Here is a 57,531-nt window from a genome sequence, read left to right as displayed (position 1 = left end):
TTCGGGAGCTCACCGCACAGGGATTCTCCTTGGAGGAGGAAAGGGGCCGCTCATTTCCCTCTCCCCCCGGAAGTTCCGTATATGCGTAGCGCGGAGATCATTCATCGGACAGATCCCGCAAAAACCGGGCAAATTGTTTCCGGATCACCCATGATTTTCCGTATTTTGTGTCCACCAGTGCCATCCGCGTCTCTTCCCCGGAGAAATCATGGCACAAATACCGGTTTCCGTAGCACTTGGCAAAGGGAATGTAAGGCGTCTCCCGGAACAGCTTGTCACGGAGCGTACGGATGTCCTTTTCCGGGTCATCGGAATCAATCTCCAGAAAGTGCTCCGCGCACTCTTGGCCGTTTTCATACACAAACCACACGTAGTTTAAGCTTCTCAGCAAATCGTCCAGCACCGCCTTTTTCCAGGCGAGCGGAAACCGGACGTTCCACATCCGCTCCAGGTTGGTGAGCACTTCAAAACGTGTTCTCTTGGCGTCTTCATCATCCGCCGGGGTTTTGAGCCACTGCCATGTCCACGGCTGAAGACCGGCCAGAAATTCCTCGAGCGAGCCGGCCAGAATTTCCGCGTCCTCCCGATCCAGAATCAGATATCCCCATGGATACCAAGAAACGGCGGGAATTTCCCGATTCATTCGGTAATCCAGACAAAGAAGCCCTCCGTCGCATGTGGCAAACGGGAACACATTGTCGGGAAGCCGGTGCTTCCATCGCCGAAACGTTTCCATGGCATTCAAAGAACCCGAATCATCGGGCCGAAACAAGGATCCGAATCGTTTCATCCGCTGACCGGAAACTTCAAAGGCCTCGGGGACGGGACCGCCCCCACCCATCCGCAGCATGAGGTCTCTCAGCAAATCCGGAAGCCGGACGCCCCACTTTTCCTCCAAGTCCTCCACCTGTTCCAAAGAAACGGGCGGATGGATGCTTTCCCAACAGATCTCCTTTTCACCGAGCAACCTGTCCGTCACGGACTTGACGGAACCGGCCGGAAAGGTGATCATCCGCTCTTTCACCTGCAGGTCTTTCCATTCCCGAATCCGATCCAGGGCTTCCCGGATCGATTCCCCGATTTCCTCCAGACTACCGCTGCAGCGGGAAAACAAAGGCTCGCGGTACTCCCCCCTCACGGAAACACGCAAGTTGGTTGTCTGAGGATAAACAAGCGGGCTGACTTCCAGCACCAGCCGGCCTCCCTCATATTCCACTTTGAGCCGGGTTTCTTTCACCTGCTCCGGCTGATCCTCCAGGGGAAGTGCCGGATCGATGCGGAAACTTCGATCCAGTACCCGTTCGTTTCCGAAATGGAAGGCATCAAACCAATCCCTTCGGGACGGGCCGAAATCGAGATACCGGAAGAACCGTCCCGGATGCTCGATCACCTCTTGTATCGTTCTTTCCTTGACATCCACCAGGACCATTCGCTGTTGCACGCCCGAGAGGTCCAGACACAAGTATCTGTGATCCGGGCATTCGGCCACCGGACACATGGAGGTTCCGGCAAACCAGGTTCGATATACGCTCAGCATGCTGTCCGGCAGATCTTCCGGCACGACCGGCAGAAGCCGGTTGAATGCTTCCATTCCGCCCTCATGGATGAAATAACGGAACAAGGCTCCCGCGCCGTGGTGGTGCAACACGGTTTTTTTGAGCATCAAGGGAAGAGAACATTCCGCCTCCGATTCCAGCCGCCGAAGCGCTGCCAGGATCTCTTCCATCCCGTACCGCTTCTCTTCCGGGGAATCCTCCCAAACCGGAATTCCTTCCCGCTCCGAGTCGAGCGACGCCAGGAATTCCTCAACCCCGTCGGCGATGGAAATCGTCTCCGATTCCTCGGGATCAAACATCACGATGCGAGGCTCCGTTCCTTTCCTGTAATCCAGACACAAAAAATCATCCCAATACAATCTGGCCACAGGAAAAACCCGCTCCCGCAACCGGCCTTTCAGTTTCTTGTAAATCCGCAGCACATAATCCGGGGCCTCCGGATGAAAGGACAACAGCTTCTCAACTTTCCCTCTCTCTCTCATCCATCGGAAAAGCCGAAGGAATCGGTCCCCCTCCGTCACAATGTTGAATGACCTCCTTCAGCCGGTCCGGAAGCCGCACACCCCATTCCGTTTCCACCTTCTCCACCATTTCGGAAGTGGCGTTTCGCGGCTGAAAAGCTTCCCACGCAATCTCGATGTTCCCCAGCAGCCGGTCCGCCTTGGAAGCGGATGAATCAGGGGCGGGAAATACTTGAGAATAGACACGGATCTCTTCCGGACGTTCCATCCATCCGTGAATCAGCCGCACCGCTTCATCGATTTTCCGTCTCAGCTCCTCAAACGTGGCCACAAACCACATGCGGAGCGGTTCCCGGTACCGGCCGAGAATCATGACGCGCAGCCGGTAATCTCCCTCGTATTGGGGAACATGTCCCACGTCCAGCACATATTTTCCATGCTGATATTGGACGATCAGCATGTCTTCGCTCAGCCTGAGCTCCTGATCCGCAAAGGAAAGATCCGGATCGAGAAACAAACTGCCCAGGACCACCTTCCCTTGCCCGAAGTCGAAATGATGAAGCAAGCGGTTCACTCCTTCAATCTGATTGACGACAGACCGGTCCACGCGGGTGCCCAATCCTGTCTGCCTTTTTGAAATCACTCGCCGTCCGCGGAATCAAAAGAAGGGCAATTTACACCCGATATTGGCTGATGCGGCTCTTTTCGGGGTGGGATGGGTCGGAAGACAGGACCCACAGATGGCGGTCTCCGGTCATTTTGACTTTCAGAAAATATTCCGACGGCTCCGGCTCCAGAACAAACCGGGTCGCGTGATTTCGCACGCCGACAATCCGGGTTTCACTCGCGAAGATCAAACCGCCGTCATGGTAAACCGCGCTGTGCCAATTTCCTTCCGGCTTCCCGACCTCCGTGATCAGACGGCCCGTCAGGTCAAAAACCCTGATGTTCTCACCGGAGGGCGTTTCCAGCACCAGCATTCCGTCTTCGAAGTGGATCAACCGGTGCTGACGGATCAGGGACGCGGTATTTCCGAACATCCCGGCTTTTTCGGTGCAAAACCGGACGTGGCCTTCGGAAAGATCCACTCGATATGGGTTTCCGGAATAATCCAGCAACAACAGTTCCTTTTCCTGCCATCTGTGAACCGGTGAGAAGACCGTTTGCCGCATTGCTCCTTCCAGCGGAATGACGGCGGACTTCATTTCCGCGAGATCCACCGGGACCAGACAGCCGTTCTCGGCGCAATAAAGCACCATCCGCTTTTTATCCCCGTCGGAATAGGCATGGTAGATCATCACGCCATCAAAAAGGTTCAGCTCATCGACGGGTTCCAGCTGTAGGTTCAGAATCTTGATCCCGGAGTAGTGATGGTTCACGACAATCCGGTCCCCGCACACTTCCATGAAATACATGTCGTTGTTCCATTCTTCAAAACGGCTGACCAAGCGGTGCACAGCATCCTCCGTCCTTTCCTTCGATTTTTTCTTGATTCCCTGCGTTTCCTGCAATCTCCTCTTTGCATGCGGGTTTTTCTTTTGATTTTGCTGACAACATCCGCACCCTGTCGTCGCGACGCGTACGGGTCTTTTTCTTGTCCTGACGGGTTTCATGAGCGCCGGTTCATCCATCGTTCACCGCGCGTTGGACCACTTCGTTCCTGTATTCGCCCGCCTCCGCGGGTTGTTTCTGGAAACCGTCCAGGGTTTAGGGGATGGTTTTTGCGATTTTTCTGTTGACATGTTCAGGGACTCAAGATATCCTGTGAATAAAACATAGTTAATAAACCTACTTTATTGGGTTTAATAGATGATTAAGTAGGTCAGTTTTAATATATTCCAATCGATACCTCATCCAGAGAGGCGGAGGGACCGGCCCGATGAAGCCTCGGCAACCCGTCCCGCCTTCCGTTTCGAGGGCGGGACACGGTGCCAATTCCGGTGGGGCACCATGGTCCCTGAAGATGAGGAGGGAAAACCATTCCTTTTCCTCTTCTCAGGGAGAGGGATTTTTTATTTAAAAAAGGGGGAGTGAGCCATGGCCGAGCGACGGAAGTGGAAATGGGAGGAGAATGCGGCGGAACTGAATGAGGTGGAACGGCTGAAGCTGAAAAAGGACGGTCTGGATGTCATTCAGGACATTTACCGATGGGCGAAGTCGGGATACGAATCGATTCCCGAGGAGGATTTCACCCGTCTGAAATGGGCGGGCATCTATCAGCAGCGCCCCAAGGACGGCCATTTCATGATGCGGGTCCGCATCCCGTCCGGCGTGTTGGATACCCGGCAGGTGCGTGTGCTGGCGGAGCTGGCCCGGGAGTACGGCCGGGGGCTGATCGACGTCACGACCCGCCAGTCGGTTCAGTACCACTGGTTGCGCATCGAGCAGATTCCGGACATTTTCCGCCGTCTGGAGGAAGTGGGACTCCATCCTTACGAGGCCTGCGGGGACTGCCCCCGAAACATCGTGGGCAATCCCCTGGCCGGGATCGATCCCCATGAGCTGATCGACACCCGTCCCATCGTCGAGGAATTGGAGCGCACCTTTCTTCTCAACCGGGAGTTTTCCAATTTGCCCCGGAAATACAAAATTTCCGTCTCGTCCAATGTCTACAACGCGGCGAACGCCCAGATCCACGATCTCGCCTTCACGCCGGCGGTCAAGGAGATCGGCGGGAAGGAGGCGGTCGGTTTCCACGTATGGGTGGGCGGCGGCCTCTCCTCCCGTCCGCACATGGCGAAGCAACTGGACCTGTTTGTCCTTCCGGAACAGGTGGTGGAGGTGGCCGTGGGCGTGACCCGGGTGTTCCGGGATTACGGTTATCGAAAAAAGCGGCACCGGGCCCGGCTCAAATTCCTCGTGGCGGACTGGGGTGCGGAAAAATTCCTGGAGGTGCTCGAGACGTACATCGGTCCGTATCCGTCCCGGGGGAAGGACCGGCTGGTCGGCTGGAATGCGGGATATTTCACCGGAGTCCATCCCCAGAAACAGAAAGGTTACTTCTACGTGGGACTCAATGTGCCGATGGGCCGGACGTCCGCGGAGGAGTTTTTCCAACTGGCCGATCTGGTGGATGAATACGGTTCCGGTTCGGTGCGGACCGTCAACACCCAGAACCTGATCATCCCCGACGTGCCGGAGGAGAGGCTGGATGATCTGCTGGCGGAATCCCTTCTCCAGCGGCTTACGCCCTATCCCAAGCCCTTTGTCGGCCATGCGGTTTCCTGCACGGGAATCCAGTTCTGCAATCTGGCCCTGACGGAAACAAAGGGGCTGATGCGCCGGGTGGTTGAATATCTGGACGAACAGGTGGAGCTGGATACGCCGATCCGCTTGCACATCAACGGGTGCCCCAATTCCTGCGGACAGCAGCAGATTGCCGACATCGGCCTCATGGGAGGAAAGATGAAGACGGTCGACGGGATGATTGAGGCGTACACCGTTTCCGTCGGCGGCCATCTGGGGGAAGGGGCGACCTTCAACACCCCTCTTAAGGGAAGGGTGCCGGCGGACCGGGTGGCACCGGTGTTGAAGGAGCTGATTCTCTTTTACAAGGAGCACCGCGAGCCGGAAGAGCCCTTTTGGCGCTTTGTGAGGCGGGTGGGAATCGACGCCCTCCAGAGGCGCTTTGATGAAATCCTGTCCCGGGCATCGGCGTCTTGAAGGGGTGGCGCCGATGAACCGGGAAGCGCTTTTTCTCTATAAAGTGTCCGCGGAAATTCAGGGAAAAGGAACCGTTCATGTCATCCTCCTCGCCGCCAGCGATGAAGGGGCCTTTGCGGCGGCGGAGAAGGAGCTGGACCGTCACTTAATCGCCGCGCCGCCGGTGGTTGAAATGGTCATCGTGGAGAAGCGGTCCGCCGGAAAAGGAAGGGGGTTTGTGGTGGAAGCCTCCGATTGGTGATCGAGAGAACCAAAGGGGAGGGATACGAATATGGAATGAATGGGAGGGATCAAAGAATGAGCGAATCAGACGGACAAATCAAGGCGGGCCGGGAAGAGATTCAAAGGGCGGCGAAGGATTTGAGGGATGCCCATCCCTCGGAGATCATCGCCTGGGGAGTCAAAAAATTCGGTTCCCGGAAGATCGCCCTGGCGTGCAGTTTCGGGGCGGAGGATGTGGCGCTCGTGGATATGCTGCAGAGAATCGATCCGGAGGTGGATATTTTCTACCTGGATACGGACCTCCATTTTCCGGAGACGTATCAGACCCGGGACCGGCTGACCCGGCGGTACGGAAAGAAGTTTATCCGCGTTTCGCCGGATTTGACGCTGGAGCAGCAGGCGAAAAAGTGGGGGGATCGGCTGTGGGAGCGGGATCCCAACCTCTGCTGCCGGCTGCGCAAAGTGGAACCCCTCAAAAAGGTGTTGTCCGGCTACTCCGCCTGGATCACCGGCATCCGCCGGGAACAATCCCCTACCCGTGCCGGTGCGGAAGTGGTGGAGTGGGATGAATCCTTCGGCCTGGTCAAATTGAATCCCCTGGCCCATTGGACCCATGATCAGGTATGGTCCTATATTCGGGAGCGGAATGTTCCCTACAATCCTCTTCATGATCGCCAGTATCCCAGCATCGGGTGCGAGCCTTGCACCATTCCGGTCAAACCCGGCCAGGATTTTCGGGCAGGCCGCTGGGCCGGTTTCGATAAAACCGAGTGCGGATTGCACCCGAACCGGAAAGGAGATTCGCAATGATGGAAACCATCTCCCCTCACGGCGGCACATTGATCAACCGGATGGCCGCCGAAGAGGAGAGGGAGGATTGGCTGAAACGGGCGAAGGAACTCCCCGGCTGGAAGGTTTCACCGGTCACCCTTTCCGATTTGGAATGTATCGCCACCGGGGTTTTTTCTCCCCTCAACGGATTTTTGAAGGAGGAGGATTATCTCTCGGTCCGGGACCGGATGCGCCTGGCGGACGGAACGGTCTGGCCGCTTCCGATCACCCTTCCGGTTCCGGAAGACCGCGCTTCGGAGATCCGGGAGGGAAAACCGGTGGCGCTCCGGGGGGAGGACGGAAGGATCTATGCGGTCCTGGAGGTGGAGAGCCTTTACCGGATCGACCCGAGGAAAGAGGCGCGGGAGGTGTTCCGCACCGAAGATGAGAATCATCCCGGCGTGAATCGCCTGTACCGCTCTTCCCCCCTCCGGGCCGGGGGGCCGATTCGCGTGCTGAACCGGCCGGATCACGGCGTCTTCAGCCGATTCATCCTGGATCCGGCGGACACCCGGCGGCGGTTTCGGGAACGGGGCTGGCGCCGGATCGTCGGTTTTCAGACCCGGAACCCGATCCATCGGGCTCACGAATACATCCAAAAGGCGGCCTTGGAGACGGTGGACGGACTTTTCCTCAATCCCTTGATCGGTGAGACCAAGTCGGACGACATCCCTGCGGACCTTCGGATGAAAAGCTACCAGGTGATTCTGGATCACTACTACCAGCGCGATCGCGTGTTGTTTGCCGCCTTTCCGGCGGCGATGCGCTATGCGGGGCCCCGGGAGGCCGTGTTCCACGCTCTGGCCCGCAAAAATTACGGTTGCACCCATTTTATCGTCGGGCGCGATCATGCCGGCGTGGGGGACTATTACGGCACCTACGACGCCCAACGGATCTTCGACGAATTCCGATCGGAGGAGCTGGGGATCATCCCCCTCTTCTTCGAGCACAGCTTCTATTGCCAGCGCTGCGACGGGATGGCCTCTTACAAGACCTGCCCCCACGGCGAGGAGCACCACGTCATTCTGTCCGGCACCAAGGTGCGGGCCATGTTGAAGGAGGGAATCATGCCGCCGCCGGAGTTTTCCCGGCCGGAGGTGGTTCGGGTCTTGATCGAGGGACTCAAGGGGTCTCGATGATCAATAGGGTTGTAGAGGCGAGAGAATCCATAAAATCGCCGATCTTTTGTCGGCAATGCCGGAGGATTCCCCTCCGGCCTTTTTGTGTCGATTTTCTGCAACCGGACAGGGGCGAAAGGGGGGTGTTATAATTGAATTGTGCAAACCTTTTCTCTTCATAACGAAAAGGAATCACCATGCGGGAAATCGGGGGAAATGTATGCGCGTGGGCATCTTCGCAACCTGTCTTGTCGATGTGTTTTTTCCGGAAGTGGGCATCAGCATGGTGCGGGTGCTGCGCAGGCTCGGCTTCGACGTGGATGTTCCCGAGGGGGCAACCTGCTGCGGACAGCCCGCCTTCAATACCGGGTATTGGGAGGAAGCGAGGCGGGCGGCCAAGGGATTGATTCGCGCCCTGGAACCTTATGACGCCGTCGTGGCTCCCTCGGGTTCCTGCACGGCGATGGTCCGCCATATGTACCCGCGGCTGCTGGAGGAGGAACCGGAATGGTCGGAGCGGGCCAAGGGGCTTGCGTCCAAGTGCTATGAGTTTTCCGAGTTTCTGGTGCATCAGCATGGGTTGGTCGACTTGGGCGCCCGTCTGGAGGGGGTCGCCACCTATCACCACTCCTGCCACATGCGCAGAGAGCTGCGGGTGACGGATGCTCCCCTGAAGCTGCTGGCCCGCGTCCGCGGATTGACGTTGCAGGAGCTCCCCCGCGGAGAGGACTGCTGCGGCTTCGGCGGAACCTTCGCCGTCAAGATGGGCGGAATTTCCACGGCCATGGCCGACGAAAAGGCGGACCACATCCTTTCCACCGGGGCCGATTTCCTCGTGGGTTCGGACATGGGTTGCCTGATGCATCTGGGTGGAAGGTTGAGCCGCCGGGGGAAATCGGTGCAGGTCCTCCATGTCGCCCAGGTTTTGGATCGGGGGTTGAGCTGAAATGAAGGGCAGAACGGCTTTTCACGAGCGGGTCGGCAAGGCGTTGGAGGATTCCTTCCTGCGGCGTTCCGTCCGGGAAACCCAGGACCGGTTGAGGGAAGGAAGGGTTCAGGCGGCGGAGGACTGGGGGGACTGGGAAGCCCTGCGGTCCCGAGGCGAAGCGATCCGCCGTCACACCGTGGAAAATCTGGATGTGTATTTGGACCGGTTCGCCACGCGGGTGGAAGAGGCGGGGGGGCGCATGTTCTTCGCCGACACGGCGGAGGAGGCCCGCCGGTACATCCTCCGGCTGGCCGCCGAGAAGGGCGTTGCTTCCGTTGTCAAATCCAAGTCGATGGTTTCGGAGGAGATCGGTCTGAATCAGGCCCTGGAAGAGCGGGGAGTGGAAGTGACGGAGACCGATCTCGGGGAGTACATCATCCAGTTGGCGGGGGAGAAGCCCTCTCACATCATCGCCCCCGCCATCCACAAGAACCGGAAGCAGGTGGCCCGGCTCTTCTCCCGGGAAGCGGGCAGGCCGCTGGCCGAAGAGACGGAGGAATTGACGGCCTATGCCCGCCGGCGGCTGCGGGAAAAGTTTCTGCGCGCCGATATGGGGATTACCGGATGCAACTTCGGCGTGGCCGAATCGGGGTCGGTGGTCCTGGTGAGCAATGAGGGGAATGCCCGGCTGACGTCCACCCTGCCCCGGATCCATGTGGTGGTGATGGGGATGGAGCGCCTTGTTCCCCGGTGGGAGGACCTGGATGTGCTGTTGACGCTGCTCACCCGAAGCGCCACGGGACAGAAAATCACCAGCTACGTGACGGCGATCACGGGGCCACGCCGCTCCGGGGACGCGGACGGGCCGGAGGAATTGCACATCGTGGTGGTGGACAACGGCCGCTCAAACCTTTTGGGTACCAAGTATCAACAGATTCTCCACTGCATCCGCTGCGGGGCGTGTCTCAACGTTTGCCCCGTCTATCGGCACATAGGCGGTCATGCCTACGGAAGCGTCTATTCCGGACCGATCGGTGCCGTGCTGACGCCGCTGCTCAAAGGCTTTGAAAAATACGGAGAGCTTCCCTACGCTTCCAGCCTGTGCGGGGCCTGCACGGAAGCGTGTCCTGTCCGCATCCCGCTTCACGACATGCTGTTGGAACTCCGGCGGGATCAGGTGAAAGAGGGGCGGCGACAGCGGGCCGAGCAAATGGCTTTTCGCGGATTCGCCTGGATCACCGAAGACCCGAAGCGGTTTTCCGCAGCGGCCAGACTGGGACATTGGCTGACGCGTCCCCTGGCCGGCGAATCCGGTCGCCTGAAAAAGGGCCCCGGTCCCTTGTCGGCCTGGACGGAGAGCCGGGACTTTCCCCAGCCGGCCCCCCAATCCTTTCGCGACTGGTGGCGGAGGGAAGGCCGCCGGGGAGGGAGAAGCGATGATGGATCATCCTGACGGACGTCGCCGCTTCCTGTCCCGGCTGTCGGAGCGCCTCGGTGAAAACCGCCGGAATCCCGCGCTTCCTCCGGAGGAGTCGAAAAGGGAGGAAACGATGGCGGCAGAGGAACGGATGCGGCGGTTTCTCCACAATCTTTCCCTCCTCGGGGGGCGAGGGATCCGGGTTCAGGGGCGGGAAGCCCTCAGGCGGCAACTGATGGAGGATATCGACCGGGAGAAGGGATCCTCTCTCGTCTTTTGGAAGGATCCCCTTTTGGAGGAAGTAACGGCCGACCTGTCGGGAGTGGAGCGGATCCTGTGGGATCCCGGCAGGGATTCCGCGGCACAGATCCGGGATGCGGCCCGGGCGGCGGCCGGCCTGGTGAGGGCGGATTGGGGAGTTGCCTCAACCGGATCGATCGTGCTGAGAAACGGGGAAGGCCGCGGGCGAAGCGTCAGCCTGCTCCCCCCCGTCCTGTTCGCGGTCCTCGAGCGGGAAAACATCGTGGCCGAAACCCGCAGCGTCTGGGCCCGGATCGGGGAAGGAGACGGGGGAGGCGTTCCGGCATGCATCAATTGGATCACCGGGCCGAGTCGGAGCGCGGATATCGAAGGGGATTTGTCGATCGGCGTTCACGGGCCGTACCGCGTGGTGGTTTATCTGTTGGAATGAGAATTGCCGGCGGAAACGGTAAAGAGGTTCACTCCAGGCGGTTTTTGCCGCCTGGTTTTCTTTTGTCCCGATCCCTCCGGCCGGTTTCATTCCGATTTGTTCACTGTTTCTTTAGAAAGGAATTTCCTTGAATGGGGCATAACCGGTGCGCTGGGCCCAAACCGTTTTCCGTCTGCCCTGCGAACAACAGATGATCCCCGGGTGCGCAACCGGTGGAGGGACGGCTTATGCCGTCACAACCGTTCCTCCTCCGGCTCAATGTGGATCAACACCTGAGCCTGGGGAAAGGATCGGTGAATATCCGCCTCGATCCGGTCGCACAGCCGGTGGGCGTCTTCCACACTCATCTCGGAAGGAACGATCAGATGAAGGTCGATGTGTTCCTCCGGTCCGGACCGGCGCGTGCGAAGGGCGTGGTATTCGATGTATTCATCGGCGTAGGATTGAAGGATCTGCCGGATCTTTTCCTCTTCCTCGGGGGTCAGCCTGACATCCAGCAGGGGAAGAAAGGATTCTTTCCCCAATTGGTATGCTTCCTTCATGATGAACAGGGCGATTCCGATCCCGATCAGCGGATCCAGCAGGGTGAAGTTCGTGAGGCCGACCAGCACCAGGCTGAGGGCCACACCTGCTGAAGAGTAGACGTCCGTCAACAAATGAAGCGCATTGGAACGCATGGCGACGGATTTGGCCCGGATTCCCGCTCGTCTGACGATCAGCCCGACCACCAGGTTGATGACGGCCCCGAGAGCCATGACGGCCGCGCCGAGGAGAGGAAAATGAAGCGGGGAGGGGTTCAGCAGTTTTTCGCAGGATTCGATGATGATCCAGATGCCCGCCACGAAGATCAACAGGGTTTCGACGGTTCCCGAGAGGTTCTCGATCTTTCCGTGGCCGTAGGGGTGCGTTCGATCGGGGGGCTTTTGGGACAAACGGACAGAAAAAAAGGCCATGATGGAGGCGACCAAATCCAGCAGGGAGTGGATCGCTTCGGAAAGAATGGCCACCGATCCGGTGTAAATGCCTGTTGCCAATTTTAGAAGCACGACGGTCGTATTGCTCACGATCGAAAGGCCTGCGGCGCGTTGCGGTTTCAACGGTAACCCTCCCCTTATGGTGTGCTCGAAAAAATTGGTGTTCATGCAGAGAATTTGCGGTTGGGCAAACAGGAAACCCGGTGACGTTCTGCGTCACCGGGTTTCGTATTTTTGATCGATGGCATCGGTTTTCGAATCATGGCGGAAAACTCCCCGGGCATGCCGATTATCGCCCTCATTATACTCAATGGAAGAGAAAAGTTCCATTCCTTCGCGGGACCGATCACCCGTCGAATTCCCGCAGCGGGTATTCGTAGACGAATTGGTGCAGGGAAGCGTTGAACACGATCCGGCTGTATTCGCAAAGGATCTCTTTTTTCTTACTGTCCTTCGCCCACATCCAGCGGTCCATTTCCAGAACCGGTTGGCTTCTCGCGATGCGGAGGGCGGCCGCTTCCTCGGCGGTCGGCATGCGAACATTCAGCCGTTCGACCGCGCGGGAAGGGCGCATTCCCTTGTTGTCGCGGAGCCAACGGGAGGCGGGGATGATCTCCTCGTCGCCTTCTTTCCGCCAACCCTTCAGAAGCGATGCCGGGTAGTAGCTGTCAAACACGCGGAAGGGCACCTGGGAAACCACATGTACCCCGCGGCAATGCCACACTTCCACTTCCGGGCCGATGTTCAGTTTTTCACCGATTTCCTTTCCGGCGGCCCGAAGCGTCGGGGGTTCGGAATAGCGCGTGAAGGCGTAGGCGTAGGGCTCCCGGTTTTCGCGGACTTGCATGGATTCGGTCTGCTGATTCCCCACCGGCCCGGTAAGGAATAGCAGGGAACTGGCGGAGCCCACGGTCACCTTGGTTGTGGAAAATCTCACATAAACCCCGCTGCGAGGGACGATATCCACTTTGTTTTCCGATTGCAGCCGGAGAAGCGCCGCGCGGATGGTGGGGCGGCTGGTTTTCATCTCTTCCGCCAGCTCCCGTTCGGAAGGCAGCCGCTGTCCCGGCGCGTAAGCGCCCTCTTCAATCCGCCGGGCAAGGATTTCCTTCACTTCATCGATCTTCGTTTTCGTCACGAAGACACCTCACTTCGCAACCGTACCATGGAGCACCATAGATATATTATCACAAGCTCAAAGGGAGCGTTAGGGGTTGACATGCGGACAAAAATCGCATTATACTGAAGATGGGAACTGGTAATGACCAAATATGCTTCCAACATCACATATTCATATTGTTGGATGCTGTTTCAATTTCTGGAGATGAGGAGGTGAAGCCTGCTGCCGTGCGCAAACCGGGCACTGATGCCCCGGTTGCATCTCGGATGCGGATGGGACAAATTGAGCCCCCTAAGGGCATTGGTCCGGGTGGGTGGGTGGCAGCGGATCGATCATGGAACTTTTCCACAGGCGTTTGGCGGAATTGTGGTGGAAGTACCGTTCGGGACAACGGCTGACTTTGATCGATCTGAATCAATGGCTGGAATCCTTGGATGCCCTTACGGTCCATCCGAACAAGAAACACTGGTTCGAATGGACGATTGCCCGGTTGCACGAATACAACAAATTGATCGGGACCATTCCCCGTCCCTTCCTTTCGGAATGGGAGGGGGCGCTGGATGCCAACCTGGAATATTGTTGGAAGGTTCACAAGCTTGAAGAGATGGCCCGTCTGGCTGAGGAGATGGGGGAAAGGGGCTGGGCCCACCGCTTGCATGACGAGCTGGGGCGCATCAAGGAAGGCGTAACCCCTTGAGTTCCCGCCGCGCGAAATAAACCAGGACGGGTGCATGAAGGCTGAAACGGACTGCAATTATCCTTTATCATTATGATCGTGGCCCAAATTCCAAACAGCGATCCTTGGCGGGTTTTCCGGACGGTGGGTCCGGTTGACTCCCCTAGCTGGACGTTCATGGATCGTTTTGGCCCCTCGAAACTTTCTCCCGCATGGACGTGTGTTTGCGTTCTGGATGACCCGATAAACAAATCCCTCGATTTCAGGGACCCGTTCCAGGTCCCTGTTCTTGTGGCTTTCTCGCGTTTCCGTCTGCCCCACTTCAGCGCCTCTTTCGGTTTCTTCGATGAATCCGCGGCTTTTTTTCGCTCCATTGTTTATACGCCTTTCCGCGACGGATTTCCTTCTTTTCTTGTTTTTATTCCAATGTTCCCCGCACAAACGGCCGGATCAACGGTTTCACGTCGTCGATCGGGATGGCGAAGCCGATGCTTTGGGACGGATAGATGATCAGGGTATTGATGCCGATCACTTCACCCATGATGTTGATGAGCGGGCCGCCGCTGTTTCCGGGATTGATCGCCGCATCGGTCTGAATGACGTTGTCGTAACTGCGGTTGGCGATGCGGAGGGGACGGTTCTTGCCGCTGACCACTCCCACGGTCACGGTGTGGTCCAATCCGAGGGGATTCCCGACCGCGATCACCCATTCGCCGACCGCCGTCGCTTCCGACGATCCCAAGCGGAGGGGAGGGAGCGGGAACGGGGGGCGGATTTTGATCACGGCCAGATCCCGATGGGGGTCCTTCCAGGCGACATGGGCCATAAGTGGGCGGCGGTAACCGTAAAGCCGGACCGAAACGGTTCCGGCGCGGCGAACCACGTGTTCGTTGGTCAGGATGTATCCGTCCGGGTGAATGACGAACCCGGATCCGAAATGACGGGCGGGCGTTTCCTGATGTCCTTTCCATTCGGGCAGGAAGAGGCGGAGGAACAGGTCGTTCAGATTTTCCGTCTCTTCTTCCTCCGTTAATATGGACACGACGCCGCCCCGCACCTTGCGGACCACCTGCACGAAGGAATTTGCCGGATGCCGGGCGGACACGGAAAGATCTTCCGACCGGGTCGCGCGAAATTTTCGCACCATGGCTTCCACTCCCGTCCACTGATGTCGTATTATCATATGTCGGGACAGGTCGTTCGTTCAGGGCGAATCCCCAGGCGGGGGAAGGGCATGGGCAATTGTGTTACAATGAAAAAAACGCGGAGGGTGTAAGGAGGTTGACATGGAGAAGGAGCAGTACGGCAAAGGGTATGTCCGCCGGGAAGACGGTTGGTGGTTGTCCGATTCCGAGGAAGAATACGGCTTTCGGGTCAATTGGAAGGTAAAATCGTTGCTGCATCAGGAGAGGTCTGCCTTTCAGGAGATTTCGATCATCGAGACGGAGGGATTTGGCCGGGCTCTGGTGTTGGATGGGATTGTGCAGACGACGGAGCGGGATGGCTGGATCTACAACGAAATGATCACCCACATTCCCCTCGCGGCCCATCCGGATCCGTCCACCGTGTGCATCATCGGAGGCGGGGACTGCGGGGCGGTCCGGGAAGCGGTCAAATACCCGTCTGTGAAGCGGGTGGACATGGTGGAGATTGATCCCGGGGTGGTGAACGTCTCCCGGAAGTATCTTCCGTCGATCGCCGGAGAAGGGGAGCCCGATCCGCGCATCCGGTTCGTGTTTGAGGACGGGGCGGCCTTTGTGAAAGAGAAAAAAGGGGAATACGACGTGTTTATCGTCGATTCGTCGGACCCCGTGGGCCCGGCGAAAGTTCTGTTTGAAGAGCCTTTTTATCGCGACGTCCACCGGGCGCTCAAGGACGACGGGATCATGGTCTGCCAGAGCGAGTCGCCCGTTTTTCATCCTCAGGTGCTGACCAAAGTCCGCCGAACCCTGATGACACTGTTCCCTTATGTTCGCACCTATTTGGCCACCATCCCCACGTATCCCGGAGGGATTTGGAGTTTCACCCTGGCTTCCAAGCGGCCGGATCCCCTGGATGGGATCGAAGAGCGGTTGCGTGACGAAGACACCCGGTATGTCAACCCGGAGATCGTCCGCAGTTGCTTCCGGCTGCCCAATTATGTGCGGGAGCTGTTGGGCGAGAAATAATCGGGCGCAACAGAAATGTTAACCTGAAAATGAAAAGAGGTTGACAATTGTCAACCTCTTTTTTTATGCTGTTGCCGTTGCATGCATTGATCATCGCGTGGTGAAAGAGGTGAGAGAAGTTGTCCGGAAGGGTTTTGGTGTTGCGCAATATGATTCTGGCGGCGATGTTCGCCGCGATCGTGGCGGTGGCGGGGCAAATTCAGATTCCCCTGCCGATTCCGATCACATTGCAGACGATGGTCGTGATGATGGCGGGATCGGTGCTGGGATCCCGCTGGGGAGCGGCCAGCATGGCGGTTTTCATCTTGCTGGTGGCTTTCGGCGCCCCTCTGCTGGCCGGGGGGAAAGGGGGGCTGGCCGTTTTGGCGGGGCCGACGGCCGGGTACATTTGGAGTTGGATTTTGGCAGCCTGGTTGATCGGGTTTCTTTCCGAGCGCAGCACCCGCCTCTCGGTCTGGAAACTGACGGTGTACCATGTGCTGGGCGGGATGCTTTTGATCTATGCCGGAGGCGTGCTCTGGCTGGTGACGGGGGTGGGGCTGGGCTGGAAGGAGGCCCTGCTGACGGGAGTTTTGCCCTTCATCGTCGGAGACCTGATCAAGGCGGTTATCGCCGCTTTTGTCGCCTTTGGCGTCTACCGGGCGTATCCGATTCTTCCGTCCCGGGCGAAGCGCTCCTTCGATTCCGGGAAGGGACCGAATGCATGAAAAGGGAGCCGGAAAACTCCGGCTCCCGGAAACGAAAGAAGCGATTGCCTGCCTCCTCCGGGAAGGGCGATCGCTTATTTTTTTGGGGGTCACAAGAGGCCGTCCGTCGGCAGGGCGGTGAAGTCGGTGTGTTCCTGGAAATAGCGGAGAAAGCGCTGGTTGAGGGGAAGGATCAGGTCCGTCTGTCCCCGCCTGACGGCCCCGTTCCGGCGGATGATCGTCAGCCGGCTGGCGGTGATTTTATAGGTGGAGGAAGAAAGGTCCGGGTTTTCCCACTGGTCGTTCCATCCCTCGCCCCGGGTCCGGCGTTTCGGGCGAAAGGGGACAATGCCGATGATATCGTCCAGGAGAAGATGATAGGAGATGTGCGGTTTCTGGAAAATCAGTTCCTTGGTGGTCAGGGTGCACCCCCAACGGTTTCGCTTCTGGGAAAGCAGGAGTTCTCCCCGGAGGCGTTTCACCTGTATGAAATCGGAGTAGGCCATGGGTCACATCCTTCGCTTGCATCGATCCTTCTCTCCATTGTAACATGGGTGGCAAGCAAAAGGTCAAACGAAGAGTCGGGAGAGAAGATCCGTGTTTTCGGTTCGTACGATGGAAGACGTCCGCCTGCTTCTGAAACGGTTTGGCATATGGATTTACACGGGGGATCGGTTGGGGGACTTGGAAATGATGGAAGAGGAATTGGAGGAGATGCACCGGTTGGGCTTGATCGACAAGGACACATATCTTTCGGCGAGACGCGTGATCGTGCAGCAGAAACAGATGTTTCGGGGATGAGAACGAAGGCGTCGGATGGTTATATTTGTTTGTCAAATTTTGTTCACGTTTTGTGGTATGATGATAACATGATGAAAGCCTTTTCAAAAAGGGGGCGATGCCATGCCTTTCCTGACGTGGTTTTTCTTTCTCGTTCCGATGAATCTTCTGATGATCATCGGAATTGTCTATTATCTGCGCGAGAGAAGGAAGTGGTCCTGATATGGCTCTTAACGGTTCCATCATCACCTTTTCGCTTTATCTGGTAGCCATGTTGGTCATCGGGGTCATCACGTACCGGATGACCCAAACCTTCTCCGACTACGTGCTGGGCGGCAGGAGGTTGGGCAGTTGGGTCACGGCCATGAGCGCCCAGGCGAGCGACATGAGCGGCTGGCTCTTGCTGGGGCTGCCCGGCTTCGCCTTCGGAGTGGGGATGGGATCCCTCTGGATCGCCATCGGGTTGGCGACAGGGACCTTGTTGAACTGGATCTATACTTCCAAACGGCTCCGCCGGTACACCCAGGTGCTGGATGCCCTGACCCTTCCCGATTATTTCGAGTTTCGGTTTCGGGACAAGACGCGTTTCCTGCGGGTATTGTCCGCCCTGATGATCTTTCTCTTCTTCCTCTTCTACACGGCATCCGGGCTGGTCGGGGCCGGCAAGCTGTTTGAGGCGGCCTACGGCGCGGACTTCGCCGTAGCGGTGTTTATCGGCGCCGTCGTCATCGTCGGATACACCTTTTTGGGCGGGTTTTTGGCGGTCAGCTGGACCGACCTGTTTCAGGGGCTTCTGATGTTTTTCGCCCTGCTGATCATGCCCGTGGCCGTGATCGTCTACATGGGAGGATTCGGCGAAACGGTGGACACCATCGCCGCTTCCAGCCCGATGCATCTGGGACTGGTCGGCGAAAATGTCGGCGCCCTTGCCATCTTTTCCTTCATCGCCGGCAATCTGGCCTGGGGGCTGGGCTATTTCGGTCAACCCCACATTCTGGTCCGGTTCATGGCCATCAAGAGCCCCCAAATGCTGGCCAAATCGACGATGCTGGCCATGATCTGGGTGGTGCTCACCCTGTACGGCGCCATTCTCACGGGATTTGTCGGATTTGCCGCGGCGGATAAAGGGTTGGTTTCCGTGGCGGATCCGGAGCATATCTTCATCGCTTTGTCCAACCTGCTCTTCAATCCCTGGGTCGCCGGATTCATGCTGGCGGCGATCATGGCGGCCATCATGAGCACGGTGGACTCCTTCCTGCTGGTCACGTCCACCGCCCTGGCGGAGGACTTCTACAAACGCCTGTTCCGCAAAAACGCTTCGGAGAAGGAATTGATCTGGGTGGGGCGCATCGGCGTGCTGCTCGTCGCGGTGATTGCCATCTACCTCTCCTTCGCCCAGGAGCAGAACGTCCTGGAGCTGGTCTCCTACGCTTGGGCGGGACTGGGTGCCACCTTCGGTCCGCTGGTCCTCCTCTCCCTTTACTGGAAGCGGATGAATGTGTACGGGGCCTACGCCGGGATCATCACCGGCGCCGCCACGGTGATCCTGTGGAAAAACGTTCTGGGTCTGTCGGATTTCCTCTACGAATTGCTGCCCGCCTTTGTGCTCGGGGTGATCGCGATCGTGGTGGTGAGCCTGCTCACCCCGCCGCCTCCCAAGGAGGTCCTGGAGGAATTCGATCGGTCCACCCGTCCCTTGGAAGGGGAGTGAGGAGCCCTTCCGAAAGGGGACGGATCTGTGCATCCTCCATCATGAACGGAGCCGTTTTCCGCATCCGAGCGGAAAACGGCTCCTTTTTTTGGACCCGATTCCAGTGACCTGCTCCGCAAATGGACGTGGATGGAAACGGCATCCGCGGCGCCCCCTTGGCCGTTCGGCGATGGGTTTTCCGTCCCGGCTTGGGTCAGTTTGCGCCGCCCCGAACCGCCGCTCCGGCCGGATCCGGGAGGTAGTATTCGGGGTACCGGGCTTCGTAGGCGGCGATTTTGTCCTCCAGTTGCAGGGTGATGGCGATGTCGTCCAGCCCCTGGAGGAGGCATTGACGCCGGTATTCATCCACTTCAAAGGAGAGTTGAAGTCCGTGGTTGTCGGACAGGCGGCAGTTCTCCAGGTCGACGGCCAGTTCGTATCCTTCGTGTTCTTCCGTTCGCCGAAACAGCTCCTCCACGTCTTCTTCCGGGAGCGTGAGGGGAAGGATGCCGTTTTTGAAGCAGTTGTTGTAAAAAATGTCGGCGAAGGAAGGGGCGATGATCACCCGAAAGCCGTAGTCCATCAATGCCCAGGGGGCGTGTTCCCTGGAGGAGCCGCACCCGAAATTGTTCCGGGTCAGCAGGATGCTCGCTCCCCGATAGCGCTCCTGGTTGAGGACGAAATCGGGATTGGGGTTTCCCTTTTCGTCGTAGCACCAATCGTAGAACAGAAACTGGCCGAAACCGGTCCGTTCAATCCGTTTCAGAAATTGCTTGGGGATGATCTGATCGGTGTCCACGTTCACCCGGTCAAGGGGAGCCACCTTGCCGGTATGGGTTTTGAGCGGTTCCATACGGTCTCCTCCTGATTCCGAAAGTGATTGGCATTCTCCGGATGGGCCGGAGGCGACAAAGTATCAAGGAAGGGATTTTTCGTCTCGGTTTCACTCGGCAGGAGTCGCACGACGAAAAATCGCTCCCCCGAGGGACGGAGGTTTACGGTTCAATGTCCCATTCCCGGATGTCCACGAAGTGACCGGCGATGGCGGCCGCGGCGGCCATCATGGGGCTCACCAGGTGGGTGCGCCCGCCGCGTCCCTGCCTTCCCTCGAAGTTGCGGTTGGAGGTGGAAGCGCAGCGTTCCCCCGGGCGAAGGATATCGGGATTCATACCCAGGCACATGCTGCAACCGGAATCCCGCCATTCAAACCCGGCTTCTTTGAAGATGCGGTCCAACCCTTCCCGTTCCGCCTGCAGTTTTACCTGCTGGGAGCCGGGAACCACCATGGCCCGGACGCGGGGGGAGACTTTCCGTCCCCGGACGACCTTGGCGGCCTCGCGCAGGTCTTGGATCCGCGAATTGGTGCAGGATCCGATGAAGACGCGGTCCACCGGAATATCGACGATCGGCGTTCCCGGTTTGAGGCCCATGTATTCGAGGGCTTTTCTGGCCGCTTTTCGCTCGTTTTCCGTGGGGAAGGAATCGGGATCCGGCACGGTGCCCGTCACATCGGTCCCCATTCCGGGACTGGTCCCCCAGGTGACCTGGGGCGACAGGGTGGAGGCGTCGAGCTCGAACCGGCGATCGTAGGTGGCGCCTTCATCCGTCGCCAGCTGTTCCCAATCGGCGACGGCTTTCTCGAACCGTTTTCCCTTGGGCGCGAAGGGACGGTTTTCCAAATAGGCGAAGGTGGTGGCATCCGGCGAGACCATGCCGGCCCGGGCACCGGCTTCGATCGACATGTTGCAGACGGTCATCCGCTCTTCCATGGACATGTTGCGGATAACCTCCCCGGTGTATTCGACGACGGTTCCGGTGGCGCCGTCCGTACCGATGCGGGAGATGATGGCCAGGATCACGTCTTTGGCCGAAACGCCCGGGGGCAGGCTTCCCTTGACATGGATCTCCATTGTCCGGGGTTTGGCCTGGTGCAGGCATTGGGTGGCCAGGACGTGTTCCACTTCGCTGGTTCCGATTCCGAAGGCGAGGGCGCCGAAGGCCCCGTGGGTGGAGGTGTGGCTGTCTCCGCAGACGATCGTCTTCCCCGGAAGGGTCAGACCCAGTTCAGGGCCGATCACGTGGACGATGCCCTGTTGCGGGCTGTTCAGGTCGTAGAGCCGGATGCCGAACTCGCGGCAGTTCCGGGCCAAGGTTTCCATCTGCTTGGCGGAGATCGGATCGGTGATCGGCAGTGAGCGGTCCGTCGTGGGAACGTTGTGGTCCATGGTCGCTACGGTCAAGTCGGGTCGGCGCACTTTGCGGCCGGCCATGCGCAATCCGTCGAAGGCTTGGGGGGAAGTCACCTCGTGGATGAGGTGGAGGTCGATGTACAGGATGGCCGGTTTTCCCTCTTCCTGATGGATGACGTGGCGATCCCAGATTTTTTCGAACAATGTCCGCGGTTTCATTTTCCTCTCACCTTGCATTCTCTTTTTTTCGGCGAAGCGTTGCCGTATGAAATATATATGCTATCTATTGTAACAAATTTTTCGATGGCGGCAAGGGGGAAATGGGTGAATTGCGGGTCGATTTCCAAATCGGATCGGCCGTTTGACAGTCCGGCGAAACCGGTGCGCGCCTCTCCCTGTGCGAAATGCCGTTTCAGATCGGAGAATCCTTTTTTTGGGATGTTTTCTGTTAGTGGTAGCAGGGAAGGGGGTGTGGTATATTAGAAACAAATGTTCGTATCTCGGGGGGATTCCGATGGCCGGGCGGACGCCGCGGAGGCTCTTTCCCAAACGCTCCAAATCGGTGCTCAACCGGGTGGAGGGCATGCCCTTCAACTGGTCGATTAATCCGTACCGCGGTTGCAGTCACGGATGCCACTTCTGTTATGCCCGGCCCACCCACAGCTATCTGGGATTTCACGCCGATGACAGCTTTCAGCACAATGTCATCGTCAAGCGGGATGCGGCGGAGGTGCTTTATCGGGAGCTGAAACGAGGAAAGTGGAAAGGCGGGGTAGTGGCCGTCGGGACGGCCACCGATCCGTACCAGCCGGTGGAAGGGAAATGGAAGCTGACCCGATCCATTTTGAAGGTGTTGAGGGATTTTCGGATTCCGACCAGCATCACCACGCGATCTCCCTTGATCCTGCGGGACAGGGACATCCTCCGGGAGATGGTACTCACATCGGTCAACATCAGTTTGAGCACGCTGGATGAGGGGGTGTGGCGGTTGACGGAGCCCGCCTCTCCACATCCGAAACAACGCCTGGAAGCGGTTCGGAAACTGAATGGGGAGGGGATTCCGGCGGGCCTGTTTCTGGCGCCGATCCTGCCGTATCTCTCGGATACCGATGAACAGCTTCGGTCTTATATGATCGCGGCAAGGGAATGCGGCGCCCGCTTCGTGGTGCCGTCCGTGCTCCGGCTGCAACCGGCAGTGAAAAGCTGGTTCTTCCGCCGCATCCAGGCCGCCTTCCCCCGGGAGTACCCCCACCTGGTCCGGCTGTACGAGGGTTCTCTTCCGCCCGACGAATACCGGACGGAGCTGTATTCGCGGGTGAGGCGGCACATGAGGGAAGTCGGTTTCATAAATGAACCGAGCCGGGGGGAGGGGACCGCGTTGACGCAGGAGGTCGGAAGAGAGGAGATGCTTCGGGAGGAGCCGGTACAGCTCAGTCTGTTTTAGGGGAAGTTTAGGCGGTTCACCCAATTTTGCTTTCGGATGGACGTTTACCCGGCCCCATTTGGATATGAGGCATAAAGTATAGGGACAACTGAAAGGGGGTAGGGAGATGTCCTATGGTGGTTACGGTTATTTGGTGAGCTGGCGCCGTCTGCTGATCTTCCTCTTGGTGATCGCGACCATCTTCGTGTTTGTGGGAGGCCTGTGATCAGCATTCCGGATGGAGATCTCCCCTTTTGAGAGAAATCGGTTTGCACCGAGTCGGGCGGCATGAAAAAAACCCCGCAAGGGGTTTTGAGACTGCTGACAAACCCTGCATCTAGGGTTCAGGACGCGATTTTTCGCTCCGCTCCAATGCAGCAGGGGTCGCTCGGCGAAAAATCGGTCCCTCCCAACGCTTTGTCATTATCCTCGAAACCCCGCAAGGGGTTTTTTGTTTGTGCGGGGAAAAGATTTTTTTCGGCAGGAGGGTGCGGCGCGGTCTTGAAAGCCTCGGGGTCCCCTTCGCTGGTTGCTGTTCAGCCGTGCCTCTGATGTTGGAGACGGATGTTTTTCAGGTTGGGATAGCGATTCAGTTTCCGGTACAGGGTGGTCCGTCCGATTCCCAGCATCCGGGCAGCCTTTGAAAGATTGCCCTCGGAAATCCGGATGGCCTGGGCGATGGTTTCCGCCTCCTGTTCTTCCAGGGAAACGGGTCGGGGGGATGCATCCGGCTCGCCGGCTTGAGCTTGGGGGAAGACCAGATCTTCGGCGGAAAGGATGGAGGAGCCCCGTACGAAATGGGCGTGGAAGACGGCTTGGCGCAGCACTTGCCTCAGTTCCCGAATGTTGCCGGGCCAGTGGTATCGCGAAAGCATTTCGCGGACTTCGCCGCGGAGAAGGACCGGGGCGATGTTCAACTCGCGGGACACTTGATCCAGGAAGTATTCGGCGAGCAGAAAGAGATCGGACCGCTCCCGAAGGGGGGGGAGATGAATCTCCACTTCGCAGATCCGGTAATAGAGGTCTGCGCGGAAACGGTTTTCCCGCACCTCCCGGGCCAGATCCTTGTTGGTGGCGGTGATGATGCGGACGTCGACGGGGATGGGGCGGTTGGAGCCGATCCGGGTGACCTGTTTTTCCTCCAGAATCCGGAGGAGGACCGCCTGGGAAGCCAGGGGCATTTCACCGATTTCGTCCAGGAAGAGCGTCCCCTTGTGGGCCGCTTCGAATTTTCCCCGGTGTCCGCCGTTCCGGGCTCCGGTGAAGGCGCCTTTTTCGTAGCCGAACAGCTCCGCCTCCAGAAGCGGTTCCGGAATGGCCCCGCAGTTGACGACCACCAGCGGACCGGTTCGGCCGCTCCGCTTGTGGATTTCCCGGGCGACCAGATCTTTTCCGGTTCCGGTTTCCCCCCGGAGAAGGATCGTGGCATCGGTGCGGGACACATGGACGGCCAGTTTAAGGGCCTTCTGAAATTTGGGGCAGGAGGCGATTCCCTTTTCCAATGAAATGTGAACCGCATCTTCCAGGGGGACGGGCGGCGGGGCGGCGTTTTTCCGTTCGGACGCTGAAGGGGGACTCAGCAGCACGCGGTGGGTTCGTTTCCGTTCATCCAGCACGGGACGGGCGATCCAGGACGTTCCCGACGGGGCCTTTACGGGCAATTCGGCGGAATCCCTGAGGGAGAGAAGCGCCTGTGCATCCTGCGGGTCGAACCAGCGGGTGAGGGGTTGGCCGATGCACTCCGCCTGAGGCGTGTTGAGCCAGCGGGCTCCTTCCTGATTGATCCGGGAGATCAGCCCGTTGGCGTCCACGGCGATCAACGGCCTTCCGTAGCCTTCCGCGAGCGTATCCGCTTCCCGGAAGGAAAGAACCAGTTCCCGCCGGGCGCTTTGCAGCAGCATCCGTGCTTGGCAGGCATGGGCGGCGGTCAACACCATTCCCATCGTGTGAGGATGGTGCATCCGGGCGTCGCCGCTGATGTCCAACACGCCCAAGAGTTCCCCTGTCGGTGTGTAAAGCGGTGTGGCGTAACAGGTGAGAAAACGGTTTTCCTCACAGTAGTGCTGTTCCCCGATCACGCTGATCGGCTGCTGTTCCACAAGGGCGGTGCCGATCGCGTTGGTTCCTTTGATGCGCTCGTGCCAGTTGGCGCCTTCATCCAGCCACACCCTCTTCGCACGGTCGGTGAAGGGGGGATCGCCCCAGGTGGCGATGACGTATCCGTCCCGATCCGACACGATGACCATGTACGGCGACTTTCGCAGCATGCCGTACACTTGGTTGAGAATGTCCGAAGAAGCGTTGAGCCACTCCTTCATCTGTTCCTTCCGGTCCTTCAGCTCCCCTTTCGGAAGGAGATCATTGTGCACCTTGCGGGGGTCCACCCCGTATTGCCTGCTCCGCTTCCAGGACGGGGCGAGGGAGGTCGGCAGATGGGTGAGGGGATCCAACTCGTCAGCCTCCTTTCTCATATTTTCCGAAACTATGCGTCTATTCTGAGTATAACGGATGTGGACCGGCCCCTTCAATCGGACCAAAGGGGTGCATCCCTATATAAAAAGGGGCGGAGCAAGCAACACAAACAAACCAATCCCGGTTCGGTCTGCGGGATTGGTTTGATCGGGTCAGCCGGAGGATGCGCCGGCTGTTTGGTTTTCTTCGCGATCGCCCCCGGGTTTGACCAAAATGCGGGTGACCCTTCGGTTCTCCGCTTCCTGCACGCAGAAGATCAGGCCGTCAAACACGACTTCGTCACCCACTTCCGGCACCTTCTTGAGGCGGGAAAAAAGCCATCCGCCGATGGTGTCGTTGTCCGGATCGTCGATGTTGATTTGGAAATATTCATTCACTTCTTCGATAAGCAGATGGGGGTCGATCGACGTTTCGTGTCCTTTCTGGAGGAAAAAGGGCTTTTCATTGTCAAATTCATCCTGGATTTCGCCCACGATCTCCTCGATGATGTCTTCCGTGGTCACCAGTCCGGAAGTCCCGCCGAATTCGTCGACGACGATGGCCATCCCTACCCGGTTTCGCTGGAGATTGCGCAAAATGTCCTTCAGCTCCATAGTTTCCGGAACCAGAACGGCGGGGCGGGCCAAGTCGGTCAAGGAAGGGGTTTTCCCATCGGACAGTTGTTCGTAAACATCCCGGATATGTATGATCCCCAGGATGTCGTCCTTGTCATCGCCGCACAGGGGAAAGCGGGTATGATGGGTTTCTTTCATCACCCTCAGGTTTTCTTCGAAGGGTTTGTCGCGGTAGACGCATTTCATGTTTACCCGGGGAACCATCACTTCCCGCGCAACCCGCTCCGTGAAATCGAAAATGTTGTCAAACAGGGCGAGCTCCGTCTGATCGATCACGCCGCTCTTATGGCTCTGGGCGATCAGCATGCGGATCTCTTCTTCCGTGTGCGCCTGCTGGGTTTCGTTCATCTCGATCCCCAGCAGTTTGAGGACCAGGTTGGCCGACCCGTTGAGGATGAAGATAAAGGGTTTAAAGAGTCGGTAAAACCAATCCAACGGCGCCGAGGTCCACAGGGTGATGGCTTCGGCTTTGCGAATCGCCAGGGACTTGGGAGCCATCTCACCGAGCACGATGTGGAGAAAGGTGATGATGGAGAAGGCGACGGCAAAGGCTGTGGTGTGAATGAGCCAATCCGGAAGTCCGAAGTAGGAAAGCGCCGGTTCCAGCATGCGGGCGATGGCCGGTTCGCCGATCCATCCCAGTCCCAAGGAGGCCAGGGTGATTCCCAACTGGGTGGCGGACAGATAGGCGTCCAAATTTGCCAAGACCTTTTGAGCGATTTTCCCGCGGCGGTGTTCCAGCTGCGCGATTCGGGTGGAGCGCACTTTCACGATGGCGAATTCCGCGGCAACAAAAAAGCCGTTTAGCAAGACAAGAAAAATCACCATGAATAAATACGTGGTGATTCCTATGACTCCTTCCAAAGAATCAAACCTCCCAAAGGATCAATCGCATCCTGCTTTGCCCGAGGATCTCGTACATGCCGCTGGCCGAAGTCCCGTTTCGGTTTCCGCATCAGCGGTCGCGGATGAGGGCTTTTTCCCTCCAGTGGATGGATAGGGCCTTTTCCGCAGGCGGTGCCGTTCACTCCTTTCCTCCCTACCCTCTTTTCTACTTAATTATACTACAAAATGTCGGAATGGAGCCGAAGGCGGCAAGGCGGGCGTTTTCGGAATTAACCAGGGACGGTCATCCTTTTTTTGGCGGCATCTTGTTGATTCTCGAAAGATTTTATATGATCGTTGTTAACATCCATAGATGATTCCTCGAATGGGGGCAGGAGTGGTGAGAAACGGACGGGAATTGGTGAAGGGAATGTCTGCGGCCGTTCCCATCGCGATCGGTTACGTCCCGATCGCCGTCGCCTTCGGGGTGATCGCCCGGCAGTCGGGTCTTCCTTTTGCGGAGACGGTATTGATGTCGATGATGGTTTTCGCCGGCGCCAGTCAGTTCATGGCGGTCCAGATGGCAACCGCCGGCGCGTTGGGGATGGAAATCATCTTCGCCACGCTGGTGCTCAACTTCCGCCATTTTATCATGAGCCTTTCCCTGATGGACCGGTTGAAGGATGTGCCGCTCTTGGCGAAGGGAGCCCTCGCCTTCGGCGTCACCGATGAAACCTTCGCCGTCGCCGCCATGGACGAGAAGGGCGGGAACGGACGGATTCATCCCCTATACATGGCCGGATTGATCGCGGTTGCCTATGGTTCGTGGGTGTTTGGAACCGTTGTCGGGGGATTGTTCGCCGGGGTGATTCCCCGGTCGATCAGCGACAGCATGAACATCGCCCTGTATGCCATGTTTATCGCCTTGCTGGTGCCGGCAGTCCGCAAAAGGTGGAGGGTGGGTGCGATCGCCTTGATCGGAATGGCCCTGAACGCCTTGTTCGGCTTGTTTTTGAGCGGAGGCTGGGCCACGGTTTTGGCCACCGTCGCGGCGGCCGGATGCGGGACGATGCTGATGCCGAGGGAGGAACCCCCCGCCGCGGAGAAGACGGCGGGCTGACAGTCTGGGGAGTGATCAAATGGATTGGATTTGGATCATACTCGGAATGGCGCTGGTTACCTATCTCCCCCGCATGCTTCCGGCTTTTCTGATCGGACAGCGGAACGTCTCCCCCTGGATGGAACGGTGGCTGGCAAGCATCCCCTATGCCGCGCTGGGAGCGCTGATTTTTCCGGGCATCCTCTCGGTGGAAAGAGGGGAGCCGCTGGTCGGGCTGGCAGGGGGAGCCGTCGCCGCACTGCTCGCCTATTTCCGATTGAACATGCTGGTCGTCATTGCGGGGGCGATCGGAGCCGTGGCGGCGATCAAGGCGATCGTAAGTTGAGTTGAGTGAGCCAATGTATCTTACGGATGCGGGAGCTTGACCGACACCCGGGAAGGTGTCGGCTTTTTATTTTCCGGGCAATGCGGCTGGGTTTTGCCGAACTTCGATGAAGATAGATTTCTTCCTTCGGCGGTAGGGGGAGGGGAATCATACATATGTTTTACTAAAAAAGTGAAACAATCTGCAATCCGTTGCGGTTTCTATATACGAAGAGAGATTAGGATAATGCGCGAAGGTCGGTAAACCAATAAGAGGAGAGTGGGTCTTTTGGCGGAATTGGCAGCCTCGTTGGCGAAAGAACACTGGATGTGGATTGTCGTCATCCTTTTCGGGATAATGATGATCTGCGTCTATGTGGCGATGAGTGTGACCCACAGGATGGAACGGCGTCAGATGGAACAGTTCGATCGGGAATTTACCGGGAGATTTCAGGCGGTTTCGTTGGAAGAGGAACGGTGACGAACGGAGAAATCAGGGTAAAAGGGGAGCGAACGCGGGGTTGTCAGCGAAAGGGCGCGTTGCTCCCTTTTTGCGTGTCTATCGACTCGCCCCGCTCCGGCGAAAGGAGTGAGAAAGGGTTGAAGGAATGCGCCGTATCCTCTCCGGAATTGGACCGGATCCTCCGCCTGATGGGGGGATTTCATTATCCCTGGTTCATCGCCGGTGGGTGGGCTTTGGATCTTGCGTGCGGCAGGCAGACGCGTGCCCATGAGGATGTGGATCTCTGCCTTTTCCGGGAACACCTCGTTCCGCTCCTTCGGTTTTTCGAAGATTGGGAGAAAGCCGTGGCGGTACCGGGGGAGGAGCGTTTGGTTCCCTGCCGTTCGGAAAGGGATGTGGAACCTCCCCGACACGAGCTCCATTTTCGCAAAGAAGGCCGGTCGGTCGAATTTTTGTTGATCGATCGGGAAGGAGACGAGGTCCTGTTTCGGAGAGATCCGTCAATCCGGATGCCCCTCGGACAACTGGCGAGGAAGGACCCGCTGGGCCGACCTTACGTCTCCCCCGCCTGGCAACTGCTCTTCAAGGCGAAAAATTCCCGTTCCAAGGACGAGGCGGATTTCCTTACGCACCTTCCCTTTTTGAACGGGGAGGAGAAGCGGTGGCTGCTCTCCGCACTCCGGATTCACCATCCCTCCAGTGGTTGGATCGAGCGGTTGGAAAATGAAGTGTAGACAGTCAAGGAGCCGTGGACAGGGAGTCCATGGCCGTGATTGGAATCGGCTAGTTGGTGGAAATCGCCTTTCCACGCCCGGGGAAGAGGGCCGTGAGCGGTAAAGGTGGGCGGAGGGAAAGCCGAAGTTGCGAAACGGACGTCATGCCGGAAGCGGGGGGAGGGATACAAGGGAACCGCCCGGATAAGCGCGTATACCTCAGAAACCGGTTGCGTTGGATCGTGCCCTTGACCGGACCATCCCGTTTCATCCAAAAACGATCGGCGATCGCATGGTCGAATGCCGGAAACAATTGTCGCATCTAAATATCCGGGTTTATGTTGACATCATCCGCTCGAGCCGGGTTCATCCCCCTATTGATGGACAACCCGTTTAAATCCGATGCCGGATCAGAGGCAACGCCAGCGCCGTTTGATCCCCCGGCATGGGTTCGGAAGTCTCAAAGTCAAACCCGGCCCATCGGTATAATCTGATGGCTTTATAGCACCACGTATCCGTCGGGATATACATGGTGCAACCCCTTCGATCTCGACCATTCGTCTGACGCCTTCTGCGATAATCGCTTTTCCCAACCCCATTCCTTGATGGGGCTCTTTCACCGCCACCCAACGCACAAAGGGATGATGCCGTTTTCCCGTATAACCCCACCAGGCCGTGAAGGTGGCAACTTTTTCTCCGTCCCCCTCTTTTTCGATGAAAGGGTCCGGCGCTTCACTTCATCGGGATAACAGGCAAATTCCTTTTTGAAGTATTCCGCGGCCTCTTCCTGCTTTGCGAAGTCCTGGACAGAGGTTTCAATTTCTCCCCAGGCCCGCTCATTCCGTCCCGGTAAGCCGTAAAAGCAAACCCCCGGGGCAAATCCGCCCGGGGCAGCGGAGTGCCGGCCCGCCTTCTCAAGATGATTCGATAAAAGGGCAAGCTTTTGTCTTTCATGATTTCCCTCCTAATCGGCTTCGAGGAAGGCCCCTCCCCCATCGCCAGGATGGACATGCCGAGGACGAAGACACCTCGGTTTCCCCGCCGATGGAGTGAGACGAGATCTTGTTCCGCAGGGAACCATTGAACCGGGTGTTCCCCGGTCAATTGGCGCGGAAGAACCCGATAGGTCGTCCGTGCGTCTCAACCGCCTGGAAACTCTTTTCAAGGCGACATTGTCCCTCACCGGTGAAAAGCTGCTTTGCTGTTTTTTTGCAAAAAAAGGATCAGAAGACCCGCTGGGACTTCTGACCCGAGAAGAAGAAAGCGCGGTCTTTCGCCGAGCGGCTGCCACTGCATGGAATAAAATCGCGAAACATGGATCCCCCAAGTCCTTTGTCCATTCGTCTGAAGAGTTCAGATGCTGCCATGAATCCCGCTGCCTGGTCATACCTTTATCACTCAACCGGTTCCACCTTTCCGGTATGGACGTCGTAGATGCCACCGAAGATCCGGACATCCTCCGGAATCAGTTCGGATTGTTTCAGTTTCTCCATGTCTTCCCTGACGCTTTCCTCGAGATCCCTGAAGGGCAAAAAGTCGACCTTTCGCGCTTCCTTCCCCGCCTTTTCACCAAGGGTTTTTTCTATTCGCGCATACAGGTCCTCGTTCTTAAAGGTGAGCATTCCACAGTCGGTATGGTGAATCACGATGATCTCTTTTGTATCCAGCAGCTGTTCAGAGATGACCAAGGATCGGATGACATCTTCAGTGACACGGCCGCCGGCGTTCCGGATGACGTGGATATCACCGAGCTGTGCATCCAAAAACGACAATGGATCCAACCTTGCATCCATACAGGTCACAAGGGCAACTTTACGAGCAGGGGAAGACGGTAAATCTCCCTGATTGAACCTCTGGGCGTATGCCCGATTGGACTCGAGCAAGGCCTTGGCGTTGCTGGTGGGCTGATTTTTCATCGCACTTACCTCCCCAATGAAGGATCCCGAAGGTGCACATCCACCGTTATGCGGTTTTTACTTCCTGGCGTGGAGAAGGATTCGACAGACGGGACGATGGATTTGTCATGTAATCTGATAGGAATTATATTTATTTTGCGGGAAGTAGTATAATTGATGAATCTCGACCTGTCAAATCCTATCCCTTTACATCACATCAAACGGTCGGATCAACGGATCACCGGACAGCTTTTGCCGCCGAAAGGGAAGTGTTCGAAACGGACTCCTTCTCCGGGGCATTTTTTCTTTGGAGCCACGCCCGGTATCCCATCCAGTAGAACAGGATGCCGCAGACCGTCAGGAGGGCGATGAGGCCGAACGCGGCCTTGCCGCCGTGGGATCCGAGCAGCCATCCGCCGAGGGCGGGACCGATGAAGAAGCCGACATTTCGGAAGCTGTTGGCTCCGAAGTAGGTCCCCCGAAGGGATTCGGGAGCCAACCGGTTGATGAACAGGCTGCTGGTGGGAAAGGTCAGGATTTCCCCGATCGTCAGGATGAACATGCCTAGCGCCATGACGATCCAGTGTTCACCGATGGCAAAACAACCCAGACCGAGGCCGAACAGGAGGCTGCCCAATCCCAGGTTTCCGATCAGGGAGCGCTTTTCCGCCCAGCGGGTGACAAAGACCTGCAACAGGATGACCGTGACGGCGTTCATCGTGAGAAGCGCCGGGTACAGAGCGTTGTTTTCCCCGAACAGGGTTTTCAGGTGCAGGGGCAGGGTGCTTTCGATCTGAGCGTATCCGGCTTGGCCGAGGATTCCCCCCAGGATGAACCAGCCCAGAGCGGCGTCCTTGCGGATCACCCGCAGGGCGGCGGTGAAGCGGGTCCTTTCCGGCGGCGCGGCCGGAGCGGCCGGAGCAAATCGGTTCATCATGATCAGGAGTGCGACGGCGTACAGCAGATAGGCGCCTCCGGTGATCCAGAAGGTGATCTTCCCCGACACCATCCCCAGATATGCGCCGATCAGGGGACCGACGGCGGCGCCCACATTGATGGCCATGTATCGGAAACCGAAGACCCGCATCCGCTTGTCCGGCGGCGTCACATCGGCCAGGAGCGCCTGGCCGGTCGGTTCAAAGAACGAGCGGCAGAGCCCGTTCAGCAGGTTCAATATCAGAAACAGGGCGGCTTCTTCAGCCATCGCAAATCCCCAGAAGACGACCGCCCACACGAACAGCGTCGACAACATCACCCGTTTGCGGCCAAAACGGTCCGACAGATTTCCGCCGAGGAAACCGCCGAAGGTGCTGGCCAGCGCCCCGGCTCCCACGATCGTTCCGGTGACAAACGGATCCAGCCCGGTGGTGCGGGACAGATACAGAGCCAAAAAGGGGAGGCTCATAAAGGACGCGGTCCGGGCAAAGGCGGTGCCTCCGACGAGGACCCAGACCAGGGGATGATAGGTGCGAAGGACGTTCAGGATTCTTTCCATGAGGTTGTGCCCCTCCATCTCCAGGAGATGCTTCCATTATGTGCTGGAAAAAGGGGAACAAAAAGAGTAAACTTATCTTAACTCTTTCACCCTTTTGAGGAGGGGCGGCAGTGAACTTGGTCGAACACTACATCAAATTGCGGTCCGCCTATCCCCCCGGAAAGGGAGAAATGGCCGTGACGGTGGCGGAATTGGCGGAGACGCTGTGCTGCACCCGACGAAATGTGAAGCATCTGATCCGAAAAATGGAGGAGCGAAAATGGATCCGCTGGATGCCCGGAAGCGGACGGGGAAATCGGTCGGTTCTCATCTTTCGGCGGGGGCTGGAGGAGATGGCCGTTTCCCATTTTACCGATTTGCTGGAGAAGGGGCGGGTTCATGATGCGATGGAGTTTCTCCGCCGTGAGGAACTTCCGGAAGAGGTGTGGGAGCAGTGCCGGGAGCGCCTCCACGTCCGGCTGGGGCTGCAGGTGGAGCAGGCGGACAACCGGCGGAGGGAAGTGCTGAAAATCCCCCTTTACCGTAAGCTGACCACCCTGGATCCTTCCGCGGTGTCGGTGGTGGCGGAGTGTCATTTCGTTCGCCAGGTGTATGACACCCTGGTTCATTATGATGCAGAAACGCGTCAGCTAAGGCCCCACCTGGCCCATGCGTGGGAATCGGATTCCGCTCATGCCGAATGGACTTTTTATTTGCGAAAGGGGGTCCGGTTTCACGACGGGAGATTGCTGTCGGCGGAGGATGTCCGCCACACCTTCCTGAGGTTGATGGAGGCGCCGAACAGCGTGATGCCGTGGCTGGCGCGTTACATCGCCGAAATCGAGGTGATGGACGAACACGCCATCAGGTTCCGTTTGACGGATTCTTTGCCCTTTTTTCCCCGTTTTCTCGGAACCGTCAACACATCGATCCGTCCCCGCGAAGCGTCTGCCCGGCGACATGTGGGGACAGGTCCCTTTCAGATCCGGGAGCTGTCGGACAGCCGGGTGGTGTTTGAAGCCTTCGACGGTTATTTTCGGGAGCGTCCGCTGCTGGATCGGATCGAGCTTTGGCTTGTTCCGGGGGAGAAGAAGGGGGAAGCGCGGTATCAGTTGCCGGGGGAGGATGAAGGCGGCGGCGAGCGGGAAGTGCTGTTCGAACAATTTGCCTGCGAGATGCTGGTTTTCAATTTTCGCAGGCCCGGACCGCAGCATGATATCCGTTTTCGTCGGGCGATGCGGGCGATTTGCGACCGCAGGCGGATGGTGAAAGAGCTGGGGGGGAACGACCGGTTTCCTGCCGACAGCATGTTGCCGGAAAAGAGCCGGTCGGCGGAGGTTTCGCCATCCTCCCTGGATGAGGCGCGTTCGTGGTTGGAGGGGAGCCGTTACGCCGGGGAGACGCTGTCTCTGTACTATTTTGACCAATCGGAGGGGAATTGCGGGACCAAAGCCAAGGTTGCCGACTGGATTCGGAGACGGGCGCAGGCGGTGGGGGTGCGGATTTCGCCCGTTCCGGTGCCGATCGACTGGCTGTACCGCAAAGAATTGGAGGAAAAGGCCGATCTGTTTTTGATGGCGGACGTCTTCGATTCGGATTTTGAGTCGAGCTGGTTCATGTTTTTCCGCAATGTCAACCTGTTTCGCCGCTTTTTGGATCCGGACCGTCTGAACGACGTCGACCGCCGGACGGATCGGTTTGTCCGCGGGTCGTCCGCGGAGGATCGGCGGAGGATCATCGACGAAGTGGAGGAGTTTCTTCACCGCGATTTGACGATGCTGTTTCTGTGTCACCTGTACAAGCGGATCAAATATCCCCGGAATCTTCAAGGGATGACCTTCGACTCCTTCGGCTGGGCGGATTTCCGGAAGTTGTGGATCCGGCCATGCGGCGGGAGGTCGGACGTCGCGCGTTCGGGATGAGTCGCGGGGGAGGTCTCCGTTCGGATAGAAGCACGAAATCGCAATATAATGGTCTCAAAAGACATTTTCTCACAGGCTTTTTGCTCCCGAAGGGGGAGAGCCGTAACGAAACCGGTTTTGCGAAAAGAGATGCCGGACATGTCTTCCCGCCGAGGACGGGACATGTTACGATGGGTTGAAAAAGGGACAATGGGGAGTGACGGGAGTGGAGGAATGGATTCTTTTTTTGTTGATCGGCTTGCTCTCGGGAACGGTCGGCAGTCTGGTGGGTTTGGGCGGCGGTGTGGTCACAGTCCCTTCCCTGCTGCTGATAGCCGCCCTCTTTCCGGAATTCCGACACCTCACCCCCCAGGTGGTGGTCGGCACGTCGCTGATCATGATTGTCGTGACCGCCTTGTCGTCCACCTTGACCTATGCCCGGCAGCGCCGGGTGGATTACCGCAGCGGATTGCTTTTTTTTGCGGCGAGCGGTCCGGGGGCGGTGACGGGGGCATACCTGAACCGCTTTTTTGAGCCGGATTCCTTTTACATCGCCTTCGGGGTCTTTATGATCCTTGTCTCCATCGTCTTGACTGTGGGGGAGCGGGGGAAGGGGCGCTCCGTCAAATGGAGCGTCACCCGGGAATTTACCGATCCGGACGGCACCGTTCACCGGTACGGTTATCACCGGCCGACGGCCCTAGCCGTCTCCTTTTTGGTGGGGCTTGTCTCCAGCCTGTTCGGCATCGGCGGAGGGGCCCTGATGATGCCGGTGATGGTGTTCCTCTTCCGTTTTCCGCCCCATGTGGCCACCGCCACATCGATGTTCATGATCTTGTTCTCGTCCATCATCGGCAGTTTGGGACACTTGGTACAAGGGAATGTGGAATGGAAAGCGGCGCTGTTCATCGCCCCCGGGGCGTGGTTCGGCGGTCGGTTGGGAGCCTGGATCTCCAGCCGCCTCAGCAGTCGGGGACTGCTCATCGCCCTTCGTCTGGCTTTGTTGTTGGTGGCGGTGCGCATGATTTGGGAAGGGGTGTCCTAACTCCCGGGCTTTGTTCCCGCCGTCACGGCGCGTCGGACTTTATCAAATAGGGCTCAGTCACCATCGGAAGGACGCGCGGGAAGGCCGATCATCGCGCGGATAGGAGGATTGCTGTGACTCAGCTGAAATATCTGCACATTCTGCACACGAACGATCTCCACAGCCACTTTGAGCGGATGCCGAAGATCGCGACGCTCCTGTCACAGCTTCCGCGGCAAGGGAACCGCGGGGAAGAGGCGTGGATCGCCGTGGACGTCGGAGACCACATGGACCGGGGAAGGATGGAGACGGAAGGAACCGGCGGGATGGCCAACCGGGCGGTGTTGGAGGCCACCGGTTATCAGGTGGTCACGCTGGGAAACAACGAACTGCTCACCTTTCCCCGGGAGGCCCTGGATCGGGTGTATGCGGACGTTCCCTTTTCCGTTGTCGGGACCAATATCGAAGCCGTCCGGGGTGATCGGCCCGAATGGTTGAAAAAGTGGGCGATCCGCGAGATGGGGGGCATTCGCGTCGGCTTTCTGGGGGCGACCATTCCTTACCCGATTTTTTATGAATTGATGGGTTGGCGGCTGTCCGATCCCCTGGAGGTGCTCGCCGAGTGGGTACCGCGGATCCGTGGGGAAGTGGATGTGCTCGTGCTGCTTTCCCATCTGGGTCTGCCCATGGACCGCCGCTTGGCGGAAGAGGTGCCGGGGATCGACCTGATCCTGGGCGGACACACCCACCACCTGCTGGAGGCACCCGAGCGGGTCGGAAACACCTTCATCGCCGCGGCGGGCAAGTTCGGCCAACATGTGGGACATGTCACGCTGGAGTGGGATGCCGAACGAGGGCGCATCGCCGGCGGGTCGGGACGGGTGCGTCCTGTGGAGGGAATCGGCGATTCCGAAGAGATTCTTCGTCGGATCGAGCATCACCGGCAGGAGGGAAAAAAATTTCTTTCCAGCCCGATCGGGCGTTTGGATCGCCCCCTCTCCATCGATTGGTACGGGGAGTCTCCCCTGGGCAACCTCTTGGCGGACGGATTGAAGGAATGGGTGGATGCGGAAGTGGCCCTGGTCAACGCGGGACAACTGTTGGGCGGACTGGACAGCGGACCGGTGACCAAGGGGCGATTGCATCAGATCTGTCCACATCCGATCAATCCGTGTAAAATGGTCCTGACGGGGCGGCAAATCCTGCGGACGCTGGAGGAAGCCCTGCTGGAGGAGTTTCAGCGCCTGGAGATCCGCGGCTTTGGATTTCGGGGTGAAAGGTTGGGGACGATCAACGTTTCCGGGCTTCAGGTGGAGTACCACCCCGAGGCGAAGCCCTATCAGAAGATCCGCTCCGTCCGCGTGGGGGGCCAGCAGTTGGTGGAAGACCGAAAATACCGGGTGGCGAGCGTCGATATGTTCACCTTCGGCGTAGGGTACTTCGAGCTTCAAAACGGAGAAGATATCCGCTATTATCTGCCTGAATTTTTACGGGATGTGCTCGCCTGGCGGCTTCAGCGTCCGGGATCGGTCAGGGACTGTTTGGTGCCCCGTTGGATCCGGGTCTGAGACGACGCAGGGGATGTTTTCAGAGGGGAGAGGGATGGGCTACAATAGAGAGGAGGAGGGTTCTCCATGCGATTTGTCGACGAGGTTTATTCGCTATACCGGGATCAGTTGAACGACGAAGAAGAAGACCCGGTGACCCTGGTACTCAGTTTGTTGGAAGAACACACCCGGGAAGATATCCAGCGGTTGATTGATGAAATGAGCGAAGAAGAGATGTTTCAGATGATGGGGATTTATCTCGTGGAGATGTTGAAGATGAAAATGGCGCAGGAAGGAAAAATCCCTCTATGGAAACCGTCCTTCACTCCCCCCCATCTCCATTGAAAGGGCTGAAGGAACAGCGCTCCCTCCCCGGCATACCCTGATAGGGAATGAATCAAGGGAGGGAGTTCTTTTTGGTACGACTTCAACCGTTTGATGTGGACGGTCGCCGGGTGATCGGCGTGGAAGTGGCTCTGCCCAAGACGAAACTGCTGGTGTTGACGACGGACAAGGGATACATCATGTGCGGTGCGCTCGATGTGAAGTTGTTGAATGAAAAGTTGGCGGAGCGCAGGATATTGGCCGGCCGGGCTGTCGGCGTGCGCAGTTTGGAGGATTTGTTGGAAGCGCCGCTGGAATCCGTCACCCTGGAAGCGGAGCGCATCGGGATTTGCCCCGGGATGACCGGCCGGGAAGCCTTGCTGAAAATGGCATAACAGACAAATAGAACGCCCGTCATGCCGGAGAGGCTGGCGGGCGATTCCGTTGAAGCCCCAGTTCCTCCATCAACCGGGCGAAGTCCGGCGGCGGAGGCGCCGAAAAGGACATCGCTTCCTGCTTCAGGGGATGGGTGAAGGACAAGCGTTCCGCATGGAGGGCATGCCTTTCGATACGACCGCCGGGACCTCCATAAAGCCGGTCTCCCCACAGGGGATGGCCCAGATGGGAGAAGTGGACGCGGATCTGGTGCGTCCGGCCGGTCTCCAGCTTCGCCTCGATCAGGGAGGCCTGTTCGGTGGCGGCGAGAACCCGGAACAGGGTGATCGCATCGGCTCCGCCCTCCGCGACGCGCCGCCGGAGGGGGTGGGTCGGGTCCCGGTCGATGGGCAGGCGAATCGTGCCCGCCTCCCGGGCGAGGCGGCCCTTCACGATGGCGAGGTAGACCCGCTCGATGGACCGGCTTTTCAGCTGTCGGTCCAACAGCTGGTGCATGTAGGCGTTTTTGGCGATCAACAGCACCCCTGTGGTATCCCGGTCCAGCCGGTGCACGGGACGGACCCGCCCTTCAAAACCCTGTCTTTGCCAGTGAAAAAGGATGCCGTGGGTCAGGGTGCCCGTCTCCTTGGGATGGACGGGATGGACGTTGATTCCCGCCGGTTTGTCCACCACCATCAAATCCGCATCCTCATAGAGAAGACCGAAGGGAATCGGCTCCGGAGCCAGGTCGGACCGCTCCAGGGGCCGGACGGCGACGCGCAGGTGATCCCCTGCATTCACCCGGCGGCCCAGCCAGGGCATCCGACCGTTGAGCTGAATCCCGCGAGATCGGGTCAGGCGGTTGATCATCCGGTTGGAAAGGGAGAGAGGGCCCTTCAGGACCTCCTCCACCTTTTTCCCGTCCCATTCAGGAGGAATTTTGTACGAGATCCATTTGTTGTGGCGGGCACGGGTCTGCATTCGATCACCCCGTGATTTCAGTTGTTTCGTTATTCCTTCGCCGAAGAGGTGCGCCGCACCTTCGCGGAGGGCTTTCGGTCATCCGTCCGTCTGTGCAGAGTAGGAGCTCAATCGGTGGAGCCCAGCGCCTTGCCGAGGTTCTCGGCGTTTTTTTCCATGATGGAGAAATAGTCCTCCCCGGTTTCCGCCTCCCGGGGTTTGAGCCCTTCCAGGGAATTCAGCACCAGGGCCTCGGCACCCACTTCTTCTTTGACGGTCTTGGCCATGTTCCCCGGGACGAGGGAATCGAAAAATATGACCTTTACCCGGTGCCGCTTGGCCGCCTCGATCACCGCCTTCAACTCCTTCGGACCGGGCTCGTCGGAGGGGGACAAGCCGGAGATGGCGATCTGATGAAGTCCGTATCGGTCTGCCAGGTAGCTGAAGGCCGCGTGGGAGACGACAAACTCCCTTTTCTCCGCCTTGTTCGAGATCTCCCGGAAGGTGCGGTCTAGTTCGTCAAAGCGACGGGAGAGCTTCTCGAAGTTGGTCCGATAATCGGAGGCGTGATCGGGATCCGCCTTGATCAGGGCATCCCGGATCGCCTCCGCCATTTTTTTCGCCCTGATGGGATCCAGCCAGACATGGGGGTCCGCCTCTCTGGATCCGTTGGATCCGCTGTACAAGGGTTTCAGCGATGCGGAGGCATCGGCGATCACCGTCCGCTCGGGATCCAGGATCTCCTTGGCCTGACCGATCCATGCTTCAAATCCGATGCCGTTGTAGAGGAAGACGTCGGCTCGGCTCAACCGGGTCAAATCCTTGGGGGTGGGTTCAAAATCGTGAGGTTCCACCCCCGGGGGCACGAGCAGCGTGACGTCCGCATGCTTTCCGCCGATCTTTTCGGCAAAATCGGCGAGGGGATACACGCTGGCATAGATCTTGAGCTGATCGCCGGCCTCTTCCTGGGGCGCTTCCCCGGAGCAAGCGGCAAGGATTGAAGTCCATACAAGACATAAAGCTACCAACAGGTTTTTGCTGCGTGACATGGGGTTCACCCCTGACGGTCTTTGTGGAGAAAATCCATGTTCTATTATAGAGAGATGATGGCCGGTTGTAAATCGTAATAATTACGATTTTGAAAGAAGGCCCTTCGGATGCCCTCCCGCAGGTGAGGAGGGTCATTGCGGGTTTCAGATCGCCTCTTCTATAATAAAGGGAAAAGTTGCAGCTGATTTTACGGGGAGACCGCGGGCGCAAGGCCCTGCGGATCCGTCAAATGAGGGTGAACCATGGATCGGTACAATGGAAAGGTGGCTTTGGTCACGGGGGCATCGACGGGCATCGGGGCCGAGTTGGCGAAACGGTTTGCCGAAGGAGGATTTGATTTGGTCCTGGTCGCCCGCAGCCGGGACAAGCTGGAGCGGCTGGCGGAAGAAGTGAGGGAGCGCTTTGGCATCTCCGTCCGGATTGTCGTCAAGGATTTGTCCGATCCCGCCGCGTGCGGGGATTTGATCCGGGAGATGGAGGAGGCGGGGGTCGAGGTTCACGCGCTGGTCAATAATGCGGGAATCGGCGTGTACGGCCCCTTTATCGGAACCGATTGGGAGCGGGAACGGGAGATGATCCGGTTAAACATGGAGGCCCTCACCCGTTTGACCAAGGCGTTCCTTCCCGGAATGCTCCGGCGGGGAGAAGGGAAAATTCTCAATGTGGCATCCACCGCCGCCTTTCAGCCGGGTCCTCTGATGGCCGTCTATTACGCTTCCAAGGCGTACGTTCTCTCCTTTACCGAAGCGATTGCGGAGGAACTCCGGGGGACGGGGGTGACGGTGACGGCTCTCTGTCCCGGTCCCACCCGGACCGAATTCGGTGCCCGGGCGGGGTTCGGTACGTCCAAATTGTTTCAACGCGGGGAAATGGATGCGGAGACCGTCGCCCGGGAGGGATACCGGGGTCTCATGTCCGGCAGGAGGGTGGTGATTCCCGGACTTTCAAACCGCATGCTGGTCGGTTCGGTCCGGTTTTTGCCCCGCGGGCTGATCACGAGGATCATGAAGCGAATCCAGAAAACGCGGGAGGGCAAGGGCGGCGAGTGAGAATTCCCCTTGTTTACGGGAATTCGGGAAGGTCGGCGGCGGAAGATTGGCGAATTCTATTGTTACATCCGTTATTATCCATCCATTTGTATGCCAACCCGTTTCCATCGTGTCGTTCGGTCTTTGAAAAAGTTGGGGGAGGGTCATTATGGGTGTCATTGAAATGATCGATCCGGCGACGGGTGAACGTCTCGGGGAACTGGAAGAGACCTCTCCGGAGGCGATCGAGAGGGCCATGGTCCATGCGCGGAAGGCCTTTCGGCGTTGGGGGAACCTGCCCCTTTCGGAGAGGATGGATCACATCAGCCGTCTTCGCCGCTATATCGTCGAGCATGCCGATGAACTGGCGGCGACGGTGGTGAAGGATACGGGCAAAGTGCATCTGGAGGCGCTGATGACGGAAATTTTGCTTACGGTCGACTTTATCAAGTATTACGAAAAAAGGGCCGCCTCCATCCTGAAGCCGAAAAAGGTGCCGACGCCGATCACCCTGATCGGACGGCGATCCTGGGTGGAGTACCGTCCGATGGGCGTGGTGGCCGTCATCTCTCCCTGGAACTATCCCTTCCAGCTGGCGATGATTCCGGCCATCTCCGCCCTGGTCGTAGGAAATGCCGTGCTGATCAAGCCGTCGGAGGTGTCTCCCCTCACGGGCCTTCTGATCGAGAAGGTCTTCCGGAAGGTCGGGTTTCCGGAGGACGTGGTGCAGGTGATCCACGGCGGGAAAGAGGTGGGGGAACGACTGATCCAGGCGCGGCCGGACAAGATTTTCTTCACCGGCAGCGTCGCCTCTGGGAAAAAGGTGATGGCCGCCGCCGCGGAGCATTTGATCCCCGTTGACTTGGAGTTGGGCGGGAAGGATCCGATGATCGTCTTTGCCGACGCCGATTTGCGCCGGGCGGCGAACGCGGCGGTCTGGGGCGCCTTCACCAATGCCGGCCAAACCTGCATGGCGGTGGAGCGCCTTTACGTGGAGTCGTCGGTGTATGAGACCTTCGTCCAGATGGTGAAGGAACGGACGGAAGCCCTGCGGTTGGCGGAAGAGGAGTCCGACGTGGGTTCGATGACTTTCCCCCGTCAATTGGACATCGTGGAGGAGCATCTCGCCGATGCGAAGGAGAAGGGGGCGAAAATTCTTTGCGGGGGGCGGAGAACCGGTACCGACGGCCTCCATTTTGAACCGACGGTTTTGGTGGATGTGGACCATTCGATGCGGATCATGAGCGAGGAAACCTTCGGGCCGGTGTTGCCCATCATGCCCTTTGACACGGAGCAGGAAGCGATCCGCCTGGCCAACGATACCCCCTACGGCCTGAACAGCAGCATCTGGACGAAGAACCGCAAGAAAGCCCGCCGGGTTGCCGCGCGGATCGAAGCGGGAAATGTATGTATCAACGACGTCATGATCAACATGGTGAATCCGGGCCTTCCCTACGGGGGGGTCAAGTGGAGCGGGATCGGCCGATACCACGGGCCGGAGGGTCTCTTGAGCTTTTGTCACCGGGTGTCGCTGATTTCCCACCCGGGGCGGAAAAAGCGGGAGATCAACTGGTATCCCTATTCCCAACGGCAGACGGATGCGATCCGCTATCTGATCCGATTGCTGTACGGGAAAGGATTGCATCTGTCGATGAAGGAAATGTTCAATTTGGCCGTGCAGTTTCTGCGCCGGAAATAATCGGGGAAAAGAGGCGCCGACGGGGAGGAAATCGATTTGATGCGAAGGCGACGGGGGTATCTGAAGGGACTTTTGTTGTTGCTCATCCTTTTTCTGGGCTTTCCGGGGATGGCGGCGGGTGCACCCGGACAGATCCGACTGGAAGTTTCCCCGGGATATGACGGGGTGTACAAGGGGGATTGGGTGCCGGTTCGGGTAAAGATCAGCAATACCGGCGGAGACATCGAGGGAGAACTGGTCGTCCGCTCCGAACACATACCAACACCTGCTCCGGAAAGCCGCCTTTTTGTCGCGGAATCGGTGAAAGTGGCGGGGGGAACCTCGAAGGAGGTGACCCTTTTGTTGTCCGAGCCGGGGTTTTTGGCGGATGCGACGATCCAGTTTCGGACCGACGGCAGGGTGCTGGCCCGGGAGAAGATCGAAGGGGAAAGGGTTGCGGATTCGGAGTTGCTTATCGGGGTGTTGAGTCATTCTCCGATCCTGTCTTCCCATATCAATAGGTGGGTGGGGACGGCCGATGCTCCCCGCGCCTGGGTGCAGCTTTTGAAGGCGGAGGAGATTCCGGAGAAGGATGCGGGCTTGTCCGGACTGGATGTGTTGGTGGTGAACGGCATCGATCTCGGCTCCCTCGGTTCTTCCCGGCAGAAGGCGATCCGCCGTTGGGTGGAAAAGGGAGGCCTGCTGGTGGTGGCGGGGGGGCCGTCCTTTGATTCAACCCTCGGGGATTGGAGATCGATGCTCCCGGTGAAGGTGGAGGGGAGGACGGCGCTGAAAGATCTGAAGCCTTTCAGCCGGTGGGGAAAAGTTCCTGACCTGGATTCGCCTTTGCCCGTCAGCCGGACCCGTCTGGCCGACGGGGGCCGATCGGTGATCGCTGCCGGGGACCTTCCACTGCTGGCCCGGCGTCCCGTGGGAACGGGGGCGGTGGTGTACACCGCCTACGATTTGACGGCGGCCCCCTTGGCCAAATGGGACGGTAACGAGCGGCTGTGGCGGGAAATGCTGATCCTGGGCGGTGGTGAGGGGTCGTCGCTTCGGTCGACGGTCACCTTCGATCCGACCCTGGAACAGGCGATTTTGCTGATGCCCCACTTGCGGCTGCCCAGCCTTCCCGCGGTGGCGATGCTCTTTTTGGCGTATGCGTTGGCGATCGGTCCGATCACCTATTGGATTCTTTCCCGGATGAATCGGCGGGAATGGGCCTGGTGGATCATTCCGTCCTTGGGAATCGCGATTGCCCTGGGGGTTTATACCTACGGGAAGGTCGTCCGGGGAGACGATGTGCTGGTGCACAATCTCGCTTACGTGGAGGCGAAGAATTCGGGAGAAGCGCGGGTTCTGGGCGTTTCCGGCTTTATCACCCAGGAAGCGGGAGCTTATCGGCTGGAAGGGAGTCCGGAGATGTGGATGTGGCCGCTGTTTCATGGGGAGCGGAACCGCTCCGAGGTGGTGGTGTCCGGTCGACCATCGGTCACCTTCCACGGCGTGCCCCACTGGACCCTGCGGAAAGTGATCGTGGAGACGACGAAATCTCTGGACGGGGAACTTCGCGCCGTCGCCCGCTATGAGGACGGGACGTTGCGCGGGGAAGTGACCAACGGCACCCGCCTTCCCCTGCGGGATGTGACCGTCGACCTGGGGAGCCGCAGGCACCGGGTCGGTTCCCTTGCCCCCGGGGAGACGAGGGATTTTGAGACAAGCTATGTTCCGGACAGGGATGGCCGGGCCCGGAACGACTTCATGCCGGAGCCGATGCCGGCAGGGGACAGGGATCTGACGCGGGAAGATCTGATGCGGACCGTGGGCACAGGGATCCGCGTGACGGGCTGGACGGAGGCGCCGGTGTTCTCCTACGAAGTTCGGGACCATAAGACGAAGGCGGAAAATCTGGCGCAGGTGTTGGGACGGGTCGAAGTGATGCCCCGGCAGAAAGGCGAATCGATCCTGTGGCCCCGCGGAACCGTTCCCGTCCGGCCGCTGGGAGGGAGGAGTTCGATGCTCCGCCTTTCCGGGGGCATGGTGGCGGAAGAAGAATGGAAGGACCCGGTGCTGGTGGCCTACGATCTGCCGTCCGCACCTTCCGGATGGAAGCCGCTCCGGATCGATTTCGCACCGGAGGCGGATGTCGAAGTGTACGACTGGCGGAGGGGGAAATGGGTGAAGGCAAGCCTTCTGCCCGAAGAGCCTTCCGGTGATCTTTCCTCCTTCGTCTCGTCCTTTGGCCGGGTGGTGGTCCGGATGGAGCAGGCGGGTTCGTATCCATCCCTCGAGGTGGAAGGGCGGGTGGTTCGATGATGATCCGCACGGAGAACCTTTCCAAGCGATTCGGAGATGTGGTGGCGGTCAAAGACCTCAACCTGGAAGTGCGTAAAGGGACGGCCTACGGGTTTATCGGTCCGAACGGGGCCGGCAAGTCGACCACCATGGCCATGTTGGCCACACTGCTTGAACCGAGCGAAGGGAGAGCCTGGATCGGCGGATGGGAGGTGACGGAGCATCCCGACGAGGTGCGGCGCCTCATCGGGTACATGCCCGATTTTTTCGGGGTATACGATCGGTTGACCGCCGAGGAATACCTGGCTTTTTTCGCCGCCGGCTACGGAATCGACCCTTCCCGGCGCGAGGGAATCATCTCCCGGCTGCTGGAGCTGGTCAACTTGGCGGACAAAAGGGACGCCTATGTGGATGACCTCTCCCGCGGGATGAAGCAGCGGCTGGGATTGGCCCGCTGCCTGGTCCACGATCCTGAGCTCCTCATTCTGGATGAGCCGGCCTCCGGTCTGGATCCCCGGGCCCGGATCGAACTTCGGTCCGTCCTGCGGGAATTGAAGTCGATGGGCAAGACGATCTTCATCAGCTCCCACATCTTGCCGGAGCTGGCCGATTTCTGCGATGCCATCGGCGTGATGGAGCGGGGAAAGCTGGTGGCTGCAGGGGATGTCCGGGAGATCACGGGCCGGATCAAAGGGGGGCGGACGGTGGAGATCCATTTGTTGGAGGACGCGGAACGGGCCGCAAAGCGGTTGGAAGGGGAGCAAGGGGTCACTTCCCTCCGGGTGGATGGGCGCAAACTGACGGTGGGGCTGGAGGGGGATGAGCGAAGACAGGCGGAGCTCCTATCCCTTTTGATCGCCGAAGGCATTCCCGTGTACCGGTTTGAGGAGATCTCCACCGACATCGAGGATGTCTTTTTGAAAATCACGGGAACCGGGGAGGAGGGGAGTCCATGAACCGACGGTTGCCAATCTGGGATCACCCGGTACTGAACAAGGAATTCCGCCAGCGGATGCGGATTGCCCGCACCCCCTGGATCATATTCCTTTATTTAGGCATTGCGGGGACGCTGATTTTCGCCTACATGTTTCTGATCGCCCATCCCGCCGGTGTCTTCCATCCGGAGGGGTCCCGGTTTCTGTTCATCGGTTTGTCGATAATCCAGCTGGTTCTCCTCGCCTTCGTCGTTCCCGGATTGACCGCGGGGGTGATCAGCGGGGAGCGGGAGCGGCAGACCCTTTCCGTGCTTCTGACCATGCCCCTTTCATCGGGCGGGATTATTCTCAGCAAGTGGATTGCCGCCCTCGCCTTCGTGATCCTGTTGATCCTGTCCTCTCTCCCCCTATACGCCTCCGTTTTTCTGTTCGGGGGCGTATCTCCGGCGGAGCTCCTTTACACCATCGTCCATCTGCTGGTTACGGTGTGCTTTTGGGGAGCGCTCGGCGTTTTTTTTTCCACCTTGATCCGTCGGACGGGAGTGGCGATGGTGACCACCTACTGCACCGTGGCGATGATCATGGTCTTCCTTCCCGTGGCGCTGTATTTCATCAACCAATTTTACGAGCGGTTTGTGGATCGGCCCCCTTCGCCTTCTCCGCTGGTCGTCGAACTGTTGCCCGGCCTGCACCCCGTCATGACGCAACTGTCGGTTTTTTACGGTGAAATGGCGGGGATGGACGGGGGGATCGACATCTATTGGATGTATGTGGCGGTCTATGCGGTTCTTTCCGCTGTGTTGCTCATCGCCGCCTCTCACTTGCTTTCCCCCGTCCGCCGGAAGAAGAAGAGTTCATCTCCGGGTTCCCCGGAAGGGGACTCTTGATGGTATGTGAGGAGAAATCGAAGGTGACGGGCTCCGGTTGGGGCATCGGACCGGGCTTTGCAGTGTAAAAGATCCGGGATGAAGGGAGGCAAGCCGTGTTGGAGGGATGGTTTCTGGTGGTGCTGTCCGTCCTCGGGATGATCGGGGGCGTGATCGCCTACAAACGATATGTTTCCAGGTTGGATGGAATAACGGATGAAGAGGATTTTTTGTCCCGAAATGACCAGGAATTTAAGCGATTTGCCAGGAAATACGGCATCATCGGAATAGTGCTCACCGGATTTATGGGAATTGTTACTACCCGGATTTCTCCGGGAGTTTCCGCGGATGTGCCCCTGTTCTTGGCGATCGTCCTTTTGATTGTCCTTTTCGGTTTGTTATCCATCTACTTCATGACAGCGAACATTCTCCGGGATCCCCGTTCTTCCGCAAAGGTTAAAAAAGATATGACCTATTCAATGATCATCGCCGCTTGGATGCTCATCGCATTTTCAGGGCTTCCCGTCGGGATTTTTCTCGGCATGATCGAGTTGAGCTCCAACAGGTGAGTTCGACCTGGGAGAAACCTGCGAAGGATATTTTCTCCGACGGCTTTTTTGAGACGCCATTGCGGCATGTTTCCGCCGCGATCAGGAAAATCTTCCGTTTCTCTGTCAAATAAGGTATTTTATTTATAGCTTCACTGTTCGGCCCAAGATCGCAGTCTCTTGGGCCTTCTCATTGGCTCTTTTCATTGCTTGTAATCAACCTTGGGAGAGAGGAGAGAGACCCGTTGTTGGATCCGGCATGGTCTTTGGTGATCGCGTCGGCCCTAGCAGTGATCGGAGGGCTGATCGCCTACAAACAGATGGTTTCCCACCTCGCGGAAAGCTCCTCCGAGGAGGAATTTTTGGCCCGGAGGCAACAGGCGTATTCGCGATTTGCCGTCAAATTTCTCATTTTCGAAGCAGTTCCGATTCTTTTCTTCTTATACGGCATGTATCAAATGATGAGTTTGGAGACGGCTGAATCCGCGGATGTAACCCTGCCCTTGATCGCCGTTCTCTTGATCGCCCTTTTCGGCTTGTTGTCCATTTATTTTACGACCTCGCAGATTCTTCGGGATCCCCGCTCCACCGCCGGGATGAGAAATTACATGACTTCCATGTTGATGATATCGGCATCCCTGGTCCATTCGATCCCGCTGGTCTCCTTTGTCATTTTTCTCATGGTCATCATGGGCATGGTTTGAACGGAGCATAGCAGGGAAATGGCCCCGTAAAGGGGCTTTTTCAAATGGGACAAAGTGCCCGCCGGGACGGCCGTTCGGAAGGGAAGTTTACCCTGCATATCCGTGATCACCTGTCACAGTCGGACCTTTCACCTCGTCATAGGGGTGAAAAGGTTTTTGGGGGTGACCGTTGTGAATCAGAAGACGATCCTTGTGGTCGGTGGCGGGTATGCCGGGTTGTCTGTCGTCGACTCGCTGCGGAAGACGTTCAGGGAACGGATCGGGAAATCGATCCGGCTGGTTCTGTTGGATAAAGAGCCCTATCATTTCAAAAAGGTGCGGCTCGTGCAAGCGCCGAGGGAGAAAGGAGTTCCCCTTCGCGTTCCCTTCTCCGCCTTTGGCTGGGACGACGTGGAGCGGTTGCAGGGTGAACTCACCGGTGTGGAACCGGATCGCGGGCGCGCCATCTACACTCGGCCCGATGGGAAGACAGATACCATTTCCTTCGACCGCCTCGTGCTCGCCGTGGGCAGTGTCGTGCGCCATCCGCCGGAGGGCAGCGAAGGGTTTGCCCTGCGGAATATGGAGGATGCGGAAGCATTGCGCGATACCCTTCGTCGGGTCGGTCAAAGAGCGTCCCCGTCCGGCAGGAAGTCGGAACCGTTGTGTGCGGCCGTGGTCGGCGGCGGGATCACCGGCATTGAGACGGCGGCGGAACTGGCATACCGGCTGCGCGAGGAAGCGGTGGCGCACGGCATGGAGGAGGACCGGGTGCTTGTCCGCCTGATCGATGCGGGTCAATACCTCTTCCCGGAAGCCGGCCGGCGGGTTGCCCATCGCCTGGAAAAACGCCTCAAGCGGATGGGAGTGGAGGTTCTCCACGGGGTCAAAGCGTTGAGATGCAACGAGGGGATCGTGCATCTCGACAACGGGAAGACGATTCCCGCACAGCTCTGCGTCTGGGCGCTGGGGGTGGAACCCAATCCCCTCTTGCGCCGTCTGGGCCTTCCCCTGCACGATGACGGACGGTTGCTGGTCGATCCGTGGTACCGCGTGAAAGGGCATGAGACCCTTTATGCCATCGGTGATTGCGCCAGAGTGACCGATCCGAAGACCGGCAAACCCAACGGAATGACCTGTAAAGAGGGGATTGTGCAGGCTAGGCGCCTGGCCGAAATTATCCGCGCCCAGATGGACGGCTTGTCCGCACCCGCCCACACCAGCTTTCCTTCGCTTTGTTGCATCGGCCTGGGGCCGAAGGACGGATTTATCTGGGCGCGCAAATGGGGGGTCGATTTCATATTGACCGGCCATCTCGGAATGAAAGTAAGGGAATACACATGGAACGCAGCCAGCTTGATGAAGTGAGGGCTTTGTATCGGGAGCACCGCCCGCTTTTGTTCTCCTTGGCCTATCGCATGCTGGGCATCGTTTCCGATGCGGAGGATGTGGTTCAGGACGTCTTTTCCCACCTGAACGACGTCAACCTTTCGTCGATCGCCAACAAAAAGGCGTATCTGTGCAAAATGATTACGAATCGCTGCCTGGACGTGTTGAAATCGGCACGAAAGAAACGGGAGACGTACGTCGGCCACTGGCTTCCGGAACCCCTGCCGTGCGATTTGCGGGAAGGCGGAGAGGATCCGCAGCAATCGATGGTTCACAGGGAGATGGTTTCCTACGCCGTGCTCGCGCTCTTTCAACAACTCAACCCGGTGGAACGGGCGGTGTTTTTCCTGCGGGAAGCCTTCGCCTTCGATTACGGGGAGATCGCCTCGATGCTGAACAAAACGGCGGCAAACTGCCGAAAGATTCACAGCCGGGCCAAGGCGAAGATCGCAATGGAACAAAGCCGTCGCCTGCATGAACCGGAAAACACCGATGCCGTCGTGACCGCCTTTTTGAAGGCGGCAAGGAGCGGTGAGGTGGAACCCTTCGCCCGACTTCTGGCGGAAGACGCCGTCCTCTACTCCGACGGCGGGGGCCGCGTGCCGGCCGCGATCCGCCCGATCGAAACCCGCGAACGCATCCTGCGATTTCTTTTCGGCCTTGTCCGCAAGGCGGAGGAGATGGCCCTTTCGCTGGAAATGCGGCCGATCCGGATCAACGGCGAAACGGGCGTCATCATCCGCAACCAGGAGGAGATTTTCGGGATCATGGCTTTTCAATTGCGCGGCGGACGCGCGGCATCCGTCTTTCTGCTTCGCAATCCGGAGAAGTTAAAACCGCTTTCGCGGAATTGACTCCGTCCTGCAAAAAAGACCCGTGGGACGGGTCTTTTTTTCTATACGCGGCGGGTTGCGCTCGAGTGTCTCTGCCATTGCATCAAGGAGGTGCTTCCCCCGGTGTGCGGGCAAATGCCGGTCGGGCTAAAAAGGAGAGCCGTCGCCGATCGGCGAATGAAATATACGGAACGTGAAAAAGCGCAAATCTTCGAGAGGATGAAGTCCATGTCCGAAAGAAACGCCGTACAAGCCCTCGTGGACGAACACGAGCGGGTGCTGCGCCATCTGATGGCCATGATGAACCGCTGGCCGGGCGACGCGTTGGATCGGCCGGTGAAGGATTTCGGAACGGTCCGCGATTTGATGGTACATATCGTCGACAGCCTGTTTGCTTACTTCCAGTGGGTGAGGGAAAAGCTGGAACTGGAGGAGAACGTCTCTCCGCCCCTGACGCGGGAGGCGCTGAACCGCCTTCACTCCCCGGCGGATTGGGAAAGGGCGATCTCCCTGAGCCTGCCGTATTGCCGGGAGGCGACCGCCGGTGTTTGCGACGACGATCTGGGGAGGGCGTTTCCCGCTTCCTGGAACGAGAGGGAAATCTATATGGTGGAACAGATGCTGGAGCACGCCATCGTTCACGTGTGGAGACACGTTCGTCAGCTGGAGGGTCTGGGGTTGTGACGCCTCCATTAAGGCGGAGCTCGATCCCGTCTGGGAAAAGGGAGGATCCCTTCCGCCCGGGATGCCGGGGATGTGACCGGGGAGCAGATCCGAGTGCATTCCTCCCCGGAGTGAGCCGTTCATGGTTTTTTTAAGGATTATGAAACGAAATGTAGGGGGGATCCGCGGTGATTGTTCGGCAACAGGGGAATCGGTTCGTTCTGTTCCGCCAGCACGACCATGCCCTGGTTTCCGCCGATTTTGCGCTGCGCCTGAAGGAGATCGACCGATTCCACCCGTCTGCGGTCTTTGCCATCGCCATGCATGATGTGGGTTGGCGGCCTCTGGACCGGGAACTGTTGTGGAACGAGGAGGAAGACAAGCCCTACTCCTTCATGGACTATCCGCTCGAGCCCAAATTGCCCGCCTACAAAGCCGGGATCGAACGGGTGGAGGCGGAGGATCCGTACGCCGGCTGTCTGTGCAGCATGCATTATGCCTCTTTTTTTGAGGGGGTTTCGGACCCGGCGGCGATCCGTTTTCGGGAGGAGGAGCTGACCAGGCAGGAACGGTTGAAGACAGGGATGAATCCCGAAGAGCGGGACGGACTGGAGCGGGCACTGCATCTCCTCAAGTTCTGCGATTACCTTTCCCTGTTCATCTGCCTGAACGAGCCGGGCCAAAACACCTTCCCCTGGTTCCGGGAAGGCCTGGATTATTTCGGTCGGAAGCTGCTTCCGGTCTGGGAAGGAACCCGGCGGTTGCGCCTGTCTCCCAATCCCTTCCGGCAGCCCTTCACCGTCACGATTCCCTATCAGGTCGTCAATGCGGCGCGGGAACCGGAGGAGGAGGGACAGCTGTCCATCGACGTGGTTTGCTGAAATCGGACGGAGGAGGATTCCTGGTGAAAGTGAAAGGTTTCAATCACGTGACGATTCGCGTGTCGGATCTGGAGAAATCCCTGGGTTTCTACCGGGATCTGCTCGGGATGAAGCTGGTTCACCGGGGAAAGACCGATGCCTACCTGGAATGGGGGACGGCCTGGGTCGCCCTGGTGGAGAAGAAGGCGCAGGCCGGGGATCAAGGCGGGGATTCCGGCTTCGGCGTCGATCACGTCGCCTTCTCCATCGATGAAGAGGACTTCGATGAGGCGGCCCGCCGGCTGGAGGAGTCCGGGGTTCCCATCGTTCGGGGACCCGTGCGCCGGGGTGTCGGACGTTCCATCAACTTTTTGGATCCCGACGGCACTCAGCTGGAGCTGCACACCAGCAATTTGCAGGAGCGGATGACGGTCTGGTCGTGAGAGAAAGGTGGATTTTTGAAAGCTTGCCGCGATGTTTTGTGAGGCAAAAAAAGAGAGACCGGGGCGCCCGCAACCGTCGGGGACCATGGCGGGGATACTATCTGCTGATCAAATTGGCCTGTTGAACAAGCTAACTTCCACCGCGTCTCACCGGATCGGACGGCGACCCGTCGGCGGATGTGCGGACCCCTGCGTGAGCCAATCGGTTTTATGCCGAGGAGTGCGGAGAGTAAAACATCCCGATTCAGGGATGATTTTTTTACCCTTTGCATAGTCATAAAATGACTAGTAAAATAAATACTATGGCACGGTCATTTCAACGTTCACCCTTGGCATTGGCCATCCTCGTGCTCCTTGCGGAGGAACCCATGCATCCTTACCGAATGCAACAGCTGATCAAGGAACGCGGCAAGGATCTGGTCATCAATGTTCAACGGAGGGCCAGCCTCTACCAAACCATCCAGCGGTTGCTCCGGGCCGGTCTCATTGCGGTCAAGGAGACTTCCCGGGAAGAGAACCGACCGGAACGGACCGTTTATGAGTTGACCGAACAGGGTCTCGAAACGGCCCGGGATTGGCTTACGAGCATGCTTTCCAAGCCGAAGGAGGAGTTTCCCGAATTTCCGGCGGCTCTCTCCCTCCTTCCCCTGCTGGAGGTTGGCGAAGTTCTGCGCTGCCTGGAGGAGCGGGAGGCTGCCCTCGCCGAAAAGTTGTCCTCCCTCGATACAATCCTTCGCGAGGCGGGGGCCGTTTTGCCCAGACTGTTTTTGTTGGAGATCGAATATCTGCACGCCATGCTGAAGACGGAGGTGAACTGGGTCCGATCCCTGATCGACGATATGCGCTCCGGCCGGATCACCTGGGACCGTGAATGGCTCCGGGGGTATGCGGATTCCGGGGGAGGGGATGACTAACTCACCGCGGCCTGTTCGTCCAGGCTCGGCCTAAAAGGAGGCATTGCAGATGGCTGTAAAAACCCCGAAGGGGTACAAAGGAATCGGCATGAACGGCGTGATCGCCACGTGGTATGCCCGCAATACCAAGAAGAGCATCGAGGAATACAAAAGGGACGCCCAAAAGGTTGCGGAAAGGCTGTCGGGCGGGGAGGAGATCCTCGAACTGGCTCCGGGACCGGGATACTTGTCCATCGAGTTGGCGAAGCTCGGCAATTTTCGCATCACCGGTTTGGATATCAGCGAGACGTTTGTGGAAATCGCCCGGGAGAATGCCCGGGAGGCGGGAGTGAATATCGACTTCCGCCGCGGGGACGCCTCCCGAATGCCCTTTGAGGAAAACGCCTTTGATTTCATCGTGTGCCGGGCGGCCTTCAAAAACTTTTCCCGGCCGGTCGCTGCCCTGGACGAGATGCACCGTGTGCTGAAGCCCGGGGGCAGGGCGCTGATCCTGGATTTGCGGGGGGACGTTTCCCGGGAAGCCGTCGAAAAGCATGTGAGGGAAGATTTGGGGCTGAGCGGAATCAACCGGCTCATGACCCGATGGGCCTTCGAGTTCATGCTCATCAAACGGGCCTATACCAAAGAGGCCTTCGAGCAGTTGGTCTCGAAGAGCCGATTCAAGACCTGCGACATTCATGAAAGTGCAATCAGCCTGGAGGTTTGGCTTCAAAAGTGACCTTTTCCGCTTTGGACCGCGCCTTGGCGGTTCGATTTTTTCCGCGGAGCAGAGCGAATTCCGCCCACCGCCGATTTTCCGGTTCGGATCTTCGCTTTTCCTCGGCGGCAGTTTTGCAAGGGGAACTTTAGTACTGCTTTTTGCGGACGAGAAATCCTCCCGGCAGCGTGGGAGGATTTTCTCTTTGGCTGTCAGGGCGTCCGCCTTTTTGGGCCCGGAACGGCCTGCCGTCAGTAGTGGTGTCAGATAACGCATCGGCGGCACCCTGCTACTTGGATGCGCCTTGCGGGCGTTGTTTTTTCCCCTCCTCTTTAAACATCGCATCAAAGCGTTCGATATAGGTTTGGATAATTTTTTTGCCTTCCTTCAGTTCGGTGGTGATGACGAGAGGTGAAGATTTGATGACAACGGAAGAGGGATCGGAAGGTTCGGGGTGGTAAATCCCCAAAATCATGTAGTCATCATCAAAAATGACTTGGTATTCGGTCAACAAATAGCGATGCCTGACGATCTCCAGTTTTTTGATCTGTCCCGCCTTTTCCAGGTTGCGCCACCGCTGCAGGATATTCTCCAATTCGAGGGCATACCGTTTGTTTTCAGCCTCTTCTTGCGGCGGAAGATTTCGGAACATCACCTTGCAATGATCGATGATGATGTTGTTGGGCCGGATAAACGTTTGGATGATGTTGGATGAATTGGAGTAGGTTCTGAGTGTCTTGATCCGTTTTTTTTTCGAGAGAATGGCGTTGAACGCGCTCTGAAGGTCTGGATAAACGAGCATTTCCGAGGTTTTCAGCGGGTCGATTTTTTTCTCCATCTTGTTGAATTTGCGGGTCCAGGCGATGTTGGTCGCTGCAATCAGACCGATCAGGATGCTGATTACCTGCTCCAACTTGATCGGGAACAGGTTTGAAAAAAAGTTCCAGAAGACGACGATTGCGATAAGTATGCCGTAACTTGCCATTTCGATGATTTGTTCGTAGTTGATTTTGTTCTTCAAAGTGAGATCCCCCCGGGACGTTGAGTTTGTCAGGAAGATGCGCCGATGCACCAAGCCGTTTGATTTTCCTTCCGGCCCGTAGCCGGCCGTGTGGTATACGAAAGCGAGGATGATCCGGTTTTCCGCGCTGCTTCATCGGACGGATGAAGGGACTGTAATCAAGCGGCTCCTCCATGCGGATCCTTTTGTGAAGTGTCGAGTAATCGAATTACACCATGGACTGGAATAAAAATCAAGATAGCATCTCCATCGGGTTTGAAGCGGACGGAAGACCAAAAAAGCGATGGATTCGAAGGTGCACCCCCGCAACCCGATTTTGTCGAGGGTTAAGGGTCCTTCTTTAGCCATATTTGTTCACCACACTCCTCCAACAGCGCTGCGGCCCGCTTTTCCAGCCGGGGCAGGCGGTCCTTTCCGAAAAATCGGAGGTCGATGCTTTCATTGTCGGAGATCTGGAGCGTTCCGCGGACCTGTCGAGCCCGGTACAGCGCGATGACATTGTAGACTTCATCCCCGTTGGGGTACCGATAATAATACCGGGGGCCGGAGAACACGCCCAAGAGTTGAAGCGCACCGGCGTCCAATCCGGTCTCTTCCTTCAATTCGCGCCGGGCGGTCTCTTCCAGGGTTTCCCCGGGTTCCATGGCGCCGCCGGGGAGACCCCAGTCGAAGGAGTCGGAGCGGCGCTGAAACAGGATCTCCCCTTTTTCGTTCATCACCACCACGGTGGCGCCCGCGACGATGATCGGAAGGCTGCCGATTCTTTTACGGAGCTCCGAGATATACATCCGTTCACCTCCGGAGGATTGTCAAACGTGGTACAATGGCCGTGTGGCATCCGAAGCACAGCGAGGAGTGGTAAGCAAATGCATCACGACCTGGAACCGGCCCCGGGGATGGCCCCGATCGTCGGCCTCCTTTACGCAACCGTGGAGGATACATATCGGAGGCTGAGACAACGGGTGGAGGGGATGTCCCAGGAGGAACTGGACGATAAGGGACCCTTCGGGGACCTCAACAGCACGGGGCAGTTGATCCGTCACTTGGCGGTGGTCGATCTCCATTGGGTTTACCGCCTCCGGGGAGAACCGGTTCCCCGGGACTTGCAGGAAGCCTACGGTCCCATGTTCGACCGGCAGGGGAAGATTCCTGCCGTGTCCGGGGTGCCCCTGGAAGAACTGCTGGAGTCCTACGACCGGGTTCAGACATGGTTCCGGGACGTATGCCTTGAGCTGACCGACGAGGACCTGGACCGGGTGGTCGATTATGAAGACGGGAAAACGGCCACCATCCGCTGGGGAATCTGGCACATCGCCGACCACAGCCGTTACCATCAGGCCCAAATCGCCTGGCTTCGGAAATGGTGGCGTCAAGGGAGGAACAAGGGATGAATTTCTTGCATTTGTCGGAGGAAGTTCGCAGGGCCAAGGAGGAGAACCGCCCCGTCGTCGCCCTGGAATCCACCATCGTCGCCCACGGCATGCCGTATCCGGACAATCTGAATACGGCGCGGGAGGTTGAGGCGATCATCCGCGATCACGGGGCGGTGCCGGCGACGATTGCCATCCTCGACGGGAAGATCAGGGTGGGTCTTGCCGAAGACGAACTGTGGTTCTTGGCGGAGTATGACGGAGTGGAGAAGGTGAGCCGGCGGGACCTTCCCCATGTGATCGCCACCGGCAAGCCCGGGGCCACCACCGTCGCCGCCACGATGATCTGCGCCCGAATGGCCGGGATCGACGTGTTCGTCACCGGCGGCATCGGCGGGGTGCACCGCCAGGCGGAGAAGACGATGGACATCTCCGCCGACCTGCAGGAGCTGGCCCGGACGGACGTGGCGGTGGTCTGCGCCGGGGCGAAATCGGTGCTGGACATCGGCCTGACCCTGGAATATCTGGAGACCCGCGGCGTCCCGGTCATCGGTGTGGGGACGGAGGAATTTCCCGCCTTTTACTGCCGCTCCAGCGGCTATCCCGTCGATGTGCGCCTGGATACGCCGGAGGAGATCGCCCGGGTGATTCACACCAAGTGGGAACTGGGGCTTCAGGGCGGCCTCGTCATTGCCAATCCGATCCCGGAAGCGGACGCCCTGGAGGAAGAAGCCATGGAGCGCATCATCGCCGACGCCCTGCGCGAGGCGGAGGCGGCAGGGATTTCCGGCAAGCGGGTGACGCCCTTTTTGCTGGACCGGATCAAAACCCTGACCGGCGGCGACAGCCTGCGCGCCAACATCGCTCTTGTCAAACACAACGCCCGGGTGGGGGCGCAGATCGCCCGGGCCCTGCACCCGCTGCGGAAGGGGCGGCAGTAGCCCGCTGCATAGGGGTGCCGGCCATCCAACCGGAAGCGGTCCTGCGATCAGGGCCGCTTCTTGTTTCCGGCATTCATATCTCCTTCCGAAGGAGCGAAATCCGGTCACCATCCCGTGGGAGAGGGCGGGGATAAAATCCAGTGTCTTGTCAAGCTTTGGTGCGGAACTCCGTCGTCACTAGCCGACGGAGTTCTTTTTGCCTGAGGAGCCCCCCTGATCTTGTAAATAAAACCATTTTCCTATTGAGGACCTTCCAATCCCCGGTTATGCTGTTTTAATATGAAATACCCTTTTTTTCACTCAGGAGGAGCATGAAATGCAAAATTTTCGCCTGCGGCTGAGAGAAATATTGGACCGGCTTCAGGAAAAGTGGCTGCAGTGGAAAGCTTCTCATCCGGGATGGATTCGCGCTTATACGGTCTTTTCCACGGTTTCTCTGCTCATCTTTCTCTTGGGCCTCTTCTTTTTTGAGGACGCGCGCAAGATTTTCGTCCAATTTTTGTGGAGCCTTTATCTGTTGTGGCAGTTTTGGATCCTGGCCCGAAGCAAGACGTTCACCTGGAAAACCTATTCCGCGTTTTTTCTGGTGGGAGCTTGGGTAATCCCCTTTATCACCCAGGGGTTTGTGGCCATCATTCACCTCCTCTTCGGCGGGGAGCCCTCCGATTGGTGGAGCATCGCCGTGGTGACGCCGATTGTCGAGGAAATCTTCAA

56 protein-coding genes, 1 pseudogene and 1 riboswitch are annotated in these 57,531 nt (G+C 58.3%); of the genes and pseudogenes, 39 read left to right on the top strand and 18 right to left on the bottom strand.

Going from position 1 to position 57,531, the window contains the following annotated elements; genetic code table 11:
* Positions 1 to 97 precede the first annotated feature (97 nt).
* The 3 genes from CLV97_RS12695 to CLV97_RS12685 are packed head-to-tail and all read right to left on the bottom strand — an operon-like array spanning position 98 to position 3,528.
* Entirely contained in the window at positions 98 to 1,978 is a 1,881-nt protein-coding gene (locus CLV97_RS12695) for an SMI1/KNR4 family protein (RefSeq protein WP_170070510.1), read from the bottom strand.
* A 37-nt stretch (positions 1,979 to 2,015) separates the two neighbouring features.
* A complete protein-coding gene (locus tag CLV97_RS12690) occupies positions 2,016 to 2,636 on the bottom strand; it encodes an SMI1/KNR4 family protein (RefSeq protein ID WP_106345903.1) in 621 nt (206 codons plus the stop codon).
* Between the two features lie 55 nt (positions 2,637 to 2,691).
* Positions 2,692 to 3,528: a hypothetical protein gene (locus CLV97_RS12685; protein ID WP_106345902.1), complete on the bottom strand. Its 837-nt coding sequence runs from the start codon at positions 3,526 to 3,528 to the stop codon at positions 2,692 to 2,694.
* A 336-nt stretch (positions 3,529 to 3,864) separates the two neighbouring features.
* Positions 3,865 to 3,987, top strand: a riboswitch (SAM riboswitch).
* Positions 3,988 to 4,054: 67 nt separating this feature from the next.
* On the opposite strand from CLV97_RS12685, the gene CLV97_RS12680 reads away from it, so the two are divergent.
* The 7 genes from CLV97_RS12680 to CLV97_RS12650 all read left to right on the top strand — a co-directional run bounded on the left by CLV97_RS12680 (position 4,055) and on the right by CLV97_RS12650 (position 10,887).
* A complete protein-coding gene (locus tag CLV97_RS12680; protein ID WP_106345901.1) occupies positions 4,055 to 5,680 on the top strand; it encodes a nitrite/sulfite reductase in 1,626 nt (541 codons plus the stop codon).
* Between the two features lie 13 nt (positions 5,681 to 5,693).
* On the top strand, positions 5,694 to 5,921 hold the full coding sequence (locus CLV97_RS12675) for a DUF3906 family protein (protein ID WP_170070509.1): 228 nt from the start codon (positions 5,694 to 5,696) through the stop codon (positions 5,919 to 5,921).
* Positions 5,922 to 5,977: 56 nt separating this feature from the next.
* On the top strand, positions 5,978 to 6,712 hold the full coding sequence (locus CLV97_RS12670) for a phosphoadenylyl-sulfate reductase (protein WP_245891554.1): 735 nt from the start codon (positions 5,978 to 5,980) through the stop codon (positions 6,710 to 6,712).
* The gene (gene sat, locus CLV97_RS12665) at positions 6,712 to 7,872 is read left to right on the top strand and encodes a sulfate adenylyltransferase (protein ID WP_106345920.1); all 1,161 of its coding nucleotides are present in this window, start codon (positions 6,712 to 6,714) and stop codon (positions 7,870 to 7,872) included. Before CLV97_RS12670 ends, sat begins: the two co-directional genes overlap by 1 nt.
* Positions 7,873 to 8,071: 199 nt before the next feature.
* Positions 8,072 to 8,797, top strand: coding sequence for a (Fe-S)-binding protein (locus CLV97_RS12660; protein WP_106345899.1), 726 nt, complete (start codon positions 8,072 to 8,074; stop codon positions 8,795 to 8,797).
* A gap of 1 nt (position 8,798) precedes the next feature.
* Entirely contained in the window at positions 8,799 to 10,232 is a 1,434-nt protein-coding gene (locus CLV97_RS12655; protein WP_106345898.1) for a LutB/LldF family L-lactate oxidation iron-sulfur protein, read from the top strand.
* Positions 10,216 to 10,887, top strand: coding sequence for a LutC/YkgG family protein (locus CLV97_RS12650; RefSeq protein ID WP_106345897.1), 672 nt, complete (start codon positions 10,216 to 10,218; stop codon positions 10,885 to 10,887). The genes CLV97_RS12655 and CLV97_RS12650 overlap by 17 nt, the downstream gene beginning before the upstream one ends.
* A 233-nt stretch (positions 10,888 to 11,120) precedes the next feature.
* Here CLV97_RS12650 and CLV97_RS12645 read toward each other — a convergent pair whose 3' ends face one another.
* Complete coding sequence (locus CLV97_RS12645) at positions 11,121 to 11,984, bottom strand: cation diffusion facilitator family transporter (protein ID WP_425440572.1); 864 nt, start codon at positions 11,982 to 11,984, stop codon at positions 11,121 to 11,123.
* A gap of 223 nt (positions 11,985 to 12,207) precedes the next feature.
* Positions 12,208 to 12,999 carry a GntR family transcriptional regulator gene (locus CLV97_RS12640; RefSeq protein WP_106345895.1) on the bottom strand — a complete coding sequence of 264 codons (792 nt, stop codon included), beginning with the start codon at positions 12,997 to 12,999 and terminating at the stop codon, positions 12,208 to 12,210.
* A 316-nt stretch (positions 13,000 to 13,315) separates the two neighbouring features.
* Between CLV97_RS12640 and CLV97_RS12635 the strand changes: the two genes are divergently transcribed.
* A complete protein-coding gene (locus tag CLV97_RS12635; protein WP_106345894.1) occupies positions 13,316 to 13,678 on the top strand; it encodes a DUF7667 family protein in 363 nt (120 codons plus the stop codon).
* 397 nt (positions 13,679 to 14,075) lie between these two features.
* Here CLV97_RS12635 and CLV97_RS12630 read toward each other — a convergent pair whose 3' ends face one another.
* The gene (locus tag CLV97_RS12630; protein WP_170070508.1) at positions 14,076 to 14,804 is read right to left on the bottom strand and encodes a S1C family serine protease; all 729 of its coding nucleotides are present in this window, start codon (positions 14,802 to 14,804) and stop codon (positions 14,076 to 14,078) included.
* Positions 14,805 to 14,943: 139 nt separating this feature from the next.
* Here CLV97_RS12630 and speE point away from each other — a divergent pair, with 139 nt between their 5' ends.
* Complete coding sequence (gene speE, locus CLV97_RS12625; RefSeq protein ID WP_106345892.1) at positions 14,944 to 15,825, top strand: polyamine aminopropyltransferase; 882 nt, start codon at positions 14,944 to 14,946, stop codon at positions 15,823 to 15,825.
* A gap of 119 nt (positions 15,826 to 15,944) precedes the next feature.
* Complete coding sequence (locus CLV97_RS12620) at positions 15,945 to 16,532, top strand: biotin transporter BioY (protein WP_245891552.1); 588 nt, start codon at positions 15,945 to 15,947, stop codon at positions 16,530 to 16,532.
* 89 nt (positions 16,533 to 16,621) lie between these two features.
* On the opposite strand, the gene CLV97_RS12615 is transcribed toward CLV97_RS12620, so the two are convergent.
* On the bottom strand, positions 16,622 to 17,017 hold the full coding sequence (locus tag CLV97_RS12615) for a hypothetical protein (RefSeq protein WP_106345891.1): 396 nt from the start codon (positions 17,015 to 17,017) through the stop codon (positions 16,622 to 16,624).
* A gap of 91 nt (positions 17,018 to 17,108) precedes the next feature.
* Here CLV97_RS12615 and CLV97_RS12610 point away from each other — a divergent pair, with 91 nt between their 5' ends.
* Together CLV97_RS12610 and putP are read left to right on the top strand one after the other, a co-directional pair.
* The gene (locus CLV97_RS12610) at positions 17,109 to 17,312 is read left to right on the top strand and encodes a YqgQ family protein (protein ID WP_245891551.1); all 204 of its coding nucleotides are present in this window, start codon (positions 17,109 to 17,111) and stop codon (positions 17,310 to 17,312) included.
* A gap of 202 nt (positions 17,313 to 17,514) precedes the next feature.
* Positions 17,515 to 19,002, top strand: coding sequence for a sodium/proline symporter PutP (gene putP, locus CLV97_RS12605; protein ID WP_106345890.1), 1,488 nt, complete (start codon positions 17,515 to 17,517; stop codon positions 19,000 to 19,002).
* Positions 19,003 to 19,195: 193 nt separating this feature from the next.
* Here the strand turns inward: putP and leuD are convergent, their stop codons facing one another.
* Positions 19,196 to 19,834, bottom strand: coding sequence for a 3-isopropylmalate dehydratase small subunit (gene leuD, locus CLV97_RS12600; RefSeq protein WP_106345889.1), 639 nt, complete (start codon positions 19,832 to 19,834; stop codon positions 19,196 to 19,198).
* Between the two features lie 142 nt (positions 19,835 to 19,976).
* A complete protein-coding gene (leuC, locus tag CLV97_RS12595) occupies positions 19,977 to 21,389 on the bottom strand; it encodes a 3-isopropylmalate dehydratase large subunit (RefSeq protein WP_106345888.1) in 1,413 nt (470 codons plus the stop codon).
* Between the two features lie 295 nt (positions 21,390 to 21,684).
* Here leuC and CLV97_RS12590 point away from each other — a divergent pair, with 295 nt between their 5' ends.
* Positions 21,685 to 22,614: an SPL family radical SAM protein gene (locus CLV97_RS12590; protein ID WP_106345887.1), complete on the top strand. Its 930-nt coding sequence runs from the start codon at positions 21,685 to 21,687 to the stop codon at positions 22,612 to 22,614.
* 515 nt (positions 22,615 to 23,129) lie between these two features.
* Here the strand turns inward: CLV97_RS12590 and CLV97_RS12585 are convergent.
* Together CLV97_RS12585 and CLV97_RS12580 are read right to left on the bottom strand one after the other, a co-directional pair.
* Positions 23,130 to 25,043 (bottom strand): sigma-54-dependent Fis family transcriptional regulator, encoded by a 1,914-nt coding sequence (locus CLV97_RS12585; protein ID WP_170070507.1) that lies wholly within the window; start codon positions 25,041 to 25,043, stop codon positions 23,130 to 23,132.
* A 174-nt stretch (positions 25,044 to 25,217) separates the two neighbouring features.
* Positions 25,218 to 26,543 (bottom strand): hemolysin family protein, encoded by a 1,326-nt coding sequence (locus CLV97_RS12580; protein ID WP_245891549.1) that lies wholly within the window; start codon positions 26,541 to 26,543, stop codon positions 25,218 to 25,220.
* A 361-nt stretch (positions 26,544 to 26,904) separates the two neighbouring features.
* On the opposite strand from CLV97_RS12580, the gene CLV97_RS12570 reads away from it, so the two are divergent.
* From CLV97_RS12570 to CLV97_RS12555, 4 genes are all read left to right on the top strand, one after another.
* Positions 26,905 to 27,624: an AzlC family ABC transporter permease gene (locus tag CLV97_RS12570; protein ID WP_245891547.1), complete on the top strand. Its 720-nt coding sequence runs from the start codon at positions 26,905 to 26,907 to the stop codon at positions 27,622 to 27,624.
* A 19-nt stretch (positions 27,625 to 27,643) separates the two neighbouring features.
* Positions 27,644 to 27,949: an AzlD domain-containing protein gene (locus tag CLV97_RS12565; RefSeq protein WP_106345883.1), complete on the top strand. Its 306-nt coding sequence runs from the start codon at positions 27,644 to 27,646 to the stop codon at positions 27,947 to 27,949.
* Between the two features lie 267 nt (positions 27,950 to 28,216).
* Positions 28,217 to 28,408 (top strand): hypothetical protein, encoded by a 192-nt coding sequence (locus tag CLV97_RS12560; RefSeq protein ID WP_106345882.1) that lies wholly within the window; start codon positions 28,217 to 28,219, stop codon positions 28,406 to 28,408.
* A 119-nt stretch (positions 28,409 to 28,527) separates the two neighbouring features.
* Positions 28,528 to 29,124: a nucleotidyltransferase domain-containing protein gene (locus tag CLV97_RS12555; protein ID WP_106345881.1), complete on the top strand. Its 597-nt coding sequence runs from the start codon at positions 28,528 to 28,530 to the stop codon at positions 29,122 to 29,124.
* A gap of 389 nt (positions 29,125 to 29,513) precedes the next feature.
* Here the strand turns inward: CLV97_RS12555 and CLV97_RS18965 are convergent, their stop codons facing one another.
* The 3 genes from CLV97_RS18965 to CLV97_RS12540 all read right to left on the bottom strand — a co-directional run bounded on the left by CLV97_RS18965 (position 29,514) and on the right by CLV97_RS12540 (position 32,493).
* Positions 29,514 to 29,819, bottom strand: a complete 306-nt coding sequence (locus tag CLV97_RS18965; protein ID WP_211295748.1) for a GNAT family N-acetyltransferase — start codon at positions 29,817 to 29,819, stop codon at positions 29,514 to 29,516.
* Between the two features lie 678 nt (positions 29,820 to 30,497).
* A complete protein-coding gene (locus CLV97_RS12545) occupies positions 30,498 to 31,019 on the bottom strand; it encodes a beta-class carbonic anhydrase (protein WP_106345880.1) in 522 nt (173 codons plus the stop codon).
* 217 nt (positions 31,020 to 31,236) lie between these two features.
* A complete protein-coding gene (locus CLV97_RS12540) occupies positions 31,237 to 32,493 on the bottom strand; it encodes an MDR family MFS transporter (protein ID WP_170070506.1) in 1,257 nt (418 codons plus the stop codon).
* A 110-nt stretch (positions 32,494 to 32,603) separates the two neighbouring features.
* On the opposite strand from CLV97_RS12540, the gene CLV97_RS12535 reads away from it, so the two are divergent.
* From CLV97_RS12535 to CLV97_RS12515, 5 genes are all read left to right on the top strand, one after another.
* Positions 32,604 to 34,394, top strand: coding sequence for an ABC transporter substrate-binding protein (locus CLV97_RS12535; RefSeq protein ID WP_106345878.1), 1,791 nt, complete (start codon positions 32,604 to 32,606; stop codon positions 34,392 to 34,394).
* 205 nt (positions 34,395 to 34,599) lie between these two features.
* Positions 34,600 to 35,418, top strand: a complete 819-nt coding sequence (locus CLV97_RS12530; RefSeq protein WP_106345916.1) for a sulfite exporter TauE/SafE family protein — start codon at positions 34,600 to 34,602, stop codon at positions 35,416 to 35,418.
* Between the two features lie 113 nt (positions 35,419 to 35,531).
* A complete protein-coding gene (locus tag CLV97_RS12525; RefSeq protein WP_245891546.1) occupies positions 35,532 to 36,965 on the top strand; it encodes a bifunctional metallophosphatase/5'-nucleotidase in 1,434 nt (477 codons plus the stop codon).
* A 66-nt stretch (positions 36,966 to 37,031) separates the two neighbouring features.
* Positions 37,032 to 37,289, top strand: coding sequence for a DUF6154 family protein (locus tag CLV97_RS12520; protein WP_106345877.1), 258 nt, complete (start codon positions 37,032 to 37,034; stop codon positions 37,287 to 37,289).
* A 71-nt stretch (positions 37,290 to 37,360) separates the two neighbouring features.
* The gene (locus CLV97_RS12515; protein ID WP_106345876.1) at positions 37,361 to 37,663 is read left to right on the top strand and encodes a YunC family protein; all 303 of its coding nucleotides are present in this window, start codon (positions 37,361 to 37,363) and stop codon (positions 37,661 to 37,663) included.
* A gap of 19 nt (positions 37,664 to 37,682) precedes the next feature.
* Here CLV97_RS12515 and CLV97_RS12510 read toward each other — a convergent pair whose 3' ends face one another.
* Both CLV97_RS12510 and CLV97_RS12505 read right to left on the bottom strand, forming a co-directional pair.
* A complete protein-coding gene (locus tag CLV97_RS12510) occupies positions 37,683 to 38,624 on the bottom strand; it encodes an RluA family pseudouridine synthase (protein ID WP_106345875.1) in 942 nt (313 codons plus the stop codon).
* Positions 38,625 to 38,731: 107 nt separating this feature from the next.
* Positions 38,732 to 39,652, bottom strand: a complete 921-nt coding sequence (locus CLV97_RS12505; RefSeq protein WP_106345874.1) for a metal ABC transporter substrate-binding protein — start codon at positions 39,650 to 39,652, stop codon at positions 38,732 to 38,734.
* Positions 39,653 to 39,895: 243 nt separating this feature from the next.
* Here CLV97_RS12505 and CLV97_RS12500 point away from each other — a divergent pair, with 243 nt between their 5' ends.
* The 14 genes from CLV97_RS12500 to CLV97_RS12435 all read left to right on the top strand — a co-directional run bounded on the left by CLV97_RS12500 (position 39,896) and on the right by CLV97_RS12435 (position 53,506).
* Positions 39,896 to 40,702, top strand: a complete 807-nt coding sequence (locus CLV97_RS12500; RefSeq protein WP_106345873.1) for an SDR family NAD(P)-dependent oxidoreductase — start codon at positions 39,896 to 39,898, stop codon at positions 40,700 to 40,702.
* A gap of 148 nt (positions 40,703 to 40,850) precedes the next feature.
* Complete coding sequence (locus tag CLV97_RS12495; protein WP_211295746.1) at positions 40,851 to 42,380, top strand: aldehyde dehydrogenase family protein; 1,530 nt, start codon at positions 40,851 to 40,853, stop codon at positions 42,378 to 42,380.
* Positions 42,381 to 42,419: 39 nt separating this feature from the next.
* Positions 42,420 to 44,675: a DUF7408 domain-containing protein gene (locus tag CLV97_RS12490; protein ID WP_106345871.1), complete on the top strand. Its 2,256-nt coding sequence runs from the start codon at positions 42,420 to 42,422 to the stop codon at positions 44,673 to 44,675.
* The gene (locus CLV97_RS12485; RefSeq protein ID WP_106345914.1) at positions 44,675 to 45,610 is read left to right on the top strand and encodes an ABC transporter ATP-binding protein; all 936 of its coding nucleotides are present in this window, start codon (positions 44,675 to 44,677) and stop codon (positions 45,608 to 45,610) included. The genes CLV97_RS12490 and CLV97_RS12485 overlap by 1 nt, the downstream gene beginning before the upstream one ends.
* Positions 45,607 to 46,476 carry an ABC transporter permease gene (locus CLV97_RS12480; protein ID WP_106345870.1) on the top strand — a complete coding sequence of 290 codons (870 nt, stop codon included), beginning with the start codon at positions 45,607 to 45,609 and terminating at the stop codon, positions 46,474 to 46,476. Before CLV97_RS12485 ends, CLV97_RS12480 begins: the two co-directional genes overlap by 4 nt.
* Positions 46,477 to 46,571: 95 nt before the next feature.
* Complete coding sequence (locus tag CLV97_RS12475; RefSeq protein WP_106345869.1) at positions 46,572 to 47,024, top strand: hypothetical protein; 453 nt, start codon at positions 46,572 to 46,574, stop codon at positions 47,022 to 47,024.
* Between the two features lie 224 nt (positions 47,025 to 47,248).
* A complete protein-coding gene (locus tag CLV97_RS12470; protein WP_106345868.1) occupies positions 47,249 to 47,707 on the top strand; it encodes a hypothetical protein in 459 nt (152 codons plus the stop codon).
* 171 nt (positions 47,708 to 47,878) lie between these two features.
* The gene (locus tag CLV97_RS12465) at positions 47,879 to 49,054 is read left to right on the top strand and encodes an NAD(P)/FAD-dependent oxidoreductase (RefSeq protein WP_170070505.1); all 1,176 of its coding nucleotides are present in this window, start codon (positions 47,879 to 47,881) and stop codon (positions 49,052 to 49,054) included.
* A complete protein-coding gene (locus CLV97_RS12460; protein WP_170070504.1) occupies positions 49,027 to 49,929 on the top strand; it encodes an RNA polymerase sigma-70 factor in 903 nt (300 codons plus the stop codon). The genes CLV97_RS12465 and CLV97_RS12460 overlap by 28 nt, the downstream gene beginning before the upstream one ends.
* A gap of 207 nt (positions 49,930 to 50,136) precedes the next feature.
* The gene (locus CLV97_RS12455; protein ID WP_146130487.1) at positions 50,137 to 50,592 is read left to right on the top strand and encodes a DinB family protein; all 456 of its coding nucleotides are present in this window, start codon (positions 50,137 to 50,139) and stop codon (positions 50,590 to 50,592) included.
* A gap of 167 nt (positions 50,593 to 50,759) precedes the next feature.
* Positions 50,760 to 51,452: a DUF3891 family protein gene (locus tag CLV97_RS12450; protein WP_106345864.1), complete on the top strand. Its 693-nt coding sequence runs from the start codon at positions 50,760 to 50,762 to the stop codon at positions 51,450 to 51,452.
* Between the two features lie 23 nt (positions 51,453 to 51,475).
* Positions 51,476 to 51,874, top strand: coding sequence for a VOC family protein (locus CLV97_RS12445; RefSeq protein WP_106345913.1), 399 nt, complete (start codon positions 51,476 to 51,478; stop codon positions 51,872 to 51,874).
* Between the two features lie 281 nt (positions 51,875 to 52,155).
* Complete coding sequence (locus tag CLV97_RS12440; RefSeq protein ID WP_342749799.1) at positions 52,156 to 52,788, top strand: PadR family transcriptional regulator; 633 nt, start codon at positions 52,156 to 52,158, stop codon at positions 52,786 to 52,788.
* Positions 52,789 to 52,837: 49 nt separating this feature from the next.
* Entirely contained in the window at positions 52,838 to 53,506 is a 669-nt protein-coding gene (locus CLV97_RS12435; protein WP_245891542.1) for a class I SAM-dependent methyltransferase, read from the top strand.
* A gap of 268 nt (positions 53,507 to 53,774) precedes the next feature.
* Here CLV97_RS12435 and CLV97_RS12430 read toward each other — a convergent pair whose 3' ends face one another.
* Both CLV97_RS12430 and CLV97_RS12425 read right to left on the bottom strand, forming a co-directional pair.
* Entirely contained in the window at positions 53,775 to 54,506 is a 732-nt protein-coding gene (locus tag CLV97_RS12430) for a hypothetical protein (protein WP_146130486.1), read from the bottom strand.
* 326 nt (positions 54,507 to 54,832) lie between these two features.
* Positions 54,833 to 55,294 (bottom strand): NUDIX hydrolase, encoded by a 462-nt coding sequence (locus CLV97_RS12425; RefSeq protein WP_106345861.1) that lies wholly within the window; start codon positions 55,292 to 55,294, stop codon positions 54,833 to 54,835.
* A 78-nt stretch (positions 55,295 to 55,372) separates the two neighbouring features.
* Here CLV97_RS12425 and CLV97_RS12420 point away from each other — a divergent pair, with 78 nt between their 5' ends.
* From CLV97_RS12420 to CLV97_RS12410, 3 genes and pseudogenes are all read left to right on the top strand, one after another.
* On the top strand, positions 55,373 to 55,897 hold the full coding sequence (locus CLV97_RS12420; protein WP_106345860.1) for a DinB family protein: 525 nt from the start codon (positions 55,373 to 55,375) through the stop codon (positions 55,895 to 55,897).
* The gene (locus CLV97_RS12415) at positions 55,894 to 56,817 is read left to right on the top strand and encodes a pseudouridine-5'-phosphate glycosidase (protein ID WP_106345859.1); all 924 of its coding nucleotides are present in this window, start codon (positions 55,894 to 55,896) and stop codon (positions 56,815 to 56,817) included. Before CLV97_RS12420 ends, CLV97_RS12415 begins: the two co-directional genes overlap by 4 nt.
* Positions 56,818 to 57,133: 316 nt before the next feature.
* Positions 57,134 to 57,531 (top strand): annotated as a pseudogene (locus tag CLV97_RS12410) (PrsW family intramembrane metalloprotease); the annotation flags it as partial.

Source organism: Planifilum fimeticola, from assembly GCF_003001905.1.
GTDB lineage: Bacteria > Bacillota > Bacilli > Thermoactinomycetales > DSM-44946 > Planifilum > Planifilum fimeticola.
Note: the sequence above shows the minus strand (reverse complement) of the source record. Positions and strands in the feature narration are given on the sequence as shown.

Coding starts and splice junctions, on each gene's coding strand:
- CLV97_RS12680 (WP_106345901.1), top strand. CDS start 4,055: ATGGCCGAGCGACGGAAGTGGAAATGGGAGGAGAATGCGGCGGAACTG.
- CLV97_RS12635 (WP_106345894.1), top strand. CDS start 13,316: ATGGAACTTTTCCACAGGCGTTTGGCGGAATTGTGGTGGAAGTACCGT.
- CLV97_RS12440 (WP_342749799.1), top strand. CDS start 52,156: ATGACTAGTAAAATAAATACTATGGCACGGTCATTTCAACGTTCACCC.
- CLV97_RS12675 (WP_170070509.1), top strand. CDS start 5,694: ATGAACCGGGAAGCGCTTTTTCTCTATAAAGTGTCCGCGGAAATTCAG.
- CLV97_RS12420 (WP_106345860.1), top strand. CDS start 55,373: ATGCATCACGACCTGGAACCGGCCCCGGGGATGGCCCCGATCGTCGGC.
- CLV97_RS12455 (WP_146130487.1), top strand. CDS start 50,137: ATGTCCGAAAGAAACGCCGTACAAGCCCTCGTGGACGAACACGAGCGG.
- CLV97_RS12490 (WP_106345871.1), top strand. CDS start 42,420: ATGCGAAGGCGACGGGGGTATCTGAAGGGACTTTTGTTGTTGCTCATC.
- CLV97_RS12540 (WP_170070506.1), bottom strand. CDS start 32,493: ATGGAAAGAATCCTGAACGTCCTTCGCACCTATCATCCCCTGGTCTGG.
- CLV97_RS12650 (WP_106345897.1), top strand. CDS start 10,216: ATGATGGATCATCCTGACGGACGTCGCCGCTTCCTGTCCCGGCTGTCG.
- CLV97_RS12630 (WP_170070508.1), bottom strand. CDS start 14,804: ATGGTGCGAAAATTTCGCGCGACCCGGTCGGAAGATCTTTCCGTGTCC.
- CLV97_RS12505 (WP_106345874.1), bottom strand. CDS start 39,652: ATGTCACGCAGCAAAAACCTGTTGGTAGCTTTATGTCTTGTATGGACT.
- CLV97_RS12670 (WP_245891554.1), top strand. CDS start 5,978: ATGAGCGAATCAGACGGACAAATCAAGGCGGGCCGGGAAGAGATTCAA.
- CLV97_RS12655 (WP_106345898.1), top strand. CDS start 8,799: ATGAAGGGCAGAACGGCTTTTCACGAGCGGGTCGGCAAGGCGTTGGAG.
- CLV97_RS12425 (WP_106345861.1), bottom strand. CDS start 55,294: ATGTATATCTCGGAGCTCCGTAAAAGAATCGGCAGCCTTCCGATCATC.
- CLV97_RS12565 (WP_106345883.1), top strand. CDS start 27,644: ATGGATTGGATTTGGATCATACTCGGAATGGCGCTGGTTACCTATCTC.
- CLV97_RS12660 (WP_106345899.1), top strand. CDS start 8,072: ATGCGCGTGGGCATCTTCGCAACCTGTCTTGTCGATGTGTTTTTTCCG.
- putP (WP_106345890.1), top strand. CDS start 17,515: ATGGCTCTTAACGGTTCCATCATCACCTTTTCGCTTTATCTGGTAGCC.
- CLV97_RS12545 (WP_106345880.1), bottom strand. CDS start 31,019: ATGAAAAATCAGCCCACCAGCAACGCCAAGGCCTTGCTCGAGTCCAAT.
- CLV97_RS12480 (WP_106345870.1), top strand. CDS start 45,607: ATGAACCGACGGTTGCCAATCTGGGATCACCCGGTACTGAACAAGGAA.
- CLV97_RS12495 (WP_211295746.1), top strand. CDS start 40,851: ATGGGTGTCATTGAAATGATCGATCCGGCGACGGGTGAACGTCTCGGG.
- CLV97_RS12415 (WP_106345859.1), top strand. CDS start 55,894: ATGAATTTCTTGCATTTGTCGGAGGAAGTTCGCAGGGCCAAGGAGGAG.
- CLV97_RS12460 (WP_170070504.1), top strand. CDS start 49,027: ATGGAACGCAGCCAGCTTGATGAAGTGAGGGCTTTGTATCGGGAGCAC.
- CLV97_RS12615 (WP_106345891.1), bottom strand. CDS start 17,017: ATGGCCTACTCCGATTTCATACAGGTGAAACGCCTCCGGGGAGAACTC.
- CLV97_RS12510 (WP_106345875.1), bottom strand. CDS start 38,624: ATGCAGACCCGTGCCCGCCACAACAAATGGATCTCGTACAAAATTCCT.
- CLV97_RS12485 (WP_106345914.1), top strand. CDS start 44,675: ATGATCCGCACGGAGAACCTTTCCAAGCGATTCGGAGATGTGGTGGCG.
- sat (WP_106345920.1), top strand. CDS start 6,712: ATGGAAACCATCTCCCCTCACGGCGGCACATTGATCAACCGGATGGCC.
- CLV97_RS12435 (WP_245891542.1), top strand. CDS start 52,838: ATGGCTGTAAAAACCCCGAAGGGGTACAAAGGAATCGGCATGAACGGC.
- speE (WP_106345892.1), top strand. CDS start 14,944: ATGGAGAAGGAGCAGTACGGCAAAGGGTATGTCCGCCGGGAAGACGGT.
- CLV97_RS12500 (WP_106345873.1), top strand. CDS start 39,896: ATGGATCGGTACAATGGAAAGGTGGCTTTGGTCACGGGGGCATCGACG.
- leuC (WP_106345888.1), bottom strand. CDS start 21,389: ATGAAACCGCGGACATTGTTCGAAAAAATCTGGGATCGCCACGTCATC.
- leuD (WP_106345889.1), bottom strand. CDS start 19,834: ATGGAACCGCTCAAAACCCATACCGGCAAGGTGGCTCCCCTTGACCGG.
- CLV97_RS12590 (WP_106345887.1), top strand. CDS start 21,685: ATGGCCGGGCGGACGCCGCGGAGGCTCTTTCCCAAACGCTCCAAATCG.
- CLV97_RS12520 (WP_106345877.1), top strand. CDS start 37,032: ATGCGATTTGTCGACGAGGTTTATTCGCTATACCGGGATCAGTTGAAC.